The organism is Floridaenema aerugineum BLCC-F46 (assembly GCF_041929345.1).
Lineage (GTDB): Bacteria > Cyanobacteriota > Cyanobacteriia > Cyanobacteriales > Aerosakkonemataceae > Floridanema > Floridanema aerugineum.
The window spans coordinates 1-57,671 of sequence record NZ_JBHFNQ010000186.1; the positions used below are offsets into that span (position 1 = coordinate 1).

Annotated in this window: 42 protein-coding genes (1 of these 42 running past the window's edge); 19 read left to right on the top strand and 23 right to left on the bottom strand. The window is 39.0% G+C overall.

Translation table 11 applies throughout. From position 1 onward, the window contains the following. Positions 1-167: 167 nt before the first annotated feature. From ACE1CC_RS23900 to ACE1CC_RS23915, 4 genes are all read right to left on the bottom strand, one after another. The gene (locus ACE1CC_RS23900) at positions 168-1,430 is read right to left on the bottom strand and encodes a cation:proton antiporter (protein ID WP_413272944.1); all 1,263 of its coding nucleotides are present in this window, start codon (positions 1,428-1,430) and stop codon (positions 168-170) included. 165 nt (positions 1,431-1,595) lie between these two features. Continuing rightward, positions 1,596-2,543, bottom strand: a complete 948-nt coding sequence (locus ACE1CC_RS23905; protein WP_413272945.1) for a WG repeat-containing protein — start codon at positions 2,541-2,543, stop codon at positions 1,596-1,598. A 146-nt stretch (positions 2,544-2,689) separates the two neighbouring features. Further along, positions 2,690-3,304 (bottom strand): WG repeat-containing protein, encoded by a 615-nt coding sequence (locus ACE1CC_RS23910; RefSeq protein ID WP_413272946.1) that lies wholly within the window; start codon positions 3,302-3,304, stop codon positions 2,690-2,692. A 93-nt stretch (positions 3,305-3,397) separates the two neighbouring features. Then, positions 3,398-4,465 carry a WG repeat-containing protein gene (locus tag ACE1CC_RS23915; RefSeq protein WP_413272947.1) on the bottom strand — a complete coding sequence of 356 codons (1,068 nt, stop codon included), beginning with the start codon at positions 4,463-4,465 and terminating at the stop codon, positions 3,398-3,400. Between the two features lie 254 nt (positions 4,466-4,719). On the opposite strand from ACE1CC_RS23915, the gene ACE1CC_RS23920 reads away from it, so the two are divergent. Beyond that, on the top strand, positions 4,720-5,010 hold the full coding sequence (locus ACE1CC_RS23920; RefSeq protein WP_413272948.1) for a hypothetical protein: 291 nt from the start codon (positions 4,720-4,722) through the stop codon (positions 5,008-5,010). Positions 5,011-5,289: 279 nt separating this feature from the next. Here ACE1CC_RS23920 and ACE1CC_RS23925 read toward each other — a convergent pair whose 3' ends face one another. Continuing rightward, on the bottom strand, positions 5,290-6,636 hold the full coding sequence (locus ACE1CC_RS23925) for a (Fe-S)-binding protein (RefSeq protein ID WP_413272949.1): 1,347 nt from the start codon (positions 6,634-6,636) through the stop codon (positions 5,290-5,292). 45 nt (positions 6,637-6,681) lie between these two features. Next, positions 6,682-8,001 carry an FAD-binding oxidoreductase gene (locus ACE1CC_RS23930; RefSeq protein ID WP_413272950.1) on the bottom strand — a complete coding sequence of 440 codons (1,320 nt, stop codon included), beginning with the start codon at positions 7,999-8,001 and terminating at the stop codon, positions 6,682-6,684. 166 nt (positions 8,002-8,167) lie between these two features. Here ACE1CC_RS23930 and ACE1CC_RS23940 point away from each other — a divergent pair, with 166 nt between their 5' ends. The 3 genes from ACE1CC_RS23940 to ACE1CC_RS23950 are packed head-to-tail and all read left to right on the top strand — an operon-like array spanning position 8,168 to position 15,276. After that, on the top strand, positions 8,168-9,424 hold the full coding sequence (locus ACE1CC_RS23940; protein WP_459563906.1) for a restriction endonuclease-related protein: 1,257 nt from the start codon (positions 8,168-8,170) through the stop codon (positions 9,422-9,424). Continuing rightward, complete coding sequence (locus tag ACE1CC_RS23945) at positions 9,421-12,612, top strand: pPIWI_RE_Z domain-containing protein (protein ID WP_413272952.1); 3,192 nt, start codon at positions 9,421-9,423, stop codon at positions 12,610-12,612. Before ACE1CC_RS23940 ends, ACE1CC_RS23945 begins: the two co-directional genes overlap by 4 nt. Before the next feature lie 21 nt (positions 12,613-12,633). Beyond that, positions 12,634-15,276 (top strand): pPIWI_RE module domain-containing protein, encoded by a 2,643-nt coding sequence (locus ACE1CC_RS23950; protein WP_413272953.1) that lies wholly within the window; start codon positions 12,634-12,636, stop codon positions 15,274-15,276. 57 nt (positions 15,277-15,333) lie between these two features. On the opposite strand, the gene ACE1CC_RS23955 is transcribed toward ACE1CC_RS23950, so the two are convergent. Both ACE1CC_RS23955 and ACE1CC_RS23960 read right to left on the bottom strand, forming a co-directional pair. Continuing rightward, positions 15,334-16,209: an Rpn family recombination-promoting nuclease/putative transposase gene (locus tag ACE1CC_RS23955; RefSeq protein WP_413272954.1), complete on the bottom strand. Its 876-nt coding sequence runs from the start codon at positions 16,207-16,209 to the stop codon at positions 15,334-15,336. A gap of 137 nt (positions 16,210-16,346) precedes the next feature. Further along, complete coding sequence (locus ACE1CC_RS23960) at positions 16,347-17,198, bottom strand: Rpn family recombination-promoting nuclease/putative transposase (protein ID WP_413272955.1); 852 nt, start codon at positions 17,196-17,198, stop codon at positions 16,347-16,349. Positions 17,199-17,334: 136 nt separating this feature from the next. Here ACE1CC_RS23960 and ACE1CC_RS23965 point away from each other — a divergent pair, with 136 nt between their 5' ends. Then, a complete protein-coding gene (locus ACE1CC_RS23965) occupies positions 17,335-19,830 on the top strand; it encodes a VIT domain-containing protein (protein WP_413272956.1) in 2,496 nt (831 codons plus the stop codon). Between the two features lie 112 nt (positions 19,831-19,942). Here ACE1CC_RS23965 and ACE1CC_RS23970 read toward each other — a convergent pair whose 3' ends face one another. Then, complete coding sequence (locus ACE1CC_RS23970; RefSeq protein WP_413272957.1) at positions 19,943-23,461, bottom strand: WD40 domain-containing protein; 3,519 nt, start codon at positions 23,459-23,461, stop codon at positions 19,943-19,945. A 149-nt stretch (positions 23,462-23,610) separates the two neighbouring features. On the opposite strand from ACE1CC_RS23970, the gene ACE1CC_RS23975 reads away from it, so the two are divergent. Genes ACE1CC_RS23975 through ACE1CC_RS23985 form a run of 3 tightly spaced genes read left to right on the top strand, consistent with a single transcriptional unit; the run spans position 23,611 to position 24,687 of the window. After that, positions 23,611-23,895 carry a hypothetical protein gene (locus ACE1CC_RS23975; RefSeq protein WP_413272958.1) on the top strand — a complete coding sequence of 95 codons (285 nt, stop codon included), beginning with the start codon at positions 23,611-23,613 and terminating at the stop codon, positions 23,893-23,895. A gap of 35 nt (positions 23,896-23,930) precedes the next feature. Further along, positions 23,931-24,362, top strand: coding sequence for an aspartyl protease family protein (locus tag ACE1CC_RS23980; RefSeq protein WP_413272959.1), 432 nt, complete (start codon positions 23,931-23,933; stop codon positions 24,360-24,362). A 16-nt stretch (positions 24,363-24,378) separates the two neighbouring features. Further along, complete coding sequence (locus ACE1CC_RS23985; RefSeq protein WP_413272960.1) at positions 24,379-24,687, top strand: hypothetical protein; 309 nt, start codon at positions 24,379-24,381, stop codon at positions 24,685-24,687. Between the two features lie 152 nt (positions 24,688-24,839). Here ACE1CC_RS23985 and glcD read toward each other — a convergent pair whose 3' ends face one another. From glcD to ACE1CC_RS24005, 4 genes are all read right to left on the bottom strand, one after another. After that, positions 24,840-26,312, bottom strand: a complete 1,473-nt coding sequence (gene glcD, locus ACE1CC_RS23990) for a glycolate oxidase subunit GlcD (RefSeq protein ID WP_413272961.1) — start codon at positions 26,310-26,312, stop codon at positions 24,840-24,842. Positions 26,313-26,405: 93 nt separating this feature from the next. After that, the gene (locus ACE1CC_RS23995) at positions 26,406-28,460 is read right to left on the bottom strand and encodes a tetratricopeptide repeat protein (RefSeq protein WP_413272962.1); all 2,055 of its coding nucleotides are present in this window, start codon (positions 28,458-28,460) and stop codon (positions 26,406-26,408) included. 269 nt (positions 28,461-28,729) lie between these two features. Next, positions 28,730-29,383: a carbonic anhydrase gene (locus ACE1CC_RS24000; RefSeq protein WP_413272963.1), complete on the bottom strand. Its 654-nt coding sequence runs from the start codon at positions 29,381-29,383 to the stop codon at positions 28,730-28,732. Positions 29,384-29,439: 56 nt separating this feature from the next. Beyond that, a complete protein-coding gene (locus ACE1CC_RS24005) occupies positions 29,440-31,698 on the bottom strand; it encodes an O-linked N-acetylglucosamine transferase, SPINDLY family protein (protein ID WP_413272964.1) in 2,259 nt (752 codons plus the stop codon). Positions 31,699-31,891: 193 nt separating this feature from the next. Here ACE1CC_RS24005 and ACE1CC_RS24010 point away from each other — a divergent pair, with 193 nt between their 5' ends. Then, positions 31,892-32,617 carry a Uma2 family endonuclease gene (locus tag ACE1CC_RS24010; RefSeq protein ID WP_413272965.1) on the top strand — a complete coding sequence of 242 codons (726 nt, stop codon included), beginning with the start codon at positions 31,892-31,894 and terminating at the stop codon, positions 32,615-32,617. A 321-nt stretch (positions 32,618-32,938) separates the two neighbouring features. On the opposite strand, the gene miaA is transcribed toward ACE1CC_RS24010, so the two are convergent. Continuing rightward, on the bottom strand, positions 32,939-33,856 hold the full coding sequence (gene miaA, locus ACE1CC_RS24015) for a tRNA (adenosine(37)-N6)-dimethylallyltransferase MiaA (RefSeq protein WP_413272966.1): 918 nt from the start codon (positions 33,854-33,856) through the stop codon (positions 32,939-32,941). A gap of 197 nt (positions 33,857-34,053) precedes the next feature. Here miaA and gyrB point away from each other — a divergent pair, with 197 nt between their 5' ends. Beyond that, positions 34,054-35,991, top strand: a complete 1,938-nt coding sequence (gene gyrB / locus ACE1CC_RS24020; protein ID WP_413272967.1) for a DNA topoisomerase (ATP-hydrolyzing) subunit B — start codon at positions 34,054-34,056, stop codon at positions 35,989-35,991. 154 nt (positions 35,992-36,145) lie between these two features. Here the strand turns inward: gyrB and ACE1CC_RS24025 are convergent, their stop codons facing one another. Further along, entirely contained in the window at positions 36,146-36,787 is a 642-nt protein-coding gene (locus tag ACE1CC_RS24025; protein ID WP_413272968.1) for a Uma2 family endonuclease, read from the bottom strand. Positions 36,788-36,982: 195 nt separating this feature from the next. Here ACE1CC_RS24025 and ACE1CC_RS24030 point away from each other — a divergent pair, with 195 nt between their 5' ends. Further along, on the top strand, positions 36,983-37,564 hold the full coding sequence (locus ACE1CC_RS24030; protein ID WP_413272969.1) for a Uma2 family endonuclease: 582 nt from the start codon (positions 36,983-36,985) through the stop codon (positions 37,562-37,564). A gap of 293 nt (positions 37,565-37,857) precedes the next feature. On the opposite strand, the gene ACE1CC_RS24035 is transcribed toward ACE1CC_RS24030, so the two are convergent. Then, on the bottom strand, positions 37,858-41,286 hold the full coding sequence (locus tag ACE1CC_RS24035) for a tetratricopeptide repeat protein (RefSeq protein ID WP_413272970.1): 3,429 nt from the start codon (positions 41,284-41,286) through the stop codon (positions 37,858-37,860). A 351-nt stretch (positions 41,287-41,637) separates the two neighbouring features. Then, complete coding sequence (locus ACE1CC_RS24040; RefSeq protein WP_413272971.1) at positions 41,638-41,961, bottom strand: hypothetical protein; 324 nt, start codon at positions 41,959-41,961, stop codon at positions 41,638-41,640. A gap of 227 nt (positions 41,962-42,188) precedes the next feature. Between ACE1CC_RS24040 and ACE1CC_RS24045 the strand changes: the two genes are divergently transcribed. Next, positions 42,189-42,908 carry a biliverdin-producing heme oxygenase gene (locus ACE1CC_RS24045; protein WP_413272972.1) on the top strand — a complete coding sequence of 240 codons (720 nt, stop codon included), beginning with the start codon at positions 42,189-42,191 and terminating at the stop codon, positions 42,906-42,908. 304 nt (positions 42,909-43,212) lie between these two features. Here ACE1CC_RS24045 and ACE1CC_RS24050 read toward each other — a convergent pair whose 3' ends face one another. The 4 genes from ACE1CC_RS24050 to ACE1CC_RS24065 all read right to left on the bottom strand — a co-directional run bounded on the left by ACE1CC_RS24050 (position 43,213) and on the right by ACE1CC_RS24065 (position 45,567). Beyond that, positions 43,213-43,563 carry a hypothetical protein gene (locus ACE1CC_RS24050; protein WP_413272973.1) on the bottom strand — a complete coding sequence of 117 codons (351 nt, stop codon included), beginning with the start codon at positions 43,561-43,563 and terminating at the stop codon, positions 43,213-43,215. Positions 43,564-43,878: 315 nt separating this feature from the next. Beyond that, positions 43,879-44,292 (bottom strand): heavy metal-responsive transcriptional regulator, encoded by a 414-nt coding sequence (locus ACE1CC_RS24055; protein ID WP_413272974.1) that lies wholly within the window; start codon positions 44,290-44,292, stop codon positions 43,879-43,881. A 671-nt stretch (positions 44,293-44,963) separates the two neighbouring features. After that, positions 44,964-45,248, bottom strand: coding sequence for a cupin domain-containing protein (locus ACE1CC_RS24060; RefSeq protein WP_413272975.1), 285 nt, complete (start codon positions 45,246-45,248; stop codon positions 44,964-44,966). Between the two features lie 4 nt (positions 45,249-45,252). Next, positions 45,253-45,567 carry a Mo-dependent nitrogenase C-terminal domain-containing protein gene (locus ACE1CC_RS24065; RefSeq protein ID WP_413272976.1) on the bottom strand — a complete coding sequence of 105 codons (315 nt, stop codon included), beginning with the start codon at positions 45,565-45,567 and terminating at the stop codon, positions 45,253-45,255. A gap of 312 nt (positions 45,568-45,879) precedes the next feature. On the opposite strand from ACE1CC_RS24065, the gene ACE1CC_RS24070 reads away from it, so the two are divergent. Further along, positions 45,880-46,914 (top strand): tellurite resistance TerB family protein, encoded by a 1,035-nt coding sequence (locus ACE1CC_RS24070; protein WP_413272977.1) that lies wholly within the window; start codon positions 45,880-45,882, stop codon positions 46,912-46,914. A gap of 6 nt (positions 46,915-46,920) precedes the next feature. Here ACE1CC_RS24070 and ACE1CC_RS24075 read toward each other — a convergent pair whose 3' ends face one another. After that, a complete protein-coding gene (locus tag ACE1CC_RS24075; RefSeq protein ID WP_413272978.1) occupies positions 46,921-49,143 on the bottom strand; it encodes a GumC family protein in 2,223 nt (740 codons plus the stop codon). Between the two features lie 17 nt (positions 49,144-49,160). Beyond that, positions 49,161-50,240 carry a glycosyltransferase gene (locus ACE1CC_RS24080; RefSeq protein WP_413272979.1) on the bottom strand — a complete coding sequence of 360 codons (1,080 nt, stop codon included), beginning with the start codon at positions 50,238-50,240 and terminating at the stop codon, positions 49,161-49,163. A gap of 510 nt (positions 50,241-50,750) precedes the next feature. Between ACE1CC_RS24080 and hepC the strand changes: the two genes are divergently transcribed. The 6 genes from hepC to ACE1CC_RS24110 form a co-directional block, all read left to right on the top strand. Further along, on the top strand, positions 50,751-51,677 hold the full coding sequence (hepC, locus tag ACE1CC_RS24085; protein ID WP_413272980.1) for a heterocyst development glycosyltransferase HepC: 927 nt from the start codon (positions 50,751-50,753) through the stop codon (positions 51,675-51,677). Positions 51,678-51,702: 25 nt separating this feature from the next. Further along, positions 51,703-53,553 carry a heterocyst formation ABC transporter subunit HepA gene (hepA, locus tag ACE1CC_RS24090; protein WP_413272981.1) on the top strand — a complete coding sequence of 617 codons (1,851 nt, stop codon included), beginning with the start codon at positions 51,703-51,705 and terminating at the stop codon, positions 53,551-53,553. Positions 53,554-53,586: 33 nt separating this feature from the next. Next, positions 53,587-54,753 (top strand): glycosyltransferase family 4 protein, encoded by a 1,167-nt coding sequence (locus ACE1CC_RS24095; RefSeq protein ID WP_413272982.1) that lies wholly within the window; start codon positions 53,587-53,589, stop codon positions 54,751-54,753. A gap of 91 nt (positions 54,754-54,844) precedes the next feature. Next, positions 54,845-56,023, top strand: coding sequence for a glycosyltransferase family 4 protein (locus ACE1CC_RS24100; protein WP_459563907.1), 1,179 nt, complete (start codon positions 54,845-54,847; stop codon positions 56,021-56,023). Between the two features lie 5 nt (positions 56,024-56,028). Beyond that, entirely contained in the window at positions 56,029-57,210 is a 1,182-nt protein-coding gene (locus tag ACE1CC_RS24105; RefSeq protein WP_413272984.1) for a glycosyltransferase family 4 protein, read from the top strand. Further along, positions 57,176-57,671, top strand: partial view of a glycosyltransferase family 4 protein gene (locus tag ACE1CC_RS24110; protein ID WP_413272985.1) — the 5' portion only. It continues 662 nt past the right edge of the window; 496 of the gene's 1,158 nt are visible here — the first part of the coding sequence; its start codon is at positions 57,176-57,178; its stop codon lies off the right edge, out of view. Before ACE1CC_RS24105 ends, ACE1CC_RS24110 begins: the two co-directional genes overlap by 35 nt.

Below are 57,671 nucleotides of genomic sequence, written 5' to 3' on the forward strand. Positions count from 1 at the left end.
CTTTGCTTCTCTGCTTTAAAAAAAAAAAAAATTTAATTATAAATTGTTTTTTTGTGGCGTTTTCGCTATATTATAACTACTCTAGATATGCGCTCAAACCCCCAACAACGTACTAATGTTAATATCAATTATTATAACTAGCAACTTGCGTTATTTAGCCTAAAATGTCAGGCTTTGCCAACACCTGCTTCACTGGCAATTTTATCACGACGCTTTTGCAAACTTCGTTCGTACAACTTCATTAATGGTGTAGAACTAACACCGTGCAAAATTACAGAAATTACGATGGTTATATAAGTAATCCAGGCAATTTGTTCCCCTAAATTATCTTTTAATCCTTCACCAAAAGCATAGCATAAATAATACAATGAACCAACGCCACGAATCCCAAACCAACCAAATAAGTAACGGGTGATTTGAGGATAACCACCTCCTATTGTACTAAGCCAAGCTCCTACAGGTCTAATCAGAAAAATTAACAGTGCTGCTACTAATAATCCTTGCCCAGCAAATTGTACAATTTGAGGTAATCTTAGGATGGAACCAAGTAATAAAATGGTGCCTACTTCCATTAGTTTTTCGATTCGTTCTGTAAATTCTAATTGAGATAGGCGTTTTTCTGGATTATGATAGCTACGTTGAGCAATAATTCCCGCAACAAATACGGCTAAAAATCCATAACCATTGACAATTTCTGTTAAGGAATATGTGAGTAAAATGATGCCAAGTGCTACAAAATCTTCCATTAATACATCAACAGGACGAAATTTTTGTAGGCGTTTGTCAATCCAAACTATTGCTTTTGGGACTAGAATACCCATAATAATACCAGCAGCAATTGCCCAAATTAAATCAATTGCTACCCACTGTTTAAACCAGTTATCCCAATTACTATCTTTTAAAGAGTAAATACCAAAATAAACGAAAGGAAAAGCTAAAGCATCGTTTAAACCGCCTTCTGAAGTTAGACCAAAACGTAGTTCTTCTTTATCTTCTAGATGGGAAATTTGGACTTCTGAAGCTAATACTGGGTCAGTTGGTGCTAGAATTGCGCCTAGTAAAATTGCTGGGCCCCAGTCCATTTTTAGGAGAAAATGTCCGACAAATGCGATCGCAAAAATAGAAATAGGCATCAAAAGACCAATTAGCCGAACTGTGGAACCCCAAGCCATAGGATTCAGCGGTCGATTCATTTTTAATCCGCAACTGAAGAGGGAAACAATTACCACAAATTCGGTCAATCTTTCCATAAAATTAGCATCAGGACGCAATTGAATTAAATGTGTACCGTAAGGCCCCAACAATATGCCAACAATTAAGTATATTAAAGCGAAAGATAGGGGTAATCGGGCAATCCAACCAGAGGCTAAGGTAACAATTAGTAGTAATAAACCGATAACTAGCAGGTCAAGAATGTAAATATCTACCATAGCGATCGCAAATATAATTTAGAGCAGCTTTTTGACTTTACAAGGCTATGCTTGGCTCTCTAAATAACCTTTGGGCATATTTTTTAGTTATATTTCCCTATCTCTATCTATTGGATGAAATGGAGGAAGTGCGTGTATAGCTAGCAGCGATCGCTTTTTCCTAAATTATTCTTGTTGATGGGGGTTTTCGACAAACTTACCAGTCTTATCAATATATCCCGATTTGTCACCGAGTCTTACTTCTGCCAACCCTCCTGAAAAACTCGCAGCAACATCAAACTGTGGGGGGATGACAAATTCTCCGGTTTTATCTATGTAACCATTTTTATTATTAATAGATACTCTGGCTAAACCTTCAGAAAATGGATCGGCACAGCCAAACTGTGGAGTAATTACAATTTTGCCTGTTCTATCCATGTAGCCGTATTTGCCGCTATTTGGAATGTCGGGGTTTTCATCAATTATTACTTGTACCAATCCCTCAGAAAAGGTAAAAGCATGAGCTAAATTGATGGGAATAACTACTTTCCCGTTCCGGTCAATATAACCATATTTTCTAGTAGGTTGCTGGCTGTTAGCAGCGTGACCATGAGAAGCAGTTTTCCCGTCTAATCCTACTAATCCCAACCCTTCAGAAAAGTGTTTTGCTTCATCATATTGAGGAGGAATTACTACTTTTCCAGTTTTGTCGATGTAACCCCACTTGTTGCCAATTTTAACTGCTGCTAATCCTTCGTTAAATTCTAAAGCATCATCAAATTTTAAACCAATAACTATTTGACCTGTTTCTGCGACATAGCCATATTTGTTTTTAATTCTTACCATGCCTAAACCATCAGAAAACTTTCTGGCTTCATCAAATTGAGGAGGAATGATTATTTTACCAGTGCGATCGGCATAACCATATTTTTCATTTTCTTGGATGGGAACTAAAGCGCTGTTATTTTGATTATTGCTGTTTTGATGAGTGGGAACTTCTGCTGGTTTTGGTTTAGCTTCGTGGGTTGTATTATGAGTATCTGAAGCTAGTGCTGTTGGGAAGCGATCGCTAACTACACTGAAGCACGCAGCTAGAAGAGTTAATAAAAAGATTTTATTTAAATTACGCTTCATTTTTAATACACCTAATTACTTTTATGAGTATAGTTTAGCCGATCGCAGATGATTGTCAATATCTCAATATTCAGGTGCTTAAATTTACTAAAAAAGGCGGTACAAATTCCCGCCTCTAGTGAGTTTTTAGTATTAAAAGTAACTGCTCATTCTGTAGGGTTCCAAATAAATTTTCCGGTTTTATCAATGTAACCCCACTTAGAGCCAACTTGGACAGCTGCTAGTCCTTGTAAAAAATTTTGCGAGTCTTCAAACTGTGGCGCAATGACTATTTCTCCTGCTTTATTAACATAACCCCATTTTTCACCAATTTTTACTTCTGCCATGCCTTCGGAGAAGTCTTCCGCATCATCAAACTGAGGTGAAATAATCATTTGTCCTGTAGTATCAATAAAACCCATTTTGCCATCAGTCATGACTCCTGCTAGCCCTTCAGAAAAATCATCAGCGTCCTCAAATTGGGGTGAAATAACTGTTTTTCCTGTGCTATCAATATAACCAAACTTGTCGCCAAGTTTTACTTTTGCCATGCCTTCGGAGAAATCAAAAGCTTCATCAAATTGAGCAGTAATAACTATTTTACCTGTTTGGTCAATATAGCCATATTTGCCATTGCTTTTGACAGGAAATAGTTTATTATTTGTTTGATTTTGCTGAGTTACGGGGGTTGATGCTTGGGTTTGTTCTACAGGGCGACAGGATACTAAACCCAAAATAGTTATGCAAAGAAAAAAGGGAATAGCTTTGTTGATTTTTCTCATAGGTATAGTGACTGCTTTTGGCAACAGATTTCTTTAGTTTTTGTCGCCATTTTGTTCTTTATGTTTATACCACAACTGAATGTAAATGAATCATTAATTAGTTGGTTGCCAAACAAATTTACCTGTTTTGTCGATATAACCAACTTTACCATCATTGCTTGCAACTGTTGCCAGCCCATCAGTGAAAGCATCGGCTTCATCAAATTGTGGTTTAATGACTATTTTCCCGGTTTTGTCAATAAATCCCCACTTGTTACCTATTTTAACTGTTGCCAATCCTTCGGAAAAAACATTAACTTCATCAAATATGGGCTTAATTGTTACCAAGCCTTTTCTATTAGTAAACCCCCATTTATTACCTATTTTAACTGAGGCTAACCCTTCGGAAAAGATGCTAGTTTCATCAAATATAGGCTTAATTATTACTTTTCCGCTTCGGTCAATAAATGCCCATTTATTGCCTATTTTAACTGAGGCTAACCCTTCGGAAAAAACACTATTGTCATCAAATATGACTTTAACTACTACTTTTCCAGTTGGCTCGATATGACCCCATTTATTGCCAATTTTGACAGCTGCTAGTCCTTCGGAAAAAGGGCTAACTTCATCATAATTAGGCTTAATTACTACTTCACCTTTGGGGTTAATATAACCCCATTTGTTACCAATTTTGACAGCTGCTAATCCTTCGGAAAAGTCTTCTACTTCAAGAAATTGAGGTTTGATGACGATTTTTCCTGTTTCGTTAATATAACCCCATTTGGAGCCAGTTTTTACAGCAGCTAATTCCTCAGAAAATATGCTGGCTTCCTCAAATTGTGGTTTAATTACTATTTTTCCCATCGGGTTAATATAACCCCATTTAGAGTTAGTATTAACTAGTGCTAAACCTTCGGAGAAAGCGAGAGCTAAATCATATTGAGGTTGAATAAAAACTTTTCCTGTGCGATCGATAAAGCCTTCTTTACCATTTTTAGTAATGGGAAAAAGTTGGCTGGGAGGTGGCTGAGTTGGCTTTGTCTGTGGAGTAGAACTAGCTGCTTGTGCTTGCTTGTCCGTGGTAGCTAATTCATCAGTTTGCGTTTTTGGGTTACAGGATATTAAACCTAAAAAGGTAAAACAAAGTAAAAGAAAAATTGCTTGGTTAATTTTGTTGTTCATTGTCAGAAGAAGTAAACTGCTGAAAAACGGCTTAAGGTATAAAATTTGTATGGGTTTAGTTTACTGGAAACTTGAGCAAAAAATTTTCCTAGCTGAAGTCTACTATGGATTTGGCTGGATGATTCTTTTTTTAAGAATAAATCCCTCTATGCTCTTTGTTGAGAATCAGGAAAGAAGTTTTCCAAATGTGAGTGTTTTTACTATGTTCGATCGCTTGCTTTTCATGTTAATACCGTAAAAGTTTCTCGATGTCAATGAAAATGCTTGTCAAAAGGCGATCGCTTAATACTTTAGATACAAAGGATAGAAAAACTCTGACTTACGAAGTCGTGAGAAGATTTGCAGAGGCGACAGGGGCGGTAGAATGCTTTTGGAGGATTAGCGATCGCTCTTTTTCTGGATACATAGCGGAAGTTTGGTTTAACGAGTTACAAACAGCCGGAGAATTTGCGCTGGTGTGTAGCGATCGAACGGGTGTAAATTGTAAACTCCGAGTAACTTCCGAAGGGCCAGCTACATTTTACGTAACTGTACCTTGTTTGTAAATATAGAAAAATTTCTATTTGTAGGGTGCGTTAGCTTTAGCGTAACGCACCATCATCCATATTTAGTGTCGTTGCTCAGTAGAAAAGTTGGATTTTTTATCAAAGTATTTTTGTTTAATTTTAACCACAGATGTCCACAGATGAACACAGATGATTTTGGATGTATTTGTTAGTGTATCTTCGGATTTTTTCCAATTCAACTTCTGGCAAAAGCTGATTTTAACTGCGGTTTAAAACCTAAAAAGGACAACTTTTACCAGAAGTTTACTATCTATCAACTTATGCGTCGATTTTCACACCTCGAATTGAATAATCTAACAATTCCATCGGGTGCATAAGCGGAATTTCCTTCCCTTGAATTTGCAAATGCTTATTAATTTGCAAACTACAACCAGGGTTAGCAGAAGCAATCAACCGCGCCCCAGTATTTAACAAATTAGTAACTTTTTGTTGTCCCAATTCTTCCGCTACTTCTGGTTGCAGCATATTATAAATACCTGCACTACCACAACATAAAGCAGCATCAATTGGTTCGCGCAATTTCACCCCGGGAATTTGCTTTAATAATTGACGAGGTTGAAGACTAATTTTTTGTCCATGTAATAAGTGACAAGCATCTTGATAAACCATCGTTAATTCATTATCACTTATTGGTAAAAGTGGCGCAATTAATCCCACTTCTGCCAAAAATTCTTGAGCATCTTTCACTTTAGCTGCAAAAGCTTTCGCCTGCTCTCGATAGTTAGGATCATCAGCCAAAATATGACCGTATTCTTTCAAAGTGTGACCACAACCAGCAGCGTTAATAATCATAAAATCAACGCCTGTTTCTGCAAAACTATCAATCATTTGTCGCGCCAAAGTTTGCGCTTGTTCCTTTTGTCCTTGGTGTTCTGGCAAAGCAGCACAACAACCTTGAGATTTCGGAATTACCACCTCACAACCATTAGCAGTTAAAACTCTCACAGTTGCTTCATTTACCTTAGAAAAGAAAAGCCGTTGTACACAACCCAAAATCACCCCTACCCGATATCTTTTTTCCCCTTTTGCTGGGATAACTTCCGGTAAAGTATTCACAAAAGACTTAACAGTTACATCGGGTAAAAGAGACTCCATAGCCCCCAAGCGGGGAGATATTTTATTGAGTAATCCAGTAGCCCGAAAAAACTTAGGAAATCCTAACTTTTGATACAGCAACAAAGGTGCTAACAAAACCCGTAACCTTTGGGGATAAGGAAACAAATTAAAAATCAGTTTCCTATACAAATTATCTGGCAAACTGCGCGAATAATTTCTTTCGATTTGGGGACGAGTTGCGGCAATTAACTTGTCATATTGTACCCCGGAAGGACAAGTAGTAACACAAGCCAAACAGCCCAAACAACTATCAAAATGCTGCACCGTTCCTTCAGCCAGTGGTGCCTCACCCTCATTAATCGCATCCATTAAATAAATGCGCCCTCTCGGAGAATCCATCTCCTTACCAATCACCCGATAACTCGGACAAGTGGAAAGACAAAAACCACAATGTACACAAGTATCAATTAACTTTGGATTAGGTGGATTCTTCGGATCGAATCCCTGCAAATCCTCATTATTTGTAACTATTTTCTCAGAAATCTGCATCTTCTCTTCCTTCGCGCTCTTCGCGTCTTCGCGGTTCAATTAAAACTAAATTCTTGCCACAAACCGATGAGGACTAAAAATATTATCAGGATCAAACTGCTGCTTAATTTTCCGCATTACATCCAAAGCATTGCCACTGTAACCCCAAACATCCAACTGTTTTTTCCAAGCCAAAGGTGCTTCTAAAAGGGTAAGATAACCATTGTTTAATTGACAGAAATTTCTCATTTGTAAAATTGTTTGGGATGGCAACTTTGAGCTATCAAATTTTATTAATCCTAACCCACTACTAGCATGAATTAACCCAATACTTTCAGGGGCAAGTTTATCCAGTTGAGTCAGGGTGTTGACAGCAGCGGTAGGTAATACTCCTATTTTGCAGGCGATCGCCAATTCTGCGCCAACTTCCCCCATAGAACTTTGTAATCGTTGCCATAGACTTGTTTCATCATTATCCGAGAAAACGCTACCTTGTAAACCTAACTTTTCCCCAACTTCTAAAAGTCGGTTGGATTGTTCTTTCACACTTTCGCTAACACTTTGGAATCGAGCAATTAAACCGATTCCTTTACCCAATTCTAAACGATTTACTAATTCGGTGGATAATAGATCAATGGCGATCGGAGTTAAAGCCGAAGCCAGTAAAATTTTATTAGCTTCAGCAAGAGAATCTGTTGCACCAACTAACACCACAGTTTGGGAAGCTTCCGACATGGGGTAAAGTCGAAAAGTGACTTGGCTAATAATTCCTAAAGTACCAAAAGAACCCGTAAATAACTTCATTAAATCGTATCCGGCAACATTTTTTACTACTCTACCGCCAGCTTTAGCAATTTTGCCATCATAACGGACAAAAGAAATTCCGAGTAGCATATCTCGCACGCCGCCGTAGCGTTGACGCAAAGAACCAGCATCAGCTGTAGCGACAATTCCACCAATAGTTGCTGTTTGGGGATAAGCTGGATCTAAAGCGAGAAATTGCCTTTCTTTAGCAACAAGTTCCTGAATATCAGTGAATTTTGTTCCCGCTTCTACGGTTAAGGTTAAATCACCAACGGCGTGTTCCACAATTCGATTTAAGCGTTGGGTGCTAATAATTAGATCAATATCTTTGGTTAACCCGCCCCAAGTGAGTTTGCTACTATTTCCGCAAGCTAAGACGCGCCAATGATTTTTATGAGCACAGCCGATAATTTCGCCTAATTCTTCTTGCGTATTTGGATAAACAACGCAACTAGGAGGAGAATTTTCTGTTACTTTCTGGATGGTATTTTGTTGAGTTGCTTCTATTTCTTCCCAGGTACAAATTGCGGTTGGGCTAAGGATAGATGTGAGTTGTTGTGCGATCGCAGTCTGTGTTATCAAGTATCAAATCCCCTTAAGAGAAATAGCTTTTAATTTTATTACTCTACCAATTGTCGTTCACCATCTCCCCAAGCTGCATACCATGTCTCTACTTAAATTTTTCTAAAAAACCTATGCAAATCTAGGAATGCTGATATATTAAAGTAGTGAAGTTGAGGAAAAACCAATTTCAGAGTTTGTTAGTCCCAAACAAGCATCCCAGCGGCTAGGAGTTAGCGTCGATACTCTCAGGCGTTGGGAGGCGGCGGGAAAAATTCAGGCAATCAGGACACCCACAGGACATAGAAGATACGACATGACTTCATTAGTCACCGATAGCGGGGAAGCCGAAACGCCTCCCTGGATAAAACCCATTGGCGAGGAGACGCTGCAACAAATAGCCAAAGGCTTATGCCAATACGAATCGCAAATCCTCAAAAATCCCGCAGTTTATCCACCACAATTGCAATTAGGGGTAGACAAAATCGCACTTACTTGTTTAATAGAAAAAATACCGAACCCGATACAAGGAGTCCCTGATTTTCTTTCCAGATGGGCACAGCTTCCCTTAAAAAATTGGGGTTTTAACATTGATTTCCCTACTGAAGAATGGCACGATAAACAACTAATAGAACACCAAAAGCCGAGTGATTTTTGTATTGAAATAGCGGCAGATTACTCTGAGGAAGGCGGTAAGTTTCAGAACCAAGTCATCAATGAGGTAATGCTGAAATCCGCAGAAGACCATGATTTATATACCAGGTTTAGGCGCTATTTGATTGAAAATCCGGTAATAACTAATGGAAAGCTATCTGTTGACAGAATATTAGATTTTAAGGAAGTCCAAAAGATTCTCAGAATTAGCTATGAAGAAGCACCAGAGTCTTATCGAGTAGATGGCAAATTTTACTGCTGCGGACACTGTGGCGGACTAATGTATTTGACTGATAAGGATGAATTAAAGTGTGAAAATAAACATTGTGAGCAACAAAAGAAAGCTAAGGTAGTTTTCCCGGCTGACAAAGATGAAGAGGTTTTCTGGCTCAAGAAAGATTTACGCTATTTCATACATCGTCCGGGAAAAGCAGAACTCAGGCTAGAGGAAAAATTAAAAGAGTTAAATTTGCAAGTACAACTCTACCCCGAACTCGATAAATACGATTTACACTTAGTTTTTCCTGACCAAACAATTTGGGCAGTTGATGTTAAGTTTTGGGAATCAGCCTACAACTTAGCCAAAAAGGTGAATCAGCCTATTCGCAGCCTCAAACATCAGCCATACCATCAAGCATTCTTTGTTTTTCCTGATGAAATAAAGAGTTACGGACAGGAGTATCTGCAAGAGTTTCGGAGTTATTGTTCAATTTCCTTGAACAAGTCTCAGGTGATGTTTGAAGGTGAATTTATGAAGAAAGTAATCAATAAATTAGGAAGCCAAAAATGAGAAATACAACTAAGTGGTGTAAGCCGTTGAAAGAAGAGGGTTTGGAGAAAGATTTATGCGAAGTTGAGTTAGGACTTTACTTATTAAAAGCGTTACTTCCTGATACTACGGCTGATAGTTTATGGGTAATATTAACTGGTTATCCTTATTCGCTGCAAAATTGGACAGAAAATCAGGCTCGAATGTTAGGCGTAGCCCGTCATTTATTGCCATACTATAATAGTAAGTTTTCCTGGTCAGAAGCATTACAAAATTATCGAGAATTTGAGGATGATATTCGGGGTTATGAAATTAGAGAAGATTTCCACTTCGAGGAGCGAACTAATATCACTGTAGCCTCTACAAAACGATTCCGAATTTATCAGGAAACCTTAAACAAGCCCGTAGGATTTAGTGAAAGAAATAAAATCCAATGGGCTGAAGCTGGAAAATATAAATGTGAGGTGAAAGGAAAGAAAGAAGAAGTTCAGATATTACCGGAGATTGCTAATTTCCCAAATCCACCAAGTCACAATTTAGCAGGTGTTGAGTCTAGAAATCCGCTGTCAGTAACTTGGCGGGAACTTGGGGAAACAGCCGAATGGATGGATGAACAAAGGAAGAATAAGGAACCGGAGTGGATAAAGCGTTTTCATAACATCGAATTACACCTATTTAATGAGAATCAAGAATTGGTTAAAGCTAAGTCTTTAACTATCAATAGAATCTTGCATTTAGCGGGAATTGTGTCATCTGGGAAATCCAACTTAATGAAAGTTTTGGCAGTTTGGGCTTGGCGAAAGAAAATGCGCGTTACGCTGGTGGTGGCGGATGTGCTGCAAATCTTTGAATTGACTAAACTGTTTGACGAACTTGGGATCAAAGATGTAGCTCCTATTTTGGGTAATTCTAACAAAGCTAGCCATTTAAATAGGTTGCACAAAGCTGTTTATAATTCCAACCCGAATCAAGCTTTTAACCAAAATCATCCCGGTTTTCAATGGCTGAGTAACACTTGCCTATTGACACCTTTTGTTAATCCTAAAATGGAAACGGCTTTTGAAATTGGTAAGCAACCATGTTTTAAATTAGAACCTATATATACCAACCAAGAATTTGAATCAGAATCATCACCAAAGGAAAAAACTTGTCCGGCTTATGGGGTATGTCCTTCTCATAAAAAAGAGCGTGATTTAGTTAATGCTTCTATCTGGATTGCTACACCTGGGAGTTTGATTTATAGCCGAGTTCCCAAGACAATAAATCGCGAAAGTATCCTGTATTTTGAGTTAGCTTGTCGGCGCAGTAATTTGGTAATTGTCGATGAAGTTGACCAACACCAAGCTTATCTGGATCAAGCTTTTAGTCCTGATAAAACATTGTGTAAACCAACTAGAGATGAGTGGTTGAATAAACTGCATGATTATGTTGAAGCTCAATTAAAGTCTAAAAAGTCAAGATTGCTTGAAAATGAGCTTGTCTCTGAGTGGTGGGATGCTTGCCGTATTGCTAACGGAATTGCCGATAAAATTTATCATCTTTTGATTAAGGAAAATGATTTAGCTAAGTGGCGAGATGATAAACATTTTTTTACTAACTGGTTATTATTGCGAGAGGTGGCTACATTACTAACGACAACAGACTCGGAAAATTCCGAACAATCTCAACAAGGCGATGAATTAATGTCAAGTATATTCGAGCCTTACATCCAAGATTTAGATAACGATAAAAATCCTTTATTTGCCCTAGCTAACAAATCCAAATCTAAAAAAGGTGCAGCGATTCAGGAATGGGTTCAGCAAACAGCAAAGATTCAATTATCGGCAGAAAAAATTCAGGAAATAGCAGTTAAGCTAGAGTTTGCTTTGTTAGTCTGCTTGTTGCAAAATAAACTTTATTTTATGACGAGTAACTGGCGGCAGGTGCAAGGTATTTTAAATTTAGAGATGTCGGATTCAATGTGGTTTGAAGCACCACCGCCAGATTTTTACCCGATGATTCCGGCAATGCCAATGGGTAATCAGTTGGCTTTTCAGTATCATAAATCCTATTCTGAATCATTAGGCAGTTTGCAGTTTTTCCGTTGTACGGGGGTTGGGCGTTGGTTGTTGCTGCATTTTGACAAATTATTCAATGCAGATAATATTGCCAGTCCTCATTTATTGTTGATGTCGGGAACAAGTTGGGCGGGAAAATCTCCTGCTTATCATGTTGATGTGCCTGTTTCGGGAGTGCTTGCACCGAGAAATAACCAGGAAATAGTTATAACTTCAGAGTTTTTACCATTTTACAAAGATGAGTATCCTTTGTCTGTGTCGGGTGCGGGAGATAAGAAGCGGGATAATTTAGAAAAGATTGTTACTAAATTAGTAGAAGAAAATTATTTAACTAATAAATTGAAGGAGTTGCAAGGCAGAAAAATTCTCTTGGTTGTTAACAGTTATAAACAAGTGGAATGGGTTTATAAATGCCTAAAAAATCTAAGTTGGGAAGATCAGATTATTGCTTTATCTCCTGATGATGAAGACTTTGATAAGTGGGATGATGAACCGGATCAATATAAGTTGTTGCAGCGGGGACAGGTGTGGGAGTTTGCTACAAGACAGGAAGTAATTTTGATAGCGCCATTGAAAGCGATCGAACGCGGTCACAATATTGTCGATCGCAACGGAATAGCAGTAATTAATGCAGCTTATTTTTTGGTTTTACCTCACCCTGTTCCTGATGATTTATCTTATGCAATTCACGGGATTAACCGTTGGGCGATTGATAATTACAAAACGGTGACTGGGGAGAGTTTAAGTAAGTTAGGTGAAAATTTTCGGGAAGCTGCTTATCGGAAATGGTGTAATTTGTTGCACCTATCAGTTAGGTTGAGGACTTTAGATAAAGACGATCGCAATGCAGTGCAATGGGATATTATTGTTTCTCTTTGGCAAGCGATCGGGCGTTTAATTCGCGGAAATGCCAATGCCCAACTTTTTTGGTGTGATGCCAAATTTGCCATCAATAGTGCCAAGAATGAGGATGGTAAAGAAGATACTCCTGCTACTAGCGTGCTTGTCGGTATGGTGAATTTACTCCGTCCTTATTTTGAAAATGACTCGGAAATTCCCCAGTGCGATCGCGCGATCGTCCAATCTCTTTATCTTCCTTTTTATCGTGCGATCGCTCAAACTAAAAAACTTTCTGGTTTACCCCCTATTTGAATCATCACAGGTAATAATTTCATGGTATATCAAACAATCCGTTTATGCGCTTTCAAATTAAAATCTGAATTGCGTTCTCAACAATATTACGTCATGAATTTTCCCGAAGATGCAAAAAGTCACATCATCCGACTTACTGCTAAACGGGATAAGCTCGATCGAGCATCCTTGCCAGTCAAATCTCTTTATAAAGGGTTAAGACTAGCCCCAGGTTTAATCCAAATTGGTAAAGTATCGCCAAAAGAAAACGAGTTTTGGTTGTACAGTCCTCACCAATTATCACAAAGAATGTTGACAGCAATTTTGGATTATTGGATAGAGACAGAATTTCCAGACGAAGCAGGCAAAAAGGGAAAAGTTGGCATCACTTCTGCGGAACGAAAATCGGCAATGAATTTGCTAAATCCTCAGAAATTGATTTGGGAAACGAAAACTATATCCTACACAAATAATTTCGATTTTCACCCCAATGGAACTGCTAATTTGTCCGGTAATGATTTTGTTTTATTACCTCACATTGTAGCGGCAAAACTAAGTCAACCAGGTTTAAAGTTTGAGGTAGATGGGGCAAAACTCCAGTTTTATCGCTCTATGACAGGACAAAGTGCAGAGTTAATTTCTTGGCCTCCATTACATCCGACAATAGATAAAAAAACTTACTATTATTCCATAGTTCTAACCTTGAAGATTGTACAAGTTCCCAGTCAACCTTATCCCCAATTTCATATTACACCAAGCATTAGACGTTGGCTCAGTTCCCTGGATTCTAAATTGTCAAATAATCACGGAAGTAACGCCTACATTCGTGAGAAACTGAATTGGGGAAAAGAATTAAATCCTGATAATTTGACAGAATATTTCATTTCTTGCCGGATGAAATCGAAGCAACATGAAGCTGACTGGGATGAAAACTTAGCTAATCTCCTGAAAGATTTAGATATCCTTTCGATTGAACCAAAGGAAATCTTAGCTAATCCGGCGAAATTTTTAGAAGGTAAACCTAACATTGGTCTTACTTACAAAGATGGGATGGAACCTGAAAATAAAGTAGGTAAAGGATTTCCGACAACCAATAGTTACGAACTATTTAAACAAATAACTGCGGTATTAAAGGATTATTGGGAGCCAATTGAGTGTCAACGTCAAAAGACTCCTAGAAATCGCCGCTCGCCACAGACAGTTAAATTGAAAAAGCCAGACAGCTTTGACGATCCATATCCCAAGAAAAAAGAAGAAACTGATGAAGCTTTCCAATTAAGGTTAGAAAAGATTAAGCAAGAACATACTCTCTTCCAAAAACAACTGCGAGAAAAAATTCGTCAATCTATTGGGGAAAATTTAACCATTTGGCTTTGGTATATTAAAGACAAAAATTTGCCCGATCGTCTGAAAGCTATACAGTATTGCTTAGGTCTAGAAAAAGCCGAACCCGGAAAACATACTTTTCCTGAAGGTTTAACTGTAAATATTTGCTTAGAGGAAGGTGGTGTCTTGGCACAACGCCTAGATTTTCAGACATATAAACCAAAAATCACCGAGCGAAAAGAAGCTATAAATAAACGCAAGAGTGAAATAGCTGAAATTCTGAAAACGCAGCAATCTAAATTATCAGGAAAGGTGGGTATTTGGTTTGAACTTTATGGTCAAGAAATTTGGAAACCTGATTTTGTCGATCCTAAAAGTGCTATTCGTCTAGGGTTTGCAGATTTGGGATTTGTCAGCGAATTTATTACCCCAGAGCCAAAAAGTTATCACCAAAAAGCTATCAGTAGCTTTATCGATTTATTGCGCTCTTTAGGGGTACGGATGACTCCATCTCAAATCACATTACCCAAGGTAGACAAAAATACTCCTATTAATGAAGTGGGGTTATGGTTGATAAATCGGAAGTCCAAAACTAGCGCTGATGGAACACCACAATTAATTCCTGTCATGGTAAAAATGTGTTCTTTGACAGGTGAAATAATGGCTATTTTTCGGGGTATAGAACAATGGATACCCTACGATAAAGCATTGACGCGGATCAATAAGGAAGGAAGTTGTTTGAAAAATGACAATAAAGGTAAAGCCACAATCAGAACATTTATTCAGGAAACTCTCAATAGAAACGAGTTAAGAGAAAAACCGACAATACTTTATTGTCACGCTCAGAACATCCGTCAAGCATGGACATGGCTGAAAGATCCACAAATTTCTGATCAAGGATTATCGTTTGCTGAACTAGAAAATCCTGTTTTTGAGCAATTTCCTGGACTGCGCGTTATTCGATTGCGTTCAGGTGATGAAACCCCAGAATGGTTTGGGATAGACGGGGAAAACGTTTCTGGATTTATTACTGGTTTATTCCAAAATCCAGACAATGAAAGAGTCTTTTATAGTATTGGAAAGAAAACAGCGACAATGATGAAGGATAATCAATATTCGAGGATCAAGAAACCAGAAAAACATTGGGTACATCCTTCTATTGTGGAGATTACCATTGGTTATTGCCAAGAAAATGACAAAAATAATTTGTTAGAATTAGCTGCGATCGCCCATGAATCACGACACGGAGTTTTGCAATATGAAGACTTCCTAGAAGTGCCGAGAGTTCTTCATTATGCTAAACAAATGGCTGATTATGTCCTCATGCTAAGTGACGATGACGACGAATCTGATGAATAGATAATTTATTAATGTAGAGTCAATTCATGAATTGACTCTACTACTTTTACCAGCAGTCTAATGTGCCTCTAACCAAGCTGACAAATCATCCAGACTACTAAAATCCAACAACGCCTCACTTAAATCTTCCAGCACAGATAGCGGTAAGTTAGAAATGCGTTCTCTGAGTTCTGGGGATAACTCTCCAAAGCGGCGCGATAAAAGACGGAGAACTAAATTAGCAGCTTCCTGCTGTCTTCCTTCAAGTTGTCCTTCTTGCCTTCCTTCAAGTCGTCCTTCTTCTTTAGCTTCACGATAAACTCTACTTTCTTCCAATCGCATTCCTAGCATTGCTTCTACCTCCCGGCGACTTAAATTGGTGAACTTGTAAACTATGATTGTGGCGATCGTATTTATTATGGCGCGACTTCTTTCTGGGTCGCTAACTTCTTGTTCGGCGCGTGTCAGTAAATACCGTGCTTCCTCTGGTGCTCGTTCTTCTTCTAAGATTGTCAACACCATTAAAGCTATCCCTAATGGTAACTGTCGAATCTCTCCGAGTTCATTGAGATAAACTCGATGTACTTGGTCTGAGTTTAGCAATGCTTGGTAAGGATGAATTTCACTTTGTTCGATACTGCGTTTCGGATAAATCAATACCGCTTGCCAATCAGAATAACGTTCTCGATTGCGGTAAAAATAGAGAAATGCTTCCCCGAATAAACGTTCGTATAATCGTTCATCCTTTTGAAATTGCACTTCACAGAAGTAGATGATTCCAGCATTCTCAGTTTCAGGTGGCAGAAATACACCATCAATCTCAAATTTTGGTTCTTTGACTGCTACTGAGTCAAAGCGATACCCGCTGGCATTCGCTGGGGGAGTTGCCAGTAAGTCGAATAATAGAGTTGGTGATTGCTGGAAAAGTTTGTAAAATATTGAGTCTCGCCGCATGGATTCAGTAATAGATAATTTCTCAATATACCTTTGCCAGCAGTCTAATAGACATCTCCAGAAATTAAAGGTGCATCATCCAAAAAACCTTGTAGAGACGTTATATATAACGTCTCTACAAGGTTTTTTGGAGATGTCTAATGTGCTTCTAACCAAGTTGACAAATCATCCAAACTATTAAAATCCAACAACGCCTCACTTAAATCTTCCAACACAGATAACGGTAAATTAGAAATACGTTCTCTGAGTTTTGGGGATAACTCTCCAAAGCGGCGTGACAAAAGACGGAGAACTAAATTAACAGCTTCCTGCTGTCTTCCTTCAAGTTGTCCTTCTTCTTTAGCTTCCCGATAAACTCTACTTTCTTCTAATCGCATTCCTAGCATTGCTTCTACCTCCCGACGACTTAAATTTGTAAATTTGTAAACCATGATTGTAGCGATCGTATTTATTATGGCGCGACTTGCCTCTGGTTCGCTAACTTCTTGTTGAGTGCGTGCTAATAAATACCTTGCTTCCTCTGGTGCTTGTTCTTCTTCGACAATTGTTAATACCATTAAAGCTATTCCTAATGGTAACTGTCGAATCTCACCTAATTCATTCAAGTAAACTCGATGCACTTGTTCCGAGTTTAGCAATGCTTGGTAAGGATGAATTTCACTTTGTTCGATACTGCGTTTCGGATAAATCAATACCGCTTGCCAATTATCATAACGCTCTCGATTCCGGTAGAAATACAAAAATATTTCCGCGAATAAACGTTCATATAACCGTTCGTCTTTCTGAAATTGGACTTCGCAAAAGTAGATGATTTTTGTATTTTCCGTTTCAGGTGGCAGAAACACGCCATCAATCTCAAATTTTGGTTCTTTGACTGCTACTGAGTCGAAGCGGTATTCGCTGGCGTTTGCTGGAGGCGTTGGCAATAAGTCGAATAATAGAGTTGGTGATTGCTGGAAAAGTTTGTAAAATATTGAGTCTCGACGCATGGATTCAGGAATAGTTAATTTTTCAATGTAGAATCATGAATTGACTCTACTAGATATAGTGTTTTTCGGCAATTTTTGAGCCAAAAATGTCATCTTAGAGGCTAATCTCTGTAAATTATTATTGCAGGTGTGAGTTATGAAACTTATTTTTCTATTACCCGCAACTTTACTTCTCTCTGGTACAGTGGGCACAGTTGTCCAATCTTTGCCATTATCGCCGCAAATTTTGGCGCAAAGGACTAGAACTGATTCTCCGACAATGCAAAACGAACAACAGCAACCAACTGGTGGTTTATTTGTTCAATCTAAGGACGGAAAACCACAAGTTTTTCCTCTCAAACATACGGAAGTGAAGGCAAAAGTTAGCGGTAATTTGTCGCGAGTTGAGGTGACTCAGACTTTTGAAAATCCTTTTTCTGATCCTTTGGAAGCGATTTATGTGTTTCCATTACCGGATGAAGCGGCGGTGGATGATATGGAAATTAAGATTGGCGATCGCATTATCAAAGGTAACATTAAAAAACGCGAAGAAGCAAAGGAAATTTACGATCGCGCCCGCAGAGAAGGACGTACTGCTGGATTATTAGAACAAGAAAGAGATAATATCTTTACCCAATCTCTTGCTAATATCAAACCTGGAGAAAAAATTGATGTCACAATTCGTTATACCGATAGTCTAAAATTTACAGGCGGCAACTACGAATTTGTGTTTCCAATGGTAGTCGGACCCAGATATATTCCCGGTAATCAGATCCCCCCTTCGCCCCCCTTACCAAGGGGGGATGGAAGAGTGTCGCCCCCCTTAGTAAGAGGGGATGGGGGGATCGATACTGACAGAGTTCCTGACGCTTCCCGCATTACTCCACCCGTTTTGCGCCCGGGTACTCGTTCCGGTCATGATATTAATGTTACGGTGGAAATAGATGCGGGAGTGCCAATTTCTGAGGTTAATTCAACTTCTCATAAAATCACTACTTCCCGGCAAAGTAATGTTGTAAAAGTACAATTAGCTAATGAGGATACCATTCCCAACAAAGACTTAATTTTGCGTTATCGCATTGCTGGAAATAATACTCAAGCAACAGTTTTAACTCAATCTGATGAAAAAGGCGGTCACTTTGCAGTTTATTTAATTCCCGCTTTAAAATATCGCAGTAACGAAATTGTGCCTAAAGATGTTGTATTTTTAATGGATACTTCTGGTTCCCAAGCAGGGGAACCTTTGGCAAAATCAAAAGAGTTAATGCGCCGCTTTATTAATGGTTTAAATCCTAACGATACTTTCACAATTATCGATTTTGCTAACACCACCCAACAATTATCACCTACACCATTAGCGAATACTCCAGAAAATCGTAGTAAAGCAATGGCATACATCGATGCTTTAGATGCCAGAGGCGGTACAGAATTACTTAACGGGATTCGCGCTGTCCTGAATTTTCCCCCTGCGCCATCAGGAAGATTGCGAAGTGTTGTACTTTTAACTGATGGTTATATTGGTAATGAAAATGAAGTAATTGCCGAAGTACAAAGAAATTTAAAACCGGGAAATCGTCTTTATGGTTTTGGCGTTGGTAGTTCCGTAAATCGGTTTTTAATTAATCGCTTGGCAGAAGTGGGAAGAGGTAATTCTCAAGTGATTCGGCAAGATGAACCGACTCAAGAAGTTGCGGAAAAGTTTTTCCGTCAAATTAATAATCCAGTACTGACAAATATTCAAGTTAGTTGGCAAGGTAGCGGGGAAACTGCTGTTATTTACCCGTTAGCTGCACCGGATTTGTTTGCTAATCAACCGTTAGTTTTGTTTGGGAAAAAGCGAGATAAAGTTAATGGTAATTTGCGGATTGTTGGGGTTGCTGCTGGTGGGAAACGCTATGAAAAAACCTTGCCAGTTAATTTTAATAGTACGGGAAATTTGGCGATCGCACAACTGTGGGCCCGCGCCAGAATTAAGGATTTGATGAATCAAATGTTTGGCGGCGAAACTAAATCTGGTGTGGATGCAGTGACGGAAACTGCTTTAAGTTATCGCTTGTTGTCGCAATACACCGCTTTTGTCGCCGTCAGCGAAGAAGTGCGCGTTAATCCCGATGGGACTCGTCAGCGGGTAGAAGTTCCGGTAGAATTGCCCCAAGGTGTCAGTTACGAGGGAATTTTTGGTCGAGAAGAAGGCGTTTCTCCTAGTAGTAACTTGCCTTTAGCTGCATCTCCTCGTCGTCAGTCTAGTGCATTCACTGGAAATGATCGTGTTACTACTCGCTTGCGAGGTGAGACAACTTTCTCTGCACCACCACCTCCGCCACCACCTCCGCCAGTTCGCGGACTTGATGGCAATGTTACACAAAACAGTTCGCGGATTGAGGTGATTAGTGCTGATGGATTGGATGCCAGTGCGATCGCATCCATTACACAAAAGTTGCCAAATGTCAATATTCCTAACAATATTAGTGGCGAAATTGTCTTAGAATTATCGCTACAAAATGGACGGGTGAGGCGAATAATTTTGGATGATAAAGCTTCGACGGTGAAAGAGCAAAAAGTGATTGATGGGATTAGGCGATCGCTTTTAACTTGGCAACCTCCACCATCTATTAATAATACCATTCGTCTGCGTTTGCGAATTCGCAGTTAGGAAATTTCCCAAATTCAAAGGTGGGCATTGCCCACCCTACTAAAAATTGACGATCTTTACTGATAAAATCCCGTCTGTACCTCACTGTTAAAAGACTTATTTGCTTATCAGCCTAAACTGATTCTTCTTTTTCTACCGCACCTAATGCCTTCAATGTTGCTTTTTGAGCATCAGTTAAACCTGTAACACCTGTAATCTTCATACCTTCATACGGTCGAGGTGTTTTCAAGATTTTGAGGCAGTCTCCCGTTTTGACATCCCATATCTTAATTGTTTCATCTTCACTGCCACTAGCAAGCAGTGTACCATTACGACTAAAAGCAACTGACAATACCCAGTGTTTATGTCCCTTCAAATCTTTAATTTCTTTACCATTAGGTATATCCCATAGTTTTACTACTTTATCTTCGCTGCCACTGGCTATAATTTGACCGTCAGGGCTAAAGTTAAGTGACCTTACTCGACTTTTATGCCCCTTGAAAGTTTTAATACATTCACCTGTACCAACATCCCATAGCTTCACTGTTTCGTCATCACTGCCACTGGCTACACTATTACCTTTAGGACTGAAGGCAACTGACCGTACTCGATTTTTATGCCCCTCAAAAGTTTGAATACATTCACCTGTGTAAACATCCCATAATTTTGCCGTTTCATCAGCACTACCACTTACTAAGGTTTGACCATCAGGACTGAAAGCAACTGACCAGACCCAATTGCTATGTCCCTGCATAATTTTCAAGCATTCACCCGTGTAGATATCCCATAATCTTATTGTTAGATCGTCACTAGCACTAGCCACAATTTTACCATCAGGACTGAAAGCAACTGACCAGACCCAATTACTATGTCCCTGCATAATTTTGAGGCATTCACCATTGCGAATATCCCATAATCTTACTGTTCGATCGTCACTAGCACTAGCCACAATTTTACCGTCAGGACTAAAGGCAACTGACCTTACCCAATTGCTATGACCATGCAAAGTTTTGAGGCATTTACCCGTGTCAATATCCCACAATTTAACTGTTCGATCGTCACCACCACTGATTAAGGTTTTAGCTTCAGGACTGAAGGTAACTGACCAAACTCGACTTGTATAACCCTTCAAAGTTCTGAGGCATTCTCCTTTGCTGACATCCCACAACATTAATGTTTGATCTTCACTACCACTAGCCAATATCTTACCGTCAGGACTGAATGCAACTGACCTGATCCGGCTTGTATGTCCGTGCAATGTTTGAAGGCATTTATATGTGCAAACATCCCATATATTTACAGTTTGGTCATCACTGCCACTAGCCAATATTTTACCATCAGGACTGAAGGCAACTGACCAAACTCGACTGGTATGTTTTTCCAAAGTTGTAATACATTTACCAGTTTCAACATCCCACAACTTTACTTTTTGGTTGTTACTGCCACTAGCCAATATCTTACCATCAGGACTGAAGGCAACTGACCTTACCCAATTGCTTGGCTCCTCTAAGGTTTTAAAGCATTCACCTGTCCGAAAATTCCACAGCTTTATCGTTTGGTCATCACTACCACTAACTAAAGTTTTACCATCAGGACTAAAGGCAACTGACCAGATAGAATCTGTATGTCCCTTTAAGGTTTTCAGGCATTCACCCGTGTTAATATCCCATAATCTCACCGTTTTATCTTCACTTCCACTAGCCAATATTTTCCCATCTAGACGGTATTTAACTGACCTGACGCGCTCTTGATGACCAATAAAAGTTTTGACACATTGACCAGTATTAACATTCCACACTTTCACAGTTTTGTCTTCGCTGCCACTAGCTAAGTATAAGTTTTGATCATCAGGGCTGAAGTCAACTGACCTTACCCAATTGGTGTGTCCCCTAAAAGTCCTTATTTGTTTCCCATCTGGCACTTGCCATAATCTGATATAATGATCCGCATCAGCCGTAGCTAAAAGCTTTTCTTTCCGATGGAATACGACTGATGAAATACTACCTAAACATTCGGTAAAAACGCAATTCTTAAGTTCAGAATTAGCTAAATTTACCCCATGTAAATTAATTCCTTGTAGATAAGCTTGATAAACATTTAATGAAGAGAAGTCATAGTTAGTTAAGTCAGCTTTTATCTGAGAAAGCAAATTAATAATATTTCCGGCTGCATAGCCAGAAATATTATTAATTTTGCGTAGTTTATCTAATATTTTTTTTAGTTCTTTTTCAAGCCATAACTTTCCACCATATTCTACAAGCAGCCTATCAGCAACTTCTTTAAGTATGAGGCGAATTTGGATGTCTCTGATATAGTCTTTGGCAGTTGCTTTAATTAAAGCATGGCTATTAAATAGTTCAATTTTATCAATCTTAATCTGTTGCCAAACGTTTTCTACCAATTGGTCAGTCATATATTCCATGACCACAGGTTGCAACGTGAAACGGGAGGAAACACTTTCAATCACAGAACGCTGCACTAAAGATTTTAGTGCTGTTATAAGTTGGGAACGTAAAACGGGCGGCATAATTTGGTCTTGCAATTCCTGTGTATCAACTGGCTCACGTTCAATAGCCAACCAATACATAATTCCTTGTTCTAAATTAGACAATCGCTTGAACTGCTCGTCTAATAAAACGCTAATTCCAGCAAATGCAATTGATTCTTGTGCTAAAAATGCGTCAAGATCGCCCTCATATAACTCTTGAATGGTGTTTGCAACTATTTTTAGTGCTAATGGATTACCACCACAGCGATTTATCAGGTCTTTCCATTGCTCAGATGAGCTAGATATAGAGAAGCCTTTAGCTTCTAAAATAGATAAACCCTCTTTATCTTGCAACCCCTTCAACTGTAATGAACGAATTGGTAGCGTTGCGCCTTCTAATACAGCTAACTCTCTAGGCTTCTCCCGGCTTGTCAGCACTAAGCAACTTTGATGGGATGATTCTCCTAGCCTTCTGATTAACTCACCATAACCCTCATATCCTTCTCGATAGTAACCAACACGATCGCCCTCTAACAAAATCGACTCAGCGTTATCCAATACCACCAAACACCGATGCTGGCGTAAATACTCGATTAGCTGCGAAATTTGACTATCTACTCTTTCCGGCAAATCAGTTTCTTCCTGCTTGGACAAGAATCGAATCAACACGGCTAGAATTTCTTGTACAGGTGGCGCGTTACGAAGACTTCGCCAGATGACAAATTCAAACTTGGCTTGAATCTCTTGTGCCAGTTTTACTGATAGGGCAGTTTTACCGATTCCCCCCATCCCCAAAAGTGCTATCAGCCGACATCTATCATCGATAATCCATTTTGTTAACTTGGTAAGTTCCTCATTGCGTCCAAAAAAGACCGAAACATCAGGTGCTTCTCCCCAATCTGGCTGGGAGTGGGAGGCTACTGGCTCAACCAAAATTGTTGGCCTGTCAAGTTTCGCGACATCTGGCCAATATAGCCCCAATTTTTCACAAATTTCAACAAAGTTGAAATAGTCAATAGGTTGACCATTGAGGAACTTGGTTACAGTAGCGCGTGCCATTCCCAAGTCGGTAGCTAAAGTACTTTGACTGGGAAAGCCACTCCGCTTGACAGCCAATTTAACTGTTTCGATATACTCTGGGGCAACTTTGAGCGATCTCGACATAGCTTCTCATAGGAACGCTACTAATATCATAGCTATGTTTTGAGATCGCAAGTCATTCAGAAGTCAGCCACAAGTTAGTCGCAAGTTAGTCACATCTCGATCGGAAACTCAGTCATCTTTATAGGTAAACTATAAAAATGGGTTAAAAAGTGCAAACTCAAACCCTTAACAAAAACTATTTAATCAAAATATTCTTCAAAATGGTCAAAATTATTGAAAAACCCCAAGAGCTAAAAATAGAGGAAATTGGAAAAAAGTACCCTAAGCAATGGGTAACGGTAGACATTACCGAAAAAGATAACTATGGTTTCCCTGAAAAAGGAAAAGTATTGATACAGGGAAGTTCGATCGATTTAATGGTAGACAAAATTAAATCCCTTAAAGGCGATCTTTACACCTTCTACACTGGTAGTATTGATGACAAGGCTGAGTGAGGTAAACTCAGATTCCACATACTACCCAGATAACGATGAGTGTAATTTTAGTCAGGAAAAGCTTTGTCGGAGATGAAACTTTCGACAAACTTAAGTTGTGGGTAATACCTGTCATCATAAAGGTTGAGGAAAGAGCGCATACGTTTAGCTTACTTCTGGATACGGGAGCGCAGCGAACAGTAATAATCCCTGCGGTAAAGGAAATTCTAGATATAGAAGTATCTCAACAATCTGTAAAAGGAATTGGTGTAACGGGTGATTATAGATATTCCACAGGAAAAGTCAACCTAGAAATAGGTTCAATACCCTTGCTTGATGTAAATGTGTTAGTCGGCAGTTTACCGGGTTTGTATAGCAAATATCAGATTTTTGGTATATTGGGAGCCGATGTACTTCAGTTGCTTTCCATAAAGATTAATTACCCTGAAAAGTTACTGAAGCTCGAACGTCCTATTGTCTCTTCTTAAATTTGAGGATTACCCAATGTCTGCAACTTCTGAACCAGAAAAAAAGCTAAAAATAGTATCTTTGCAACCAAAGGTAGTTTTTGTTCAAAAAAGCGAACAACAATTAGAATCAACAGAGTCAGTAGAGGAAGAAGTTATTCTGGCTCCTTTTATATTAGATGGAGAACAAGTCATAGAAGACTTAAGTGAACTTGTTGATAAAGTTTATGAGGAGTTTTCGCAAGCTTGTGAAAAGCGCAATTTAAAGTGGGAAGCAGAGCTTGAACTAGGGATGCAATTTGGTGTAAAGTTTACAGCTAAACTAAAAATAGTTCCTAAATCTTAAAATTAGTTTTATAACTAGCAACTTGAGTTAATTACTGACTTTAATCCTGGGGAAAATACGATTCAATTAATGAGGTATGTGGAAATTCCCACACACCTCATTAATGATTATTTGATTACCAGTAAAGCAATAGCCTTTTCAGTCAGTCTTTCTCAAAATCGATCAACTTTGGCAAATTTTTTCTCAGCTTGAGCGCGTGCTGCTTCTCCACAAGTGCGAGGCGTGGGGAAAATTTTCCCAGGATTCGCTAAATCTTTGGGATTAAAAACTTGTCTCACCCATTGCATAGTTTCCAAATCTATTTCCGTAAACATTTCTGGCATATAGCATTTTTTATCTGCACCAATGCCATGTTCACCGGAAAGACTACCTCCCACTTTTACGCAAAGTTTGAGAATATCACCGCCTAATTCTTCGACTTTTTCTAATGCTCCCGGCACTGAATTATCATAAAGAACTAATGGATGTAAGTTGCCATCTCCAGCATGAAATACATTAGCAATTCGATAGCCATATTTATCACTTAATGCTTCAATTTCGCGGAGAATGTAAGGCAATTGGGTGCGGGGAATTACGCCATCTTGCACATAATAATCAGGACTCATGTGCCCTGCTGCGGCGAATGCTGCTTTACGTCCTTTCCAGAATTTTAATCTTGTTTCTGGATCGTTTGCGGTGGTAGTGCTGCGTGCGCCATTCTTTTGACAAATTTCGGCGATGCGTTTTTTATTAGTAGCAACTTCTACTTCTAATCCATCGATTTCTACTAACAAAATAGCCGCAGCATCGCGAGGATAGCATCCAGTAGCGACTACATCTTCTACAGCATTAATGCTCAAGTTATCCATGATTTCCATACCAGCAGGAATAATTCCGGCGCTGATAATATCAGAGACAGTTGCACCGCAGGCTTCTATACTAGTAAAATCTGCCAAAAGCACACAAATTGATTCGGCTGTTTTGAGAATTCTTAAAGTAATTTCTGTGGCAATACCAAGAGTACCTTCAGAACCAACAAATAAGCCTGTTAAATCATAACCAGGCATCTCTGGAACTAAACTTCCGGTATCAACAATTGAACCGTCGGGAAGGACAAGTTTTAACCCTAAAACATGATTGGTTGTGACTCCATATTTTAAACAATGAACACCTCCTGAATTTTCGGCAACATTGCCACCAATGGAGCAAATAATTTGGCTTGAAGGGTCGGGTGCGTAATAAAATCCTGCGCCGCTAACTGCTTGAGTTACCCAGTTATTAATTACTCCTGGTTGCACGACAACTCGCTGATTTTCTAAGTCTATTTCTAAGATTTTATTCATTAAGGCGGTAACAATTAGGACGCAATTTTCGCTCGGTAATGCACCGCCTGAAAGTCCGGTTCCTGCACCTCTTGCTACCCAAGTAATTTGGTTTTGATCGCATATTTTTACTAATGCTGCTACTTGTTCGGTGGTGCGTGGTAACACTACTATAGCTGGTCTTTGGCGATAGCTGGTAAGTCCATCACATTCATAAGTTAGCAGTTCTTCTCGACGCTGCACTACGTTTTTTTCGCCGACAATGGCGGCAAATTGTTTGATAATTGGTTGCCAATTTATTTGGGATTTTTCTTGGGTAATCATCTGGATTAAAGTAGGGGTGGATGGATTAGGTGCTAACTAGTCTTAAGATTATTGTGCAAAATTTCTGGCAAAAAGGAAAGTATGACAATTGATTTAACGTCCTAATCTTCTTCGTAGGCGTTTGCGTTTGGTAATTGCTTCTTGATTGGCAGGCCAAATTTGGATAGCTTTATTATAAGCTTCGATCGCTTCCTCGAATTTCTGCTTTTTCTCTAAAATCAGTCCCCGACGATACCAAGCTTCGTCATAATCTGGTTTGATTTGTGTGGCTTTATCTAAAGATGCGATCGCTTCATCATCATTATTCAACTGTGCTAAAATTACCCCCCGCTGATACCAAGCTTCCGCATAATCTGATTTAATTTGGATGGCTTTGTCTAAAGATGCGATCGCTTCATCAGATCTTTTCAATTCTCCCAAAATGTAGCCTCTTTTTTGCCAAGCCTCTGCCAATTGGGAATTAATTTCTAAAGCTTTATCTAAGGAAATAAGTGCTTCTTCATTTTGCTTTAATTTGCTTAGTGTTGAGCCATGCTCTATCCAAGCTTCTTCATAATTTATGTCAATCTCTACAGCTTTATTTAATGCTACCAAGGCTTTTTTCGGCTGGTTTATTTGATTCAAAACCACACCTAATTTATACCAGGCTTCGCGATAATCTGGTTTGATTTCTGTGGCTTTACTTAGAGAAATATAAGCTTCTTGGTATTTCTTCTCTTTGATTTGGATTTCTCCTAGCTTATCCCAAGCTTCTGCATAATTAGGTTGAATTTCAATCGCTTTAATTAAAGACTCTTGTGCCAGTTCGTGGCGATTTAATTTTTCTAATGCTAAACCTCTTTCATACCAAGCTAGAGAATATTCCGATTTAATTTTCAAAGCTTCTTCATAAGATTTTTGTGCTTCTTCATATTTCTGTAATTGACTCAATGCTTGACCCCGCCTTACCCAAGCTTCAGGATATTTTCTGTCAATTTCCAAGGCTTTATCTAAACTAGTAATTGCCTCTTCATAATGCTGTAATTCTATTAAAGTCTTTCCTTGTTTTAGGAATTCTACAGCTTCATTTTTTGGGGAAATTAATGGAGGTGTAACCAATGTTTCTGGTGGAGGATTTTCTGAGTCTTTAGTTTCCCAAGAATTCCAGAGTTTGACAACCCCAAAAATTAATCCTAATGTCAACAAAATAATCAACAAATAAGAGGATTTCTTGAAATAAGTATGTTGAGTTTCTCCTGACATTAATATTTGCGTGGGAGAAGCTGTGTAGTTATTTAATTTCTCTAAATCGAAAAGTACTTCTTTAACTGATTGATAGCGGTCTCTAAAATGCGATCGCACCATTTTTTCTAAAATTACTGCTAATTCCTTACTGATTGATGCCTGTTCGCGCCAAATCATCTCCCCAGTTTCTACATCTTCTTCAAATTCTTCAGGCGATAGGTTAGTTAATAATTGAATTGCCGTTACTCCTACAGCATAAATATCACTATTAAATCTGGGTTTCCCTTTTAATTGTTCGCTTGGCATATACCCAGATGAACCAATTAATATAGTGCCTGTCATTTGTTCTCCAGAATGCAATACCAAACTTCTGATTTCCTTAACTGCGCCAAAGTCAATTAACACTACTTTGCCATCTTTCTGTCTTCTAATTAAATTTGAAGGCTTAATATCTCGATGAATTACATCTTGCTCATGTACAAAAGCTAAAGTTCGTAAAACATCTTGCAAAAAACCAATTAATTGAGATTCATTCAACGTTTTACCCGTAAGTAATTCTTGACCTAAATCTTCTCCTTCAATATATTCCTGAACTAAATAAAATTCTTGGTTTTCCTCAAAATGTGCATAAAGTTGGGGAATTTGCTCGTGTTTTCCCAAGCGGTAAAGTACCTGTGCTTCTGTATCGAATAAGCGCCTAACTGTCTGTAAAATCGAGGGATCTGAATCATTTGATTTTAGCTGTTTAACAACACACAGCGGTTGACCAGGGAGATCGAGATCTTGGGCCACAAATGTTGTTGAAAACCCCCCACTTCCTAACTGGCGAATAATTTGGTAGCGTCCACGCAGCGTTTTTCCAAGCATTAGGTTACAGTCATCTACCAGCACTGTTACTGCATTCTTACCCTGATTTTGACACATAGCGATACGATCTTCAGCCTCACTCTCTCAAAGGATAGTTTTTTTTGGTGGCAGTGAGGTAAGACTTGTCTATGAAAATACCTCTGGCTGAAGATTCGCGCTTAATTACAATTTTTTTGTCTAAGCAAGAATTGAGCAGCAAAGAAATTTCTTCCTGCCTACAGTTGAGCAATTTTTGAACTTAACTATATGGAACAATATTAATGCTAGTGCTTGCTTGTCTAATTTCATTACATAACACTGATTCCCAGAATATTAAAATCACTTGATTATACAGCATTTTCTGCTAAGGAAAATTCTATTTCATCATGTTTTGCTTGAAGATTACATCTTTCCATGCTGTAAACAAAAACCCCACCAGTTTCAATTTTATAAATCCAACCGTAGATGCTCAATTCGCCTTTGTGAAGTTTGGAATGGATCGCTGGGTAGGTGCGTAAATTTTCTATTTGAGTGAAAACATTCTCCTCAATTGTAGCATCCAAAAGTTCCTTACCTTCGTAGTTCTGATAATTTTCTTTGATCAACCTGCGAGTAGCTTCTGCGTGTTTCAACCAATCATAAACTAACGGCATTTCTTCAGCTAGTTTGCCTATTTGCAGTAACCCTTTCATTGCTCCACAATTAGAGTGACCACAGACAATAATTTGTTTAACTCCTAAAGCTACTACAGCATATTCTATTGCTGCTCCTTCCCCACCATTAGCGGCACCGTAAGGGGGAATAATGTTACCTGCGTTCCTAATAATAAATAGTTCACCTGGCTCAGTTTGGGTGAGCAAATTTGGATCGATGCGGGAGTCAGAACAGGTAATAAATAAGGCTCTTGGATGCTGTTCTTCTGAGAGCTTCTCAAATAATTCTCGATGGCTGGTAAAGTAGTTGGATTGGAATTCTCGTAATCCTCTAATTAGTTTTCGCATTAGTCAATTTGGGGTTTTTGTTGCTAACTGTTTATGAGCTTTTAATATACCTAATATTAGCTTTTGGGAAAAGTGTTTTGTTGTACAACTTGAGCAGAAAATTCTTCTAATGCTCGCACACAAACTTGGTCATCAAAAAGGAGATGATGATTAGTTTTAATTTTCTGGGCTACCTCCTGCCGCCACTGATTATTCAAACCTAGTTTAACAGCAATTTCGATGTATTCTGCTTCGTTTTTGCCGATCGTTTCTGTAACTCCGATCATTTTTAAAAAGCTATCAGCATGACGACCCCGCATAAATTCACCAGGCTGGGTGACAATCGGTAAATTGCACGCGATCGCTTCCAAAGAAGTATTTCCCCCCGACCAACCTATAGTGTCTAAAAAAACATCCGAAAGTAAATTTATCATTAAATAATCTGGTCGAGTCGGAATATTAAGAAATAGACAATAATCTTCATAATGTAAATTTAATTGAGCAAAAGCACGTTCCAGCCGTTTTTTCAGTAATTCACCTCGCAGGAAAATGAACTTAGCTTGCGGGATGCTACGAGCAATTTCTGCGAAAATATAATCATGTTGCGGCAAATATTTAAAAGGTGCTTGGCAACACAAGTATAATACATCATTATCCGATAATCCAAAATCCGCTCTGGTTTTTGTCAATTCTGGAATATCTCTAGGTTTTGGGTAGGATACGCCAATATTTGGTAACAAAATTAGATTTTCAGAATAATGATCTTGAGCATTTTCTGGTTCCATCAATTGGCTAGATAAAAAGTAGTCAATTGTTGGTATTCCCGAAGTAACTGGATGTCCCCAAGCTGTACATTGCACAGGCGCTAAACGCAAGCCAGCCATAGTAACTGTTTGCGAGTCCATGCCAATTTCGGGAAACACCAAAATCTGTAATTTATCAGCTATTACTTGTTGACAAACTGCTGTAAAATCACCAGGAATATGATGAAATTTATCGCTGAAATCATAAAATTGCTTAGTGATATAATCAGGATCATTACCTGTATAGTAACAGTAAATTTCTAACTTTTCTTTGTCGCCATGTTTCAACCAACCAGTTAACCACAAAGTCCCACTATAAGAATGTAGATAATGGGAAACATAACCAACTCTAATTTTCCCGTTTTCTTTCAATGGTGGCATGGCTAAAGGTTGCACCCACTGAGGATAATTTGCGGCTACAATTCGATGAATTAAATTTCCCCATTGTTGCTGCAAGTCTAAAACATTTAATCCTTGATGACCTAAATAAAAGGTAGTAATACAAATTAAACCTTTCCCAGCGTTCTGTTTATCTTCTGTAGTTTCTAAGGTAGTTTCTTGAATTAAACTTTCTAGTCCTTGAGCAAACCTTTGCCGATAATAATTAATTTCATCTTCGGTATCGTAGACTAAAGGTAACATTAATTTACTAAGAATTTTGAAAGTATAATTTTCAGGAAAAAGCCGAGTAGCGGCTTCTGCACAAGCAACTGCTTCTTCAGTTTTTCCGGTGGTTTGCAAATATGTAATTAGAGTAAAATGTAGTTGATCTGCTGTAGGATAAAGGCGAATTCCTTCTTCTAAGGTATGAATAACTTCTGCTGGGCGATCGAGACTTTTATAACATTCACTAATAGCCAAATAAACCGTTGCGTCTCTAGTTCTAGTTGCTAAAAATTGTTGATATTTAGCGATCGCTTCTTCATACCTTCCCTCTTGGTAAAGCTTGTTAGCAGTTTCTCGAATATAAGCCGGACTATTTTGCAGATTTACAGCTATTTCTAAATTATATAAAATATCAGGGTTTTGGGGATTTAACTTTAACGCCGTTTGATATACATCAATAGCCGAGTCAATTTGATTTTGTTGGATTAAGAGATTTCCTAGATTAATATAACTGCCAAAATGCTGAGTATTAGTAGCTATTGCTTGCCGAAAAACCGCTGACGCTTCGGAAATTTTTCCGGTTTGAAAGAGGAGATTCCCTAAGTTATTGTAAGCATCAGTTAGGGTGGGATTAATGGCGATCGCATTTTCGTAAGCTGATATTGCTTCCGGTAAATTACCTGTTGGTTCCAAACAACAACCAAGTACATAATATGCTTGAGCATTTACCGCATCAATTTCTAATGATTTATAAATAGCTTCTTGCGCTTGCGGGTAATTTTCTGTTTGATAGTAAAGTATACCCAAGTTTAACCAAGCTTCAGCACGATCGCTATTTCCTGTTAAATATTCTCTATACTTTGACTCAGCTGCGGTAAATTGCTGTTGCTGATGTAAGGTTAAGGCTTCTTGATAAATGCTATCCACGATATTCACTCTTTACTTTAGCTATTTAGTAGTAATTTTACCAAATTATTATGCCTAAAAATTCGGATAAGTAAAAAGTAAAAGTTTTAAACCGCTCCAGGCGCAGAGAACACAGAGAAAGAATGCGATCGCAAACTAACCCATTCATCAACTAAACTAAAGAGAAAGACAGCAACACCAAGGGTATAAACCAATGGGTGAACAAGCTTTAACAACTGATTATTACGAACCTGATGTCAGTAATTTAGTCACAGAAAACGATACGCCTGTGGATAACCTCTTTTCGGAAAAAGAACAACGGTTGCTTACCAGTTCTCTCTATAGTTCTTGGCAAGGAAGAACTTTTTTATCATCATCCAATGTTGGCATTTTTCATAGTACCGATGCGCCGCCAATTGTCCCTGATGTCTTTGTTAGTTTGAATGTCCAACCACCGGAAAACTGGTGGGAAAAAAGAAACCGCAGTTACTTTGTTTGGAAGTTTGGAAAACCACCAGAACTTGTAATTGAAATTGTATCTAACCGAGAAGGAGAAGAACTAGGTGAGAAACTAAATATTTATGCTCAAATCCGTGTGAGTTACTATATTGTACATGACCCAATTCGGCAGTTAAGTGATTCGCCTTTGCGTGTTTTTGAATTGCGGGGAATGCGTTATTTTGAAATTTCGGAAAATTGGTTAGAACAAGTTGATTTAGGTGTAACTTTGTGGGAAGGAGAATTTGAAGGTAGCCGGGATACTTGGTTGCGTTGGTGCGATCGACAAGGTAACATTCTTCCTACTGGCGATGAACGTAATTGGCAAGCTGAACAACGCGCCACCGAAGCTGAACATAGAGCTTCGGAAGCGGAACGACGTGCCCAACTACTAGCAGAACAACTGCGAAATTTAGGGATTAATCCTGATACCATTAGTTAAAACATTGTCAGTTAGATCCCCCCTAACCCCCCTTAATAAGGGGGGAACAAAAATTCAAAGTCCCCCTTACTAAGGGGGATTTAGGGGGATCAAAACGCTTAATCTCACAGTTATTTAACTTAACTCAAAGTCCCCCTTACTAAGGGGGATTTAGGGGGATCTACAATACTGAAGCTCACAGTTATTTAACTTGATTCAAAGTCCCCCTTACTAAGGGGGATTTAGGGGGATCTACAATACTGAAGCTCACAGTTATTTAACTTGATCAAAGTCCCCCTTACTAAGGGGGATTTAGGGGGATCAAAACGCTTAATCTCACAGTTATTTAACTTTAACGAACTCCTGTATTCGCCGCCAAACCTTTTCTAATAAATCAGGATCGTCAGCATTAAACCATTCAATCTCAGCATAACCCCTAAACCAAGTGCGCTGACGTTTCGCAAATTGTCGCGTATGCAAAACCGTTAATTCTTTCGCTTCTTCCAAGCTAATTCCCCCAGCTAAATATTGCTTAATTTCCGCATATCCCAAAGTATTCAGCAAAGGCAAATCAACACCATATTTTTCACACAAACTTTCTACCTCAGTTACCAAACCATCAGCAATCATTTTTTCAGTACGTCGCGCAATCCTTTTTTGCAAATCTTCTGGATTACAATCTAAACCAATCTGCAAAATTGGATAACTTGGCGGGTTTTCTCCTTGTTGTTGGGAAATTGGTTTGCCAGTGACGTAAAATACTTCTAATGCTCTTAAAGTTCGCACTAAATCATTAGCGTGAATTTTTTGGGCAGCCCCAGGATCAACTTGTTGCAAAAAAGCGTAAAGTTGAATTTGTCCGAGATTTTCTAATTGCGATCGCAAATCCAATTGTGGCGCAACACGGGGAATTTTCAAACCCTGCACCACAGAACGAATGTATAAACCCGTACCACCAACTAACAAAGGCACACTTCCTGCTTCCTGCTGTTCACTAATTAATGCTTGAGCTTGTTCCTGATAATCCGCCACCGTTAATGTCAACCATGGTTGACAAAAATCTATTAAATAATGTCGGACTAACTTTTGCTCAAACAAAGAAGGTTTTGCTGTACCAATATCAAATTCGCGGTACACTTGACGAGAGTCTGCACTTAGAATTGCTGAATTCAGCCGTTGCGCCAAAGCCAAAGCTAGCCCGGATTTCCCCGTCGCCGTTGCGCCACAAATAGTAATTAAAGCTGGTTGGTAGTCACTCATTCGATTTGAGATTTGAGATTTAATTGTTGTGAAACCCTTCCTCAAGAGCATTCATTTAAAGGAGTCAATCCCCTAAATAAATTTTTCATCAGTTTGGGCTACGGTCGCCAGTAAGCCTTTTGTGCTAGAATTTTGGAGTGTTTTTTCCCTTTTGGGTCAGTAGACGGCTCAAAGCCATTATTGGAGAAATCCTGATTATGACAAGCAGTTACAGCGCCGAGCAGATTCAAGTTCTGGAAGGACTGGAACCGGTACGCAAAAGACCGGGAATGTACATTGGGTCAACGGGGCCAAGGGGACTCCATCATTTAGTTTACGAGGTAGTAGACAACTCGATCGATGAGGCGCTGGCTGGCTATTGCACTCATATTGAAATCGACCTGAACGCCGATGGTTCAGTGACAGTGACAGACGACGGGCGGGGTATCCCTACAGATATCCATCCTCGCACAGGCAAGTCAGCATTAGAAACGGTTTTAACAGTTCTCCACGCTGGAGGCAAATTTGGCGGCGGCGGTTACAAAGTTTCCGGGGGACTACACGGCGTTGGGGTTTCCGTAGTTAACGCTTTATCCGAGTATTTAGAAGTTACAGTATGGCGAGAAAAGAAAGTACATAAACAACGCTTTGAACGTGGTGTTCCTGTCACCGAATTGCAGGCTGAACCAATTAAAGAAAATCGCACTGGAACTTCAGTAACATTCAGTCCCGACCAGCAAATTTTCACCTCTGGCATAGAGTTTGATTATACAACTTTATCCGCCCGCTTACGCGAATTAGCTTACCTAAATGCTGGAGTAAAAATTACCTTTACTGATAACCGTTTAGAATTCCTGAAAAGCGGTGTTCCTAAAGTAGAAAGCTACGAATACAAAGGTGGAATTCGTGAATATGTTGCATACATGAACCGCGAAAAACAACCCTTGCATGAAGAGATTATTTTCGTGCAGGGAGAGCGGAATAATGTGCAATTAGAAATAGCATTACAATGGTGTACTGATGCTTACTCAGATAATCTTTTAGGCTTTGCGAATAACATCCGCACCATTGACGGTGGGACACATTTAGAAGGTTTGAAAGCGGTGTTGACGCGGACGATGAATGCGATCGCCAGAAAACGCAATAAACTAAAAGAAGCTGATGCCAACCTCGCCGGAGAAAACATTCGCGAAGGTTTAACCGCAGTCATTTCCGTAAAAGTACCAGACCCCGAATTTGAAGGACAAACCAAAACCAAATTAGGCAACCCAGAAGTCCGGGGAATAGTTGAAGGTTTAGTCGGCGAAGCATTAACCGAGTATTTAGAATTTCGTCCCCCCGTTGCTGATGCAATTTTAGAAAAAGCAATTCAAGCCTTTAAAGCCGCCGAAGCTGCAAGACGTGCCCGTGATTTAGTCCGCCGCAAATCAGTTTTAGAATCCTCACCTTTACCCGGTAAATTAGCAGATTGTAGCTCAAGAGATCCCGCCGAATCTGAAATTTATATTGTAGAAGGTGACTCTGCGGGCGGAAGTGCAAAGCAAGGAAGAGATAGACGTAATCAAGCCATCCTACCTTTGCGCGGAAAAATCCTCAACATTGAGAAAACCGACGATGCCAAAATCTACAAAAATACGGAAATTCAAGCATTAATTACTGCTTTAGGTTTAGGCGTTAAAGGTGAAGAATTCGACTCTTCCCAATTGCGTTATCACCGCATTGTAATTATGACTGATGCTGACGTAGATGGGGCCCATATCCGCACGCTATTGCTAACATTTTTCTACCGCTATCAACGGGCATTAATTGAACAAGGGTATATCTATATTGCTTGTCCTCCATTGTACAAAGTTGAGCGCGGAAAGAATCATGATTACTGTTATAGCGATCGCGAATTGCAAGAATTAATTCGCGCCTTTCCTAGCAACGCTAAATACACAATTCAGCGGTTCAAAGGTTTAGGTGAAATGATGCCCGAACAACTCTGGAACACTACAATGAATCCAGAAACTCGGACTTTGAAACAGGTGGAAATTGAAGATGCAGCGGAAGCCGATCGCATTTTTACTATTTTAATGGGCGATCGTGTTGCACCCAGACGCGAATTCATTGAAACCTACGGGCCAAAATTGAACCTGACTGATTTGGATATTTAGATCCCCCCTAACCCCCCAAAACACAAGGGGGGAACCGGATTCAAATTTATCCTTAACAAGGGGGGAACCGGATTGATTCAAATTTACCCTTAACAAAGGGGAAAAAGATTCAAATAGATTCAAAGTCCCCCTTATTAAGGGGGATTTAGGGGGATCAAGCGATGATTCTTTCAAATTCTGTTAATGCTTCTACTGTGCCTACTTGCCAAGAACGTTCTACAATTTGGGGAATTATTTGAGTTAGGGGAATAGAGGGAAAATCAGGGCTAGTTTCTGAAGCAATATACTGTCCATTTGTCAATAAATAAATTGTTAATTTGCTATTAGCATAAACCCATAATTCGGGAACTGCGATCGCTTCATAAGCATCAAGAGTAGTTTTAGAAGTAACATCGGATTCGATCGCTAAATCAGGTGGAGGATCGTCAGGTTGGAGTCGGCGGCGATTAATCATTTTTTGGTAATTCTGGATATAAAAACAAGCATCTGGTTCGACTCCAGCGACATTTTCTTTCTTAAAAGTTGTGGAACCAAAAGGTTCATATTTTCTACCTAACTTTCTCAGCAAAATTTTTACCATATCCGAAATTAATTCTTTTGGTTTCTCATGTTCAGGTAGAGGAACCATTATTTCTAACCAACCATTGCTGTAAGCAATACGAGAAGAACGCTTTTCTCCCATTTCCTGTAAAATGGCTTCAAACTCCTGCCAATTCACATTCGGAATAGTGACTACACTACCGGGAGATAGCTGAATTTGGTTAACAGGTTTAACAATAGAAATTCCAAGAGTCATGGGATTTTAGATTGAACCGATAATGCTTTGTAGGGGCGAAGCATTCGGGCGACAATTTATCTACTCAAACCCTAGATTTCATGTCCGAATGCTTCGCCCTTAGCCTCAAATCTCTCCTTTAATCATAGCTAGAAAAGGTTTACAATATAGTAACCTTGATTCTGCTACCTTAACAAACCGACACAGTAAACCACAATGAACAGTGTCACTTTAAATTTAGCTCATGTCGTGAAATTGACTGACGAAAAGTTTGCCGAATTAGCGGCGGCGAATGACAATTTACGATTGGAATTGACAGCTAAAGGAGAATTAATTATTATGCCGCCAACGGGGGGAGAAACGGGAAATCGCAATTTCGAGATTGACGTTGATTTGGGTATTTGGAATCGTCAAACTCGATTAGGAAAAGCTTTTGATTCTTCCACAGGTTTTCGCTTACCAAATGGCGCGACTCGTTCTCCTGATGTGGCATGGATTAGAATTGCGAAATGGGAAGCTTTGACAGCAGAACAAAGAAAGAAGTTTTTGCCAATCTGTCCTGATTTTGTGGTGGAATTGGTTTCGGAGACGGATGATTTGGCAGAGGTGCGTCTGAAGATGCAGGAATATTTAGAAAATGGGTTACTTTTGGGTTGGTTGATTATTCCGAAAAGTCGGACGGTGGAAGTTTTTCGGATGAATCGAGAAGTGGAGAGGTTAGAGGGTGTTTTGAGTTTATCGGGTGAGGATGTGTTACCGGGATTTGTGTTGAATTTACAACCGATTTGGGATAATTAAAAGCCATCTGTAATTATTATGATGCTGATCTGAAATGGCGAACGTTTTTGTAGGGACACGGCATCATAAATATATTGGTATAGAACCAAATTTTAATCATGCCGTGTCCCTACAGCATATCTGCGTTCATCCGCGTTCATCTGCTTTCATCTGCGTTGAAAAAAAGCCAAATCTCTGATACCAACCAAAAACCCCATCTGTGTTCATCTGTGGTTAAAAATAATTTTAATTGAACCGCAAAGGACGCGAAGGACGCGAAGAAGAAAACGAAGAGGATTAAGAGGGATTTAGTATTATTTACTGTCTGCTAACTGTTGAACTCTGGCGATATATTGCCTCACCTTTTCAGCTTCAGGAGATTGGAAGTGATGAAAAATCTCTAAAGATTTAGACAAGTAATCTAATGCCTTACTAAAATCTCCCTGAATTGCTAATAATTGACCAAGCATTCCTAATGTACCTGCTTTACCCTGAACATCATCTATAAGTTCCTGAAGTTCCAATAATTGCTGATATAAGAGAAATGCTTCTCCAATTTGACCACATTTGGCATTAATAAAGGCCATATTTGTCAGAGTTTTTACCTGACCATTTATATCTTTGATCTGTTTTGTAATATCAAAAGATAGTTTAAGATGTACCAGTGCCTCTTCAGATTTTCCTTGATTATCATAAATAAATGCTATATTATTTAGAGTTGCTGCTTTGGCATTAATATCACAAATTTGATCCTCAATCTCAAGAACTATCTTAAAGATATTAAGTGCATCTTCACTTTTACCTTGGCTATCGTAGATACTTGCTAAGTTATGCAAAGTTGAGATCTGACCCTGTATATTACCAACGCGCTCTTGAAGTGCCAGGGATTGCTGAAGAGAATCAATGGCTTTTTCATATTGTCCTTGATTTCCATAGATACTAGCTATGCTATTTAGTGCTGTTGCCTTACCTCGCAGATTATCGGCATATTCGTCTATTTTGATAACCTTTTGTAGATATGCGATCGCTTTTTCAAATTGCCTTTGGTTAGCATAAATAATAGCTAGATCATGCAAGGTAGCAGCTTGACCCTTAATATCTCCTATGCGTTCGGTAATTTCTAGAGATTGGTTAAAAAAAGTCAGGGCTTTCTCAACTTCGCCCTGTTGAGTATGGATTTCTGCTAAATTGTGAAGAATTGCTGCTTTGGTTTTTTCATCTTCTGGATTACACAGGTTTAGAGAGTGGTGATAGTTTATAATTGCTTCATCAATCTCACCAACTTCTTTCTTTGAGCGGGCTAGTTGAAGAAATATTTGGTAATTTTCTGTAATTTTTAAAGTATCTTGGCAAAGCTTAACTACTCGGTTAAATTGGCTGGTATTAATCCAATGCCTTGAAATTACATTCCCAATTTCTACCGCAATCTTTTCCAACTTGCCTTGTAGTGCTAACCGATGAATTTCCAGACAACGTTCCTCAGTTGATGTTTTCGACTCCTCCCACCAAAGACGATACAACTCCTCAGCAGCAAGCCGATTCAAACTTTCCCCATTTTCCGGTAACTTTAAAGGCAAAATGCGCGGAACTCGTAGCGACGCATCAGGACTAACTTCCAATAATCCCAAAGCAACGGCCCGATTTATCTGCCCTTCCAAATTCGGGATAGAATCACAAACAGCCGTTAGCGCCGCTTTTGGTATTGGCAACTCAAACACCAGCCCCCGTGATAACATTTCCTGCATCGGTTCATCCATCAGTTCCAGCAAAGCTTTATCTAAAACCTCTTCTCGCAAGTCAATCCGCTTGCCTTCCATTTTGGTGAGAATTTCCGATACATTTTCAATGGTGAGAAGTTCTAAACCAGCGCCACTCGTCCCACTTTTAGCAGAATTCCCCAGTACCTTATCCAACCATTCCAACAACCGAGGATTTCCATCTGCCAATCTTTTTGCTTGCGACTGTAACGCCTCATCTACCTTAACTTCTCCACTAAAAGCAGCGAGGCGATCGCACTTTTTTCTTAAATCTGCCCCCTGTAGTGCATCCAAAGGTTGCTTATAAAAATAGCGCAACTGGGTAGAATCAAAATCGTAACGACTGGTAATAATTAAACGGTGAGGCGAGTTAGTTTCCTGAATTGCCCAAACTAACGCTTCTAAAACTCTCGCCGCTTCCGGTTTCAGCACATACTCATTATCACGGGGTTCTAAATTTTTATCCTCAAAATCATCCAACACCAGCAAAAAGGGGAGATCCCCCCAACCCCCCTTACCAAGGGGGGCATTTTGATTGCTTCCATTACCAAGGGGGGGAGATTGATTAAATACTCGCTTTAAGCGAAATTTCAATTCCTCATCAAAATCTTGTACCGCTTCCCGCAGTTCTTTCGAGTCCAATTTTTGGGCCAAACGATTCACTAAACTCGCTTCATCGATGCGCCCTACCCAAACAACTCGCTCAAAATCGGGTAATCTATCAGATAACCTAGCTGCTAAACTACTCTTACCCAAACCACCCATCCCATGAATCAATACTCCCACTTCTTCCGGTGATTGAGTCAGCGCCCGTAAACAAGATTGTAACTGACGGCGACGACCGACAAAACTCTCGCGTTTGGGGACTTTTACCTTACCCGCCGTGTCTAAAAACTCGGTAGCAACGGAAGCGGGAGGCGCGGGTTTTCTTCCCCTCGTTCTCAAAGGGGTGACTAAGTTTCCCGGTAAACTCTCTGCTGCATACAACCGCAACAAATGCCAATCTCGCGCTTTGATTTTAATTAAAGTTTGGTAAGTACAAGCAACTGCTTCGGTAACTTGCTTTCCCGCCGCTAACTCTTGATATAAAGTTGCTGCTGCTTCCTTCGCTTCCGAATCTAAAACTTTTTGTCCCCAACCTAAAATTGCTTTCCCTCCCAATTTCAGCAACTCCTCCGCCATCGAAGGTACTGCGCCAACTTTAAGAGCTTGCCCAGTGCGACAACCTGAGAGGAAAATTAGTTTAGGCATTTGGAATTGTAACTCTCTGGCGATATCTTCCGCCGTCGCATAGTAAGCTTCGCCAATTTCCGTTTCCGTAACAAAACGCGCCCCAGCATCGGTTAGGTTAGCATGACCCGTAAGGTGGAATACGTCAAAATATCCTTTGCCGTAATTTTCGATTAAATAACCCAACTCGGACAAACAACCGCTTTCTTCTACTGCTAAAAATAAAGGTTGTCGCGCCGTTGCCTCCAAAATTCGCCCTTCTTCCGCCTCAAAGTCGAGTATCGGTTCTACTTTTAATGGCGATGTTGCCATAAATAACAGGTTCAACGCCCGATTTTCCGGTGTCGCCTCGATGGTTAATTTCTTCACTTCATCGGAAGATAACCAGCGTACCGGAACAACTCCGGGTATTCGTTGCACTAAAAAACTGTTTCCATCGTGCAGCACTTCCCAAGGCAAATGGGCAAGATTTTCGGCTGTCGCAATGGCTAAAACTATGCCGTCTCGCTGATGTTGGTTGAGGAGTCTTTGGAAAAAGCGATCGCTCCCATCTAACCATTTATACAGCTTTTGTCCGGTTTTGGCGTAGTCCTCCGCTAGGCGAACATAATAATCCTGTTCGGCTAAGTTCAGGAAGTGGGAGATTTCTGATAGGGGAAGTTGTCGTTTTTGATACTGGTTTGGGTTATCGAGAAAATAGCGCAGTTCTACATAGTCGCCTGCTACTTCTTTTAAGTCTAGGTGCAGGATTTGCATATTATATATAGATATGAAATTTTTTCGATTTTGGCATTTGGTTTTGCGATCGTCTACTGATTCCCCGAAAGGTCGGTTTTTTAATCGCAGATGAACGCAGATCTTCTTTAAAGTGCGATCGTCTATTGGAGAGAATTACTGTAGGGGCGAAGCATTCGGGCGACAATTTATGAAACTCAACCAAAATATAACTTTCCGAATGCTTCGCCCTGTCTCGGTGCAAGATTGTAGATATAGGTTGTCTGTGGGGGAGGGCGAAGCATTTGGGTGCAAGTATCTTTGGTGAGTTGCAAAATTGATCGCCCAAATGCTTCGCCCCTACAGTAATTAATTTGCCAACAACATCCTCCCTCAACTTTCTAATATCTTCCGAATGTCTTCTAATGTCGCATTTTCTAAAAGTAGTCTTTTGCCGTCTTTTCCGACTATCAATACTTTCTCGATCGTTTTCCCAGATTTCCCCTGTTTGTATTCTTGATACCATTTGTGAATTAGATCGGCGATCGCCATTGTACCCCCGACGATCGTCACAATAGTCGCAATAGTCGCTAATGTACCTTCTCTTTCAACTGCTTCATCAACTTCATAACTTCCAGTTACCCCAGAAATTTCCAGTAATTCTTCTGTCGCCGCAACCGCATCTTGCCCTTGAACTTCAATTAAAATATCCGCCATTAGATTACTTAGTAAAATTTATACAATCACCAAAATTATAGTATTTTTCCCAATCCTGTAGGACAGGCATCTTGCCTGTCATCAAGAATCCCCAGTCCCCCAGATTTCGTAAAAAAACTTAATGAAATTTCTCATCAAATCAGTCTAATGTTAACTTTTAGGCGGGTTTTTTAACCTTTGGCAAAAATCACACGCTCCTCAAAAGACTTAAGGGACAGTAATTTAGTATGAGCAGTAACTTAGCAACCAAATTGCGTGAAGGCACCAAAAAATCTCACTCAATGGCAGAAAATGTTGGTTTTGTCAAGTGCTTTTTAAAAGGTGTAGTAGAAAAGGAATCCTATCGGAAATTGGTAGCTAATCTCTACTTCGTGTATTCTCAAATCGAAGAAGAGATGGAAAAGCACAAGGATCATCCCATCCTTTCTAAAATCTATTTTAAAGAGCTAAATCGCAAAAAAAGCTTAGAACAAGACCTCAGCTATTATTTTGGCCCAAACTGGCGCGATCAAGTGGCTCCTTCTCCTGCTGCTCAAGCCTACGTGCAACGCATTCGCGAAGTTTCGGAAAATGAGCCAGAATTGCTGATTGCTCAATCTTACACCCGCTATTTGGGCGACCTTTCTGGTGGTCAAATCCTCAAGGGTATTGCTGTTCGAGCAATGAATTTAACTGATGGTGGTACTGCTTTCTACGAATTCAAGGATATCCCTGATGAGAAGGCTTTTAAAAATAACTATCGTCAAGCTTTGAATGAGTTACCTATTGATGAAGCTACTGCCGATCGCATTGTAGACGAAGCTAATGCTGCTTTTGGCATGAACATGAAAATGTTTATGGAATTAGAAGGTAATTTGATTAAGGCGATCGGTATGATGCTATTCAACAGCTTAACCCGCAAACGCACTCGTGGCAGCACCGAAACTGAATTAGCAACTGCTGAATAAATGAGAGCAGCTTTGCATTAATTTTCGGGTTTGTTAGGAAATATTACATTTTTTTTCACAATCCTGGAGGCTTGATGGTGGTTTAACCTAGCTATCATCAAGTCCCCAGGATTGTAAGCTTTTAAGGGTTAAGCAATCAAAATTAGGCATTGTTTCAGCAAAGTTATTAACGAAAATCTTGCACCTGTGATTTTAACCTGCCCCTACAACTTGATTGTAAATATTTAGTCCTCTTCAGAGGAGTTTTGCTATTAGCCTGCGAATTGATTCGCAGGCGGATATTGGAACTGGCACAAGATCTGAATTAACGAACAATTACTCTCCTAATTTGCGCTTCCACTGCATTCAAATACCCTTGATCTGTTAATAGCTGCGGTGATAATTTCTTCGCTCTAATTGCAGCTTCAACTAATGTTTCTGCACGCAATCTTCCTGTGTGATGAGCAGAAACAAATAGCATATAACCGGGAATACCTTGTTCCTGAAAATGCCCTTGGTAAGCCATATTTACTAACTCAAAAGGAGTCAGTTGTTGAACCAAGTTTGAGGTATAGTCTGTTGTTGATTGTGTTGCTTGGATTTGAGCTTGGGCTACAGATGTAATTACTTGAGACAAGAATACGAAAGACAAACTTCCCAAAATTAAGCGTTTCATAATTAAACTCCACCAATGTATTTGTTAGGCGTTGAGTAAACTTTTTAGGTAATTCCTCAACTAAAATCAGCTTAAATTCTCACCTACACTGGAGAGTCAATAGTAAAAATGAAAAATTTTTTGGTTGATTTATTCAGTTAAAATTGGTAGAAAAAACAACCTATTAACTTAATAACTTTAAGCTAATAGGAAAAGGACTGAAGTCCTGACAACGGACATTATTAATAGGTCTGTTGTAACGAATTTAGTCGTTGCCTTCCTAGATAAAAGGACTGAAGTCCTTACAACAGACCATTTTATAAAAATGTTCAATATTTAATTTTGTTCAATTACAGGACAAATTACTTTTTCAAGATTTGTCACAGTAGTTTCTTGAGTTAAAAGTAATCTTTGTAACTCTTGTTTGAGTACAAGTAATTGTTGAATCTGCTCATCAATATCTGTAATTTGTTCTTGCAGCTTAACTTTTGCGTGTTCACAGGGTAAATCCCCTCGATCGTGAATCTGCAAAAATTCTTTAATCTCTGCGAGAGTCAATCCTAAACTTTGACCGCGTTTGATAAAGCTGAGGCGAGATAAAATATCTGCATCAAATAATCTATATCCGCCTTCTGTTCTACCTGATGCTTTCAGTAAACCCAATTCTTCGTAATAGCGAATAGTTTTAATTGATACGCCGCTTTGCTTGGCGACTAAACCAATCTGCTTTGGCTTTTCTTGAACTAACATATTTGTCTTACCTTTGTCAACCTCTAAGCTTAGGGTAGACTATCCAGCTTAGGGGAGAGTCAAGGGATTTTCGATTTTCGATTTACTCGACGGAGGTGCGTGACGTTGACACTCCTCAGCCTAAAGGCATGAGGATTCTTGGTTCAACGAGTCCACTTAAATTAGATACCTTGCAGTGTCTAACAAAGAGGTGGTTCTCTCCCCAAGCGTTAACTTTCGGTATGCCCTACCGTAGTTGGATTACTCCAAAATTTGTTTGAGTTTAATACTGACTTGTCTAGCTCCTGTGAATCTTTTACCTACTTCCAGGTAGAACTAGAACATTGAAGTAGAACCCCATAGATTCAGTTGTCAAGGTTCAGCGTTGAGCCGCTAGGCAACATCGGGTTTTTAAAGCGGTTGATTACCCGAACCGCTACACTCTAATTATACACATTTTTAGAGTTATGCCAAGAACAAAACGATTACAGCTTTTGTTGTCCGAGCCGGAGTATGAAGCCCTAAAAAACTATGCCAAATCCAAGCAAATTTCCATGTCTGAAGTTCTCAGGGATTACATTAAATCCTTGCAAAAGCCGTCCTAAAGGGACGGGGCTTTAAACCCATTTTTTTGGTAAAAAGGATAAATTTCAGGCTTTTTTTTGTGTCGCGCCGTCACACACCCTACTAATTTAGCCAAATTTATAATGCTTTCTCACATCGCTTTTGATGTTCCAAGTGCAGGACATTCCGGCAGGAAATGTGACTAAATCGCCTTTTTTTACTTGCACTGGTTGACCATTTACAGGTGTTACAATTACATCGCCTTCTAATAAGTAACAAGTTTCTGATTCGTCGTAAGTCCAAGGAAATTCTGATACTTCTTTTGTCCAAATAGGCCATTTAGATACGCCTAATTGGTTGAGTTTTTCTTGAGTCGGTTGATGAATGATTTTAATTTCGGTTGTGCTTTGCATATTTTTAGCTGATGTCCATTCCACATTGATCAACTAAATAACAAAGGGCGCGAAAACGCAAGCCTACTAGTTGATCGTAAAGGGGATTGAGTTTGCACATTGGGGGAATGTGGGCGATTTTACGATCGAACAATACAATATCACGCTCAAAGGGACATTGTGCAGGTATGGCTTTGTAGATGAATTTGGCTAATTTTGGGTTGGAAATCTCTAGTTGATCTAGCCATTGGCGCAAGGGTTGAAGTAGGTCAATTTGGCTAATCTTGGTTGTTTGTGGTTGTGCTACGGTGGTGCGATCGCTAATCCATCTGCTATTCATAAGTTTTTCTTTTGATTATCTTGGAAACTTATCTTTATTACTAATATAGCGGCGAAAAGTAGTTTTTGAATGAAGAAATAGATAAAAAGAATCTATAACTGGTTAAAGTTTTAGTGAAGTATAAGTAAAAGTTGTTTGGTAGTTTTTGTTACTAAATCAGCGAACAAAGAAAATAGATGAGATTTTACTGATAGAAACTTACTTTTAATCAAGAAATAGGTTAAATATCTTCCCTGATGTAATGCTGTACTCTTGAATTGAATGGAGAATTTGCTATAAATAGCTCAACTACACAGATAGAGATTTAAATTTATGGGCAAATATGATTATGTTTTCAACTCAGATTTAATGACAGAAACTCTGAGTGCGTCAGAAGCCGTAGCAGCGATCGCGATCGTTGCTATTGCGGCAGTAAAAACTGATTATGATGATGTGGAGTTAACAAAGTTAGAAAACATTCTTTGGGAATCAGACCTTGGTGCTGAATACGCAAAAGATGAAATAACGGAACTTGTCGATCGCGTGGTTGATATTGCTGAACAAGAAAATTTAGCCGTATTATTTAATACTGCTTACGAATCTCTTTCGGATGATTTAATACTAGATGCTTTTGAAGCGGCAGTAATTATGCTAGTAGAAGCGGGAGAGATCGGCGACGAAGCTGTAGAGTTTTTAACCGAACTACAAATTGCCCTAGAAATTCCAGACGAACAAGCCCAAGAAGTTATCGATGCAGTATTAGAAAATTTAGCAGAAATCGATGATTTAGAAGTATCTGAATTTGAATATTATGATTCGCCAACAGGTAATTTTTGCGTCCCTGTTCCCGTCGAGTTAGAAAAAGGTGGTAAAACCGATTCTCAGCCTGGGGTAGTAACATTTACTGATGATTTTGGCACGCTTTTAAGAATTGATTACTGGCAAGCAAATGATGTAGACGCAGAGGCGGAAAAAATAGAAAATTTGGGCAAAGAAAAGTATCTCGAAGGTATTTTAGATAAGTACTTTTCCCAGGCGATTCTGGGTAGTATCCCTAATGCAAAAGTAATTTATCAGGAATATCTGGCAGACTTAAATTTTGGCGCTTACTTTGCAGTTTTGGATCTGCCATTCGGTTCAACTATGACTGTTTCCCAAAATAATCAACCTGCTACCAGGCTAAATGCTTATCGGGGAATAGTAGTTTTTGATCTGGAAGATTATATGTATGTAGTCAGTTGTCAGCGCAATTTTCTTCATGATGAAAAACCAGGGGAAATTGAGGATGAAGCTGAGGAATTAAAAGACCAACTTTATGAATTTATTGAAAGCATAGAATTTCTTGGTGAATTTGATGATGATTATTGATCTTTATCATCTCGTTCTTGCTTGTAATAATTCCTGATTTTGTGGTGGGTAGGATGAATAACCGTTACTAAATCCCTCAGCACCATTAGCGACAACACCAATTACATTTAACTTATGCAACATATTTGTAGCTTGAGTTAATTCGGTACGAGTAACTCTACCAATGCGTCCTACTAATACTACGCCACTGCAAAAAGATGCTGCTAAAATTGCGTCTACTATGCCTAAAACTGGAGGCGCATCTAACAATACTAAGTCGTAAGATTGCTCAAAGTTTGCCATTAATTCTCGCATTCTTTGGGAACTTAAAAGTTGTGCTGGATCGAGTGGAGTTGGCCCCGCAGTTAAAATGGAAATATTACTATGTTGTCGAGATATTTGAATACTAGTTTCATCTTTTAGAGAAACATCGCTTGTTAATAATGTGGAAAGTCCTCGATCGTTGGGAAGATTTAGTTCTTTATGTAAGCTTGGACGACGTAAGTCGGCATCAATTAATAATACTCTTTGATGCAAACGAGCCGCACTAATTGCTAAGCCTAATGCGATCGCAGATTTACCTTCTCCAGCTAAGGCGGATGTAATCACCAGAGATTTTAAAGAACCAGCAGAATTTACTAATTGAATATTTTGATAAATTAAATCCAAAGATTCTCGAAAAGGTTGCCAACTAATTAATTCCATAGTTGACGAGGCTAAGATTGGTTGTTGGCGGAAAGGTAAGTGAATAATTGGTTCAGTTCTAATATGAGGCGTTAATTGAGGAATGATTCCTAGTAATGGCAAATCAACTTGTTTCTTCAATTCATCAGATGTGTGAACAGCATCATCAATCATTTCCCGGATAAAGGCGACAATACCGCCTAACATTAGTCCAACTACTGCACCTAAAAGCAAGTTTCGCTTCATGCTTGGGCCAATTTTTAAGCCTAATTGTGGTTCTTCTACAAGTTGCCAATCGAAGCCACCTCTAGCAATTTCTAAGCTTAAGTCTTGTCGTGCTTTTAGTAGTTGTTCCAGGGTTTCTCGATTCAGTTTTACTTGTGGTTGTAGACGATTGTATTCTGATAACATTCCCGGAAATCGCTGTAATTGGGTTTGGAGTTGCTGCGCTTTCTGGGTTAATGTTTGTACTCTGGCTTGCCATCCAAGTAGATTGGTTTGTTCTTGTAAAAGTCTACTAGAAAGGTCAACGTCAAGTTTGCCTAGTTGTCCTTTTTCAAGCAAATTTCTTTGGGGAATGTTTGGAGTAACTAGGTTATTTCCTTGAACTGTTTGCTGTTCTCTTTGGAGTAAAGCTAGTTGTCTTTGACGTTGCTCTAGTAAGTTTTGAATGGCAGGATTATCATCAGTGAAACGTTGCCGTTCTTTGGCTAATTCTAAGTCGATTTTTTGAATTTCGTTGAGTAATGTTTGATAGCGCGTAGATTCACTGAGGCGGGAGGAAACTACGGCATCTTGTGGCGATCGCTTAACTTGTTGTTGTAATGTTTGAAACCGCGCTTGTGCTTCTTGGTATTGAGCAAGGGCTGTGCGAAGTTCGTATTGAACATCTTTTAAGGATTCAATTAATGCTTTTGCTTGTAATTCTGGTTCAATGAAGTTTTGACTTTTCCGAAATTTGTCTAAAGCAGCTTCGGTTTGGGCTGTGTTTTCTCGCAATGATGGTAGTTGAGCATCAATAAAAGATAGACCTCTATTTAAACGAAGTTGCTGTTGCTCGCGGTTATAATTTTGGTAAACACGCTTAATAGTTTCGAGTACAGTTTGAGTTTTGATTGGGTCATGATCGATGTAAGTAACTTCAAATATTTTGGTTTTAACTTTATCTTCTTCTAACTGATTAATTACCAATGAATCTTTAAGGTCTTTAACTTTAATTTTTGGGTACTGAGGACGGAGTAAATTTACTGCTTCTTGGATTAATTGCGAACTTCGCATTAAGTTAAGTTGGGTGGCATAATCTATTTCTACATTGGAATCAGCAAAGTCATTTTCGGCATTTCTAGCACCTTCTCGTTTTCCTTGATAGTTGGGTTCTACTAATAGCTGCATGGAGCTTTTATAAGTAGGTTTAGTGATTAAAGTTATGATAATAGTAGTGACTAAAACTAAGGAGAAAACACTTAATAACCAGTAACGGCGACGCATTAAAATTGCTAAAAGTTGTCCGTAACCTGGCTCGGTTTCAGCAGCCGTATTAAAGTTATTTGCGTTTACGTTTACCATATTTAACCTCAAAACTATTAAATAAATTGCGCGATCGCTTGCTCTACTTTACTAAAAAAGGCTGTTTCAGAAAACTGACTTACTGCATGATTACGAATTGTATGATAATCCCAGGAAATTTTCTGAGCTTCAATTAATGCTGCTTGCAGTGCGTCTGGTGTTTGTTTATGAAAAAATACTCCGGTTTTTCCGGGAATTTGTGTGTCTAATACCCCACCTGCACCGTAAGCAATTACAGGTGTGCCACTGGCATTTGCTTCTACTGGAACTAAACCATAATCTTCTAGGGCAGCAACTATTACGGAGGAAGCTTTTGCCATTAATTCACTGCGTTCTGCATCACTAACATGACCTAAAAATTTGACGTTTTCTAAAGCTTGGGATTCTAAATTTTCTCGTTCTGGGCCATCACCTAATATGTAGATGGGCCATCCTAACCAGTTAAAAGCTTCGACGATGACATCCATCCGTTTGTAACTTAGTAGGCGTGCTGAAGCGAGATAGAAATTTTCTTTGGATTCGGAAAATGTGAATTGGTTGGTATTAATAGGATAGTTAATTACGATCGCTGGTTTACCATAATGTTTTTGAATCCGCTTGGCTACAGTGTGTGAATTAGCAATATAAATATCAGGTTCTTGGGCGTAATTTAAGTCTACCTGCCGCAAGATGTCAAATATCGGTTCAATTACTGGAGCAAATAATTTGTAATCTGCATATTCTCGAAGATAGGTTTGGGTATCCCAAAGAAATCTAGTGACGTTGTGACAGAAGCATATATGTTTAGCTCTATGAGATTTTCTTACTGCTTTGGCAAAGCTACTACAACTACTAATAATTAAGTCGTAGTCTTGCAAATCTAAAGCTCGAAATGCTGGGAAATAAAGGGGAGCCAACAGCCGAAAATACTTTGATGCTTTGGGTATTTTTTGTAAGAAACTGGTATAAACTGTGCGATCGCCTAAATCTATGGTTCTTTCAGGGTCGTACAAAGATGTAAAAATATCTGCATTAGGATAGCGCTTACAAAGCAGTTCAAAAACTCGCTCTGCTCCGCCTCTTTGGGTTAAATAATCATGTACTAAAGCGATTTTCATAAATACAAAACTTGTTTGAATGTTAATGTCAAGCTACAACAAAGCTAGCAACAACTTGTCAGCTATATATCTATCCAAAAGTAGATAAAAACATGACTTCAAGAGGGAAAGTTATTTACTTTCCTTCTCCGGGTTGGGGTCGCTGAATCAATTTTATTGGGCAAAAAAAATACCAACCGCATTAACAACGCCTAAGTTTTTTCTGTGTTGTGATGTAAAACCATATACTAAATCACCTGCATTCAAATATTTGGTAGATCCGGCAATCGGCTACCCAAAAAGCATTTTAGTAAACTCTATTGATGATGATTTTAAGTTAAGTAAACTTAAAGATCCTTCATCCTTTAGATAGACGTTTTAATAAATCTTCATAACTAGACTAAGAAAGCAAAGGTGATTACATACTAAACAAATCAAACTAGTGCAACTAGCTGGAGTACTGGACTGTTTATTAATGGCAACATTAACTACAAATTTCCTAGAAAGTAATTTTGCGAAAGGGAAAGGAAAATGACAAGTGTTACACTTTCTACCTTAAAAGAACTAATACCAGGCGAGCGAGAAAACCTTGATTACTCGGCACCTAAGTATATACTTAAGTGGAGACTGGGTAAGTTACTAGTAAGTTCCCACCAAGGAACAAATCAACCCTATTTACCAGCCTTGGAGAACCGAGAACTACTGGTCAAATGCTTAACCTACTCGCCTGTACGCATGGTTCTACTCGATCCAGATCTCAGCGAGGCTCAATTAAGACTTTGGGCAGATGCCTGCGAGCAAGCTAATAAACCAGTATTTTTACGCTTGCCTTCTGCTCAGGGATTACCCAGAATGCGGAATCCGATCGGTTGGGCTTTCAAACGTTTATTTGACTGGAGCGTTGCGGCTTTACTGCTAACGGTACTGACTCCACTGATGGTCGCACTGGCAATACTAATCCGCAGTAACTCTCCTGGGCCAATTTTTTACACTCAATGGCGTGTGGGAGAAAGAGGCAAGTTATTTCACATCTTAAAATTCAGGACAATGATAGTGGATGCTGAAAAGTTTCATCATCAAGTAATGGCAAATCAGAAAGGTTTGCACAAGTGCAAAGATGATTTTCGGGTTACATCTTTAGGGCGTTGGATGCGTAAATATAGCCTGGATGAACTGCCACAATTATTTAATGTATTACGGGGTGAAATGAGTTTAGTAGGGCCTCGTCCTTGGGCTTTATATGATGCTGTCAGGATTAGTAAAGCCGGACAAAAAAGGTTAAATGCACTACCAGGAATGACCGGAGATTGGCAGGTAAAAGCGCGATCGCATTTGTTAGATTTAGATGCTGTAAATCATTGCGATCTAGAGTACTTGCGTAGCTGGTCTTTGTGGCGAGACTTAAAAATATTACCACTAACCATGCTCAAAGTCCTTTCCGGTTTTGGCGCTTATTAGTTCACAACTGACCTGGGAAAATTGCATGATTCTTAAACAGCTAAAGCCAATTAGTAATTTGCTCAAAGCAACAAAATTTTGGCAAGAAAACTACATAATTTTGCGAGAGTTTAAACACCTTCGCAAAGTAGCACTGTTAGCTCTGTTATTTACTTTGACAGCAGCAGCTTTTGAGGGATTCGGAGTTGGATTTCTCTTAGCTTTCTTGCAAAGTTTAACCGACCCTCAAGCCCAGCCAATTCAAACAGGTATTCACTGGTTTGATGTTTGGTTTTTGGGAATAAATGCTTCAAACATGGAGCGACTTTATCGAGTTTCCGCGTTAATTTTAGTAGTAACTTTGCTCCGAACAGGCTTTACATATTTGGGTCAAGTTTACAGCGAAATTGCTAATCACAATTTAGCCGATCGCATACGTAAAAAGCTTTTCGAGCAGTTACAATCTCTAAGCTTAAGGTACTTTGCCAAAACTCGTTCTGGTGAGTTAGTTAATAGCTTAACTTCAGAAGTAAACCAAATTTGTCACGCTTTCGGAATTACTTCTTTTTTAGTTACTAGAAGCTCTACTTTAATTGCTTATGTCATCTCAATGCTGTTACTCTCTTGGCAATTAACAGTTATTTCAGTAATGTTGTTTGGTTTATTATCAGCAGCAATTACTACTTTGTTAGGAAGAGTGAGAGAAGCTAGTTTTGAATGGTCAAAAGCAGGTGGTTGGTATGCTTCAGTAGCCCTGGAATTTATTAACGGTATTCGCACTGTACAAGCTTTTGCCACTCAAGATTTCGAGCGAAAAAGGTTTTACGATGCAAGTTCACAACTGAAAAAAGCAGCAATTAAAGGTTTGGCTGCAAGTGCATCTGTTGAACCTTTAGCAGAAGGGGGAGCAACGGCAATTTTAGTTGGAATTTTGTTATTAGCATTCGCTACTTTAATTCCGCAACAACAAATTCAACCTGCTGGATTACTAACATTTTTATTTGTCTTATTTCGCTTAATGCCTATTGTCCGACAGATCAATGGATCGCGGGCGCAAATTAGTAGCTTTCAGGGGCCTTTAAGCAGTATTAAGGAACTGCTTAAAACTGAAAATAAACCATATTTAATCGATGGTAAGTTACAGTTTTCTGGTTTGGAACGAGGCATTGATTTTGTGTCAGTAGATTTTGGCTATGATGCAGATAATTTGGTATTGCACAATGTTACCTTGACAATCACAAAGGGAAAAACAACGGCATTAGTAGGAGCTTCGGGTGCAGGAAAATCTACTTTAGCAGATTTGATTCCGAGATTTTACGATCCTACCGCAGGGCAAATTTTAATTGATGGGATCGATCTGCGAGAATTTGAAATTAATTCCTTGCGGCGTAAGTTAGCGGTGGTGAGTCAGGATACATTTATCTTCAATGCTTCGGTGCGAGATAATATTGCTTATGGCACAGAAAATGCTGATGAAAAAGCAATTTTGACAGCAGCTAAATTAGCTAATGCTTGGGAATTTATCGAGGAATTACCGGAAGGTTTTGATACTCAATTAGGGGATAGAGGTGTGAGGTTATCTGGTGGTCAACGTCAGCGAATTGCGATCGCTCGTGCCCTGCTCCGTGACCCAGAAATTTTGATTTTGGATGAAGCTACAAGTGCCTTAGATTCTGTTTCCGAAAGGTTGATTCAAGAGTCTTTAGAAAAACTGTCTCAAGGAAGGACAGTAATTGCGATCGCTCACCGACTTTCAACAATTGTAAGAGCCGACAAAGTGGTGGTTTTAGAAGCAGGAAGAATTGTCGAACAAGGACAATACAACGAATTGTTGGAACAGCGAGGCAAACTTTGGAAATATCACCAAATGCAGCATGAATTAGGTCAAGTTGGGTAAGTTTGAATTCTCGAAGGAAAAGGTAAGAAAAGAATGGTTTTGGCTTATGTTACTAGTTATGAAGTTTTCGATAGTTCGGGTTGGAGAAAAGATCTGCTCGGCATTCGAGGAGCAGGTCAATTCTTGGCGAAATATTTGGAAAATCAATCAATACCTATTAGCTATATTGGGCCTTTGAAGCAAAACCATAAACTAGTAGATAGAGCTAAAAGCAAATTGTATAAACTTGTTTTAAACAAGTTTTATCATTGTTGGTCAGTTCCATCTATAACTAAAGATTATGCTTTACAAGTTTCACAAAAATTGTCTAATTCTAATGCTCGTTTAGTTCTATGTCCAGAGAATGCTCAACCAGTTGCTTATCTTGAATGTAAACAACCAATTGTAATTTGGACAGATGCACCCCAAACAGCTTTAATTGATTGGTATTCAGTTTTTAGTAATCTGTGCGGTGAAACTAAAAGACATATTTATGAAATGGAAAAAGCAGCCTTTGAGAGAAGCAAAGTAGTTATATTTCTATCTGACTGGGCTGCTGAATCTGCTATAAAAATTTATGGAATTGAGCCGAGGAAAGTAAGAGTAATTCCTTGGGGAGCAAATATAGAATGCGATCGCAACAGCGAAACTATTAATCACATAGTTCAAGCCAAAGATAGAGTTCCTTGCAAATTATTATTTATTGGTGTTGAATGGTTGAGGAAAGGTGGGGATATTGCTCTTAAGGTGGCTGAAGAATTAAATCAAAGAGGACTAAAAACGGAATTATTTGTAGTGGGATGCCACCCTATTAACGATCGACCTTTGCCCAAGTTTGTGAAAGTTTTAGGATTCATTGATAAATCGACTATGGAAGGGAAAGAGCAGATAAATAAATTATTTAGGGAATCCCATTTTTTCATTATGCCCTCAAAAGCTGATTGTTCTCCTCACGTTTTATGTGAAGCAAATTCCTTCGGATTACCTTGTTTAACCAGCAATGTTGGTGGCATTCCCAGCATGATTTCTGATGACTTAAATGGTAAAACTTTTTTATTAAAAGCCCGGATTTCTGAATATTGTGATTACATAAATAATTTGATGAATAATTATGGCGAATATCAAGATTTAGCTCGTTCATCATTTAACGAATATCAAAATCGCTTTAATTGGGAAGTAGTGGGGAAACAAGCAAAAGAGTTGATTTTAGATTTACTGTAGTTAAGTCAATCAAGGAAGGTTAATTAAAATGACGGAAACTAAATTAAAAACACCAGAACTGCTAACTGAAACAGTTAATAACTCCAAACTAATGCACGTTATTGTTTTAGAGCAGCAACCATCATCTGCGCGTGGCGGACAAGAATTAAATCTATTTGAAATTTGCCGCACTCTATCAGAAAAAGGTCACAAAATTAGCTTGTTCTATGTTAAACCTGGGGATTTAGTTGAGAAGTATCAACAATTTTGCGAACAGGTAATTAAGGTAAATAGTTATGGGTTCGATCGCCGGAAAGTTAGCGACATTATTAATTTTTTACCAAGTTTTAGAGATATTTGGAAAGTTACAGCAAAGGACAATAGCGTAGTCTTTATTAATCAATACCCTGATGCTTTTTACGGTTATCTTTTATCTTTATTTAAGCAAGTACCCTTTGTTTGTTATCTGCAAATTCCCCCACCTGTTAACCGGGAAGAATTCAATCTTCAGAGGCGAATTGGCATGAAGGGTGTCAACAAGTTTATTGCGGTTTCTCAACAGACAAAAAATGAATGGTTACAGGAATTAAAGTTGACAGAGGAAAAAATTGATGTAGTATATAACGGTACTAACTTTGAGAAGTTCAAACTCGCTGAAAATCTTGCTCAACTAAGAAATTCATGGAACATTCCCGAAGATACTAGAGTCGTTTCGTATGTGGGAAGATTAGACAAAGATAAGGGTTTAGAACTGTTGATAGAGGCGTTTGCTTTATTTCTTAAAACTGGCAAGAAAGCGAAACTGTTTATTGCTGGGAAACCTCTACTTCACTTCTCAGCCGATGGTAAAGAATGCCCTTTAGCTGGTGAGGAGTATAAGCAATCTTTAAAACAAATTGCGATCGCTCTAGGTATAGAACAATCTGTAGAATTCCTCGGTCATTTAAGTAACCCTACCTCAGTTTATCAGGTTAGCGATCTAACAGTTGTACCTAGTTTATGGTCTGAACCTTTTGGCAGAGTAGTAATTGAATCGATGGCTTGTGGAACGCCTGTAGTAGGTAGCCGAATTGGAGGAATTCCAGAGATTTTGACAGGCGAATTTGCTGCCGGATTATTTGAGCCAGGAAATGCCCAAGATTTAGCAAAGACTCTCAATAAAATGATTGATTGGCGAGATACCAATCCGCAATTAGGTGCGAAATCTCGTGAATATACTTTCAATAAATTTAGTTTGGAAACCATGATTAATGGCGTAGAAAAAGTACTTTTGAAGGTTGTTAAAGAGTGATAAAAATGAACAAATCTCCTCAAGTTCTTTCGATTATTGAAAGCTATTTAGGACATCGCACTTATGGCGAATTGATGAGGGAGTATTTCGGCAGAAATGGCGATCGCAAAGTAGACTTCTACTGGTACAACGATGAAAAAGAGTTAACTACCAGAATAATTAACAGACTACTGAGTTACAACTTTCCTAATCGCTGGATTCAAAAACAAAATCTAGACTTTACTCGCTTGCGCGTTCAATTAGGTTTTGCCTACATGAGTCGGAGGTTAACCTATCGCAAATTTAGCCAAAGAAAGTACTCTGCTCTGCATTTTCATACTCAACCATTGGCATTTTTAGCATTAGATTTGCTAAAAAAGTTACCTACTGCCATTACTATTGACTTTACCGCCATTCAAGCCGCTACCGAAAAAACTGACCCGGATTTCCGCTGGACTTATGCGCCTAACTTTTTATTAGAAAAAAGGGTTTTTCAGGGGGCGGCGAAGCTAATAACTTTTTCGGAAGCTACTCGTAAATCTGTCATTGAAGACTACAAAATTGACGAAAACAAGGTAAAAGTTATTTACCCTGGTGTAGATCTCAATAAAATTCCTTTATCAAGTAAACCCAAACAAATTGAGCAAAAACCTTACAAAATTTTATTTATTGGTGGTCACTTTGAACGTAAGGGAGGACAAGACCTTTTAGAAGTATTTCTGGAAAGATTTGCCGATCGCGCAGAGTTACATTTAGTCACGCAAACACCGATAAAATGCGATCGGACTCACGTTTACATTTACCAAAATATTAAAGCCTACACTCCTGAATGGTTAGAACTTTATCATCAAGCAGATGTGTTTGTATTGCCAACTTATTCTGAACCTTTTGGCTGGGTTTTTATCGAAGCAATGGCGGCGGGTTTACCAATTATTGCTAGTCGAGTTAATGCAATTCCTGAAATTGTTAGTCATGAAGAAACGGGGTTTTTGATTCAACCAGGCGATCGCACTGACTTAGCTAACAGAATTCAACAACTGATAGAAAATCGCAATTTAGGTAAAGAAATGGGTGCCAAAGGTCGTCAAATTGTCGAAAGAAAGTTTAACGCTCACACTAATTTTCAAACCCTAGAATCAGTTTTTCGAGAGATATCTATTAGTAAACAAAACCATGAAAATTCTGCTCACTTGTCACTACAATTTTGATACCAATGCTGGTGCGGCTGGAGTAACTTGGCGGCTTGGTCAAGAATATGAAAAACTAGGGCATCAAGTTTATTACTATTCCCTAGATGACCTGCCCAAAAAGTTACATCGCCTAGCAAAATTTATTACTTTTCCTGAGTTTGTAACTTACAAAATCGGCAAATGTAACCAGCAAGGAATCGATATAGTAGATGCTTCCACAGGTGACGGTTGGCTATGGGGATTATTACAAAATAATAGAAAAAATCGCCCGCTTTTAGTTGCACGTTGTCACGGTTTAGAACATATTGAACATCAAGAATATTTACAAGAAACACAACAAGGAAATATAAAATTAAGTTGGAAATATCCTCTTTATCGGGGTAGTGTACGACTTTGGGAAGTGGAAAAATCCATGCGTTATTCGGACTTAGTTTTGCTGCTTAATAGCTGCGATGCTAAGTATGTAACAGAAAATTTGA

What these genes read in the sequence shown, in the direction of transcription:
- ACE1CC_RS23900 (WP_413272944.1), bottom strand. Translation starts at nt 1,430, where the DNA reads ATGGTAGATATTTACATTCTTGACCTGCTAGTTATCGGTTTATTACTA.
- ACE1CC_RS23905 (WP_413272945.1), bottom strand. Translation starts at nt 2,543, where the DNA reads ATGAAGCGTAATTTAAATAAAATCTTTTTATTAACTCTTCTAGCTGCG.
- ACE1CC_RS23910 (WP_413272946.1), bottom strand. Translation starts at nt 3,304, where the DNA reads ATGAGAAAAATCAACAAAGCTATTCCCTTTTTTCTTTGCATAACTATT.
- ACE1CC_RS23915 (WP_413272947.1), bottom strand. Translation starts at nt 4,465, where the DNA reads ATGAACAACAAAATTAACCAAGCAATTTTTCTTTTACTTTGTTTTACC.
- ACE1CC_RS23920 (WP_413272948.1), top strand. Translation starts at nt 4,720, where the DNA reads ATGAAAATGCTTGTCAAAAGGCGATCGCTTAATACTTTAGATACAAAG.
- ACE1CC_RS23925 (WP_413272949.1), bottom strand. Translation starts at nt 6,636, where the DNA reads ATGCAGATTTCTGAGAAAATAGTTACAAATAATGAGGATTTGCAGGGA.
- ACE1CC_RS23945 (WP_413272952.1), top strand. Translation starts at nt 9,421, where the DNA reads ATGAGAAATACAACTAAGTGGTGTAAGCCGTTGAAAGAAGAGGGTTTG.
- ACE1CC_RS23950 (WP_413272953.1), top strand. Translation starts at nt 12,634, where the DNA reads ATGGTATATCAAACAATCCGTTTATGCGCTTTCAAATTAAAATCTGAA.
- ACE1CC_RS23955 (WP_413272954.1), bottom strand. Translation starts at nt 16,209, where the DNA reads ATGCGGCGAGACTCAATATTTTACAAACTTTTCCAGCAATCACCAACT.
- ACE1CC_RS23960 (WP_413272955.1), bottom strand. Translation starts at nt 17,198, where the DNA reads ATGCGTCGAGACTCAATATTTTACAAACTTTTCCAGCAATCACCAACT.
- ACE1CC_RS23965 (WP_413272956.1), top strand. Translation starts at nt 17,335, where the DNA reads ATGAAACTTATTTTTCTATTACCCGCAACTTTACTTCTCTCTGGTACA.
- ACE1CC_RS23970 (WP_413272957.1), bottom strand. Translation starts at nt 23,461, where the DNA reads ATGTCGAGATCGCTCAAAGTTGCCCCAGAGTATATCGAAACAGTTAAA.
- ACE1CC_RS23980 (WP_413272959.1), top strand. Translation starts at nt 23,931, where the DNA reads ATGAGTGTAATTTTAGTCAGGAAAAGCTTTGTCGGAGATGAAACTTTC.
- ACE1CC_RS23985 (WP_413272960.1), top strand. Translation starts at nt 24,379, where the DNA reads ATGTCTGCAACTTCTGAACCAGAAAAAAAGCTAAAAATAGTATCTTTG.
- glcD (WP_413272961.1), bottom strand. Translation starts at nt 26,312, where the DNA reads ATGATTACCCAAGAAAAATCCCAAATAAATTGGCAACCAATTATCAAA.
- ACE1CC_RS23995 (WP_413272962.1), bottom strand. Translation starts at nt 28,460, where the DNA reads ATGTGTCAAAATCAGGGTAAGAATGCAGTAACAGTGCTGGTAGATGAC.
- ACE1CC_RS24000 (WP_413272963.1), bottom strand. Translation starts at nt 29,383, where the DNA reads ATGCGAAAACTAATTAGAGGATTACGAGAATTCCAATCCAACTACTTT.
- ACE1CC_RS24010 (WP_413272965.1), top strand. Translation starts at nt 31,892, where the DNA reads ATGGGTGAACAAGCTTTAACAACTGATTATTACGAACCTGATGTCAGT.
- miaA (WP_413272966.1), bottom strand. Translation starts at nt 33,856, where the DNA reads ATGAGTGACTACCAACCAGCTTTAATTACTATTTGTGGCGCAACGGCG.
- gyrB (WP_413272967.1), top strand. Translation starts at nt 34,054, where the DNA reads ATGACAAGCAGTTACAGCGCCGAGCAGATTCAAGTTCTGGAAGGACTG.
- ACE1CC_RS24025 (WP_413272968.1), bottom strand. Translation starts at nt 36,787, where the DNA reads ATGACTCTTGGAATTTCTATTGTTAAACCTGTTAACCAAATTCAGCTA.
- ACE1CC_RS24030 (WP_413272969.1), top strand. Translation starts at nt 36,983, where the DNA reads ATGAACAGTGTCACTTTAAATTTAGCTCATGTCGTGAAATTGACTGAC.
- ACE1CC_RS24035 (WP_413272970.1), bottom strand. Translation starts at nt 41,286, where the DNA reads ATGCAAATCCTGCACCTAGACTTAAAAGAAGTAGCAGGCGACTATGTA.
- ACE1CC_RS24040 (WP_413272971.1), bottom strand. Translation starts at nt 41,961, where the DNA reads ATGGCGGATATTTTAATTGAAGTTCAAGGGCAAGATGCGGTTGCGGCG.
- ACE1CC_RS24045 (WP_413272972.1), top strand. Translation starts at nt 42,189, where the DNA reads ATGAGCAGTAACTTAGCAACCAAATTGCGTGAAGGCACCAAAAAATCT.
- ACE1CC_RS24050 (WP_413272973.1), bottom strand. Translation starts at nt 43,563, where the DNA reads ATGAAACGCTTAATTTTGGGAAGTTTGTCTTTCGTATTCTTGTCTCAA.
- ACE1CC_RS24055 (WP_413272974.1), bottom strand. Translation starts at nt 44,292, where the DNA reads ATGTTAGTTCAAGAAAAGCCAAAGCAGATTGGTTTAGTCGCCAAGCAA.
- ACE1CC_RS24060 (WP_413272975.1), bottom strand. Translation starts at nt 45,248, where the DNA reads ATGCAAAGCACAACCGAAATTAAAATCATTCATCAACCGACTCAAGAA.
- ACE1CC_RS24065 (WP_413272976.1), bottom strand. Translation starts at nt 45,567, where the DNA reads ATGAATAGCAGATGGATTAGCGATCGCACCACCGTAGCACAACCACAA.
- ACE1CC_RS24070 (WP_413272977.1), top strand. Translation starts at nt 45,880, where the DNA reads ATGGGCAAATATGATTATGTTTTCAACTCAGATTTAATGACAGAAACT.
- ACE1CC_RS24075 (WP_413272978.1), bottom strand. Translation starts at nt 49,143, where the DNA reads ATGGTAAACGTAAACGCAAATAACTTTAATACGGCTGCTGAAACCGAG.
- ACE1CC_RS24080 (WP_413272979.1), bottom strand. Translation starts at nt 50,240, where the DNA reads ATGAAAATCGCTTTAGTACATGATTATTTAACCCAAAGAGGCGGAGCA.
- hepC (WP_413272980.1), top strand. Translation starts at nt 50,751, where the DNA reads ATGACAAGTGTTACACTTTCTACCTTAAAAGAACTAATACCAGGCGAG.
- hepA (WP_413272981.1), top strand. Translation starts at nt 51,703, where the DNA reads ATGATTCTTAAACAGCTAAAGCCAATTAGTAATTTGCTCAAAGCAACA.
- ACE1CC_RS24095 (WP_413272982.1), top strand. Translation starts at nt 53,587, where the DNA reads ATGGTTTTGGCTTATGTTACTAGTTATGAAGTTTTCGATAGTTCGGGT.
- ACE1CC_RS24100 (WP_459563907.1), top strand. Translation starts at nt 54,845, where the DNA reads ATGCACGTTATTGTTTTAGAGCAGCAACCATCATCTGCGCGTGGCGGA.
- ACE1CC_RS24105 (WP_413272984.1), top strand. Translation starts at nt 56,029, where the DNA reads ATGAACAAATCTCCTCAAGTTCTTTCGATTATTGAAAGCTATTTAGGA.